The organism is Lysinibacillus sphaericus (genome assembly GCF_006864135.1).
Classification (GTDB): domain Bacteria; phylum Bacillota; class Bacilli; order Bacillales_A; family Planococcaceae; genus Lysinibacillus.
Genome location: NZ_SADV01000004.1, coordinates 230,686 through 288,356 on the forward strand (window position 1 = coordinate 230,686; position 57,671 = coordinate 288,356).

Consider the following 57,671-nt stretch of genomic DNA (forward strand, 5'->3'; position numbering starts at 1 on the left):
TATTTTTATTGTTTTAGTAAGCTCAAAGCTGTAAATCGTAATTTAAAATTCAAAGCATCTTCATTTAGTTTCAATTTCACCAAAAAGTTTTCCTACTAAAATCTAAGAGATCAAGGATTTGGTAAAACTTTAGTCTTTTACTTTTGAGAAAAAATTTTAAAAGGGTCACTGAGTTAAGGTGACCCTAAATGAGGGAGGATGTGACGGTCAACCAACGCCACAACCGAATAAGTGTGTGCGATACACTCAATATTAATTTGTGCAAGTAGCTGTTACTTATACATATAAAAACGCATCGTGTCACACGCCTATAAAAGTCGCCATGCGTAAAGTGAGAAACTTTGTTCAATTTGCATTACTACCATTGGTATTGTGATATGTACGTTTTAATGGAGCAGCCGTTAGAGTGTGTCAATTTAAAATAATGTAATTAACAACAATTGCAAAACATACTTTTGGAAGAAATTTTATTATTGTCGAATATTGACTTTATTATCACTTAATATGTGAGCTAACAATAATAAGAGTAATTCCTGTAAAAAGGCAAATAATTCTCGTCACTGGAATTTTATCAGCTAGTCCAAATAATGCAATGGCAGTCGTTACAATTAAAACTGTTGGACCAACCAAAGCAAGCATTGTATTAATATAGAATGCTTTTTCTAAATTATTAAACTTTAGCATCAACAATCCAGCACTTACTTCAATACTTCCAGACAATACGCGTAAAATAACCATAGCAAGAACCGATTTTTCAATAACTGTCATCATCCAATCTTTATAAATAGTTTTTAAAGGTGAAAATGAAATTCTCTTATATTATATTTCCATCATTAGGATAGTTGTAGACTTCTGTTTTAATATGAAATGCTAAAATCAATATATGTATGATTCGTGTTAATTATTCTTGTTATATTATGCTTTATAGTGTTCATTTAATAAGCAATTTTCTAGTTAATAGTTCAAATAGAATCTGTTTTTAGAAATCCATTTTCTACATAGTTTTTTAGGGGTTATATTTGTATTAGCAACGGGTTAAGTTATTATTTAAAACAACTATCTGTAGCGTATGCTAGCCAAAAATATTATGAAATTCTTCTTAACGAAAGAAAGTCCATTCAGAAACAAGTAATACTAATACCATTCATAACAATTTCTATTTTCCTTAAATGTTGTATCGCAAAGCTAGTCGTCCATATAGGAACAATAAACGACGTTGCTGAACACAAATTTAAAACCGCATATGTCAAAAGAAAAACGAGACGCCAGGATCATTGGTAAATCATTGATCCTGGCGTCTTTAATAACCAAAAAGGTAAAGAACTCACTTCCTCTATAGTTTCTTTTAGGCCCTTAGATAACCGCTGATTATTATTGCTGTAACACTTATAGTCGGACTACTTCCTATAAATTTTCGTAATTCCTAAATGTACCCAAATTTCTCACGCCTAAATAAAGCTCATATTTAAAAGAGATCGCATTTCTTTTAAAGAAACTCTCTAAAACCGGTTCGGCGAGATCCTTTTAAAAATCTTTTTTATACGAAATATTGCTAAGAAATGCAGAATAGTTCACCAAGAAAGAGAAATAGTTAACGATAGTCTGTCTTTTCAGAATTTTACCTATATTGCTTGTTTTAAAAACTCTATGTTAAGGTAAAATGACAAATTGAATATGCTAAATTTTGGTGGTTCAAATGGAGTTGATTCCATTTGATGAAAAGGGAAGTTGGTGAGAGTCCAACACTGTCCCGCAACTGTATTTAGGAGTTCAATAACAAGGCCACTGTTTTGTTTGTCAAAATGGGAAGGTGTTATTGTAGCGTTGATCATAAGTCAGGAGACCTGCCACTAAATAAGCATCAATTGACCTACTAGGATAGGGAGGTGTTAGCTACTACATGATCTTTGTGAATTCATGTAAATTCACTGTTTATTTGCTCTATCATGCTTTTGTAGATTAACAACTTCTCAAAGGGGTAGAAGTTGTTTTTTTGTTGTTCTTTCGTGTTTTAATGGTAACGCTTACAAGAATAATTAAACAAAGGGGTTGTAATGAATGGAGTTAAATTATTCACCAGGTCTCGATGGAATCATTGCCGCTGAAACAAAGCTATCTTTTTTAGACACTGTAGGAAGTCAGATTGTGATTCGAGGCTATGATTTGATTGAGTTATCACAAAGATATTCGTATTTAGACATTGTCTACTTAATGTTGCATGGAGAAATACCAACTACCGAGCAACGAGCTAATTTACAGGTTAAATTGAAATCTAATTACCAGGTTCCACAAGAAATTTTTCAAATTTTCAAGTTATTACCTGGTGGGACGCATGCTATGGATGGGCTTAGAACAGGCATTTCGGTGTTAGCAGGCTATGATCAGCAAATCAATGATCGTTCTACTGAAATGAATTTGTCGCGAGCATATAGACTTTTAGGTGGTATGCCAAATATTGTAGCGAATAGCTATCGTGTATTAAATGGTCAAGATGTCGTGGAGCCTGATAACCAGCTTTCCTATAGTGCTAATTTTTATTACATGATAACTGGCAGAAAACCAACTGCTTTAGAAGAAGAAATTTTTGATCAATCACTCGTTTTATATAGTGAACATGAGATGCCAAATTCGACGTTTACGGCTCGTGTTATTGCCTCAACACAATCTGATTTGTATGGTGCTTTAACTGGCGCGGTCGCATCATTGAAAGGTAATTTACATGGTGGGGCAAACGAGGCAGTGATGTATATGCTTCTTGAAGCCAAAACAGTAGAAGGCTTTGAAACATTGCTGAAATACAAACTGCAAAATAAAGAAAAGATTATGGGCTTTGGCCATCGTGTTTATATGAAAAAAATGGACCCAAGAGCGCGAATTATGAAAGAGGCTTTACACAAATTATGTTTGCAGCAAGGAGATCATCGCTTATATCACATGTGTGAAGCTGGTGAAAAAGTGATGGTACAGGAAAAAGGGTTATACCCAAATTTAGATTATTATGCGGCACCAGTGTACTACATGCTTGGATTGCCAATTGAAATATATACGCCAATCTTTTTTGGCTCACGAACGATCGGCTTATGTGCTCATGTAATTGAACAGCATGACAATAATAGATTATTTAGACCTCGTGTCAATTATATTGGCGAGCGTCATAACCTTGAAGAATTGTCGGTATAATCAAGTTTAACAACTCGCCATAGAGCTGATGGGCATTCTGACCAATGTCCATCAGTATACTAATATAGCAAATTCATGCAACGGAGGGAAGATATAAATGATAAAAACAAATGAACTATCTAAGACAGATCAATTACTAACTGATATTACCGATTACGTATTAAATACAACGATTACAAGTGAAGAAGCCTACGAAACAGCACATTATGTTTTATTAGATACTATAGGTTGCGGCATTTTGGCTTTACAGTATCCCGAATGTACGAAACTACTTGGACCAGTTGTACCCGGTACGGTTGTTCCAAATGGTACGCGTGTTCCAGGAACTTCCTATGTACTTGATCCAGTGAAAGGTGCTTTCAATATTGGTTGCATGATTCGTTGGTTAGATTACAATGACACATGGCTTGCGGCTGAATGGGGACACCCTTCTGATAATTTAGGTGGCATATTAGCAGTTGCGGATTACTTGAGTCGTGTACGTATTGCTGAAGGCAAAGAGCCTCTTAAAATAAAAGACGTTTTAGAAATGATGATTAAAGCCCATGAAATTCAAGGGGTATTAGCATTAGAAAATAGTCTGAATCGCGTTGGTTTAGATCACGTATTATATGTCAAAATTGCGACAACAGCGGTTGTGACAAAGGCATTAGGTGGAACTCGTCAAGAAATTATCAATGCATTATCAAATGCTTGGATTGATAATTCAAGTTTACGAACATACCGCCATGCCCCAAATACAGGATCAAGAAAATCATGGGCAGCAGGAGATGCGACAAGTAGAGCCGTACAATTAGCCATGATGGCTGTGCAAGGTGAAATGGGTTATGCAACGGCCTTATCTGCACCTGGCTGGGGATTCCAAGACGTACTCTTTAATAAACAAGAATTAAAGCTTGCAAGACCGCTTACCTCTTATGTTATGGAGAATGTTCTTTTCAAAGTTTCTTTCCCGGCTGAATTTCATGCGCAAACAGCTGCAGAATGTGCAGTTCATTTACATCATGAAGTGACAAATCGTTTAGATGATATTGAAAAAGTTGTCATTACGACACATGAATCAGCTATTCGCATCATTGATAAAGAGGGCCCATTGAATAATCCAGCTGACCGTGATCACTGTATTCAATACATCACAGCAATTGGGCTGATCTATGGTGATATTATCGCAGACCATTACGAAGATGATGTGGCAGCAGATCCACGCATAGATGAACTAAGAAATAAAATGGTTGTTGTTGAAGATTCACAATATACGATCGATTACTTAGATCCTGAAAAGCGCTCTATTGCTAATGCTGTTCAAGTTTATTACAAAGATGGGACATCATCAGAATTAGTAGAGTGTGAATATCCTTTAGGACATCGTTTCCGTCGTGAGGAAGCATTCCCTAAAATCATTGATAAATTCCAACAAAATATTAGTACACATTATTCTCAAAAACAATTAAGTAAAATTAATGAGCTTTGTGCTAATAAAGAGATTCTCGAAAATAGTGCTGTTCATGAATTTGTAGATTTATTCATCTAACTTTTTTCAGCTGTGTTTTATGTATCGAAAGAATAAGTCACTTTATAGTGGGTGTTCAAACATCCGCTGAAAGAAGTGCCTCCGGCAGATGTCACGGAATCGGAAAGGAGTTCAATGTAGAATGTTAGTTTAAAATCATCACATCCATGCGATAACGGCTAACTGCCCTGCATCGGTGTTGCTAACGCTTCGTTAGCACTGCGCTTTCGGGCAAAAACATCTGTTGCTGTCGCTTCGTTAGCACTGCGCTTTCGCACAAAAAACATCTGCTGCTGCCGCTTCGCTTTCGCACAAAAAACATCTGCAGGGCTAAGCACAAAACCGATTCTGGGCTCAATTATGCCGCGGCATATTGATTAAAAGGAGGTCTTTAAAAATGGCGTGGATTGTCAATGAAGTAATGACACAAAAACAATTGGCTGACCAATTTCGAGCTTTACTAACGCGTTCTACTATTTTGAAAATACCAGGAGCTCATGATGCGATGGCAGGCTTAATGGCTAAAAAAGTGGGCTTTGAGGCATTATATCTTTCTGGAGCTGCCTACACAGCAAGTAGGGGCTTACCTGATTTAGGAATAATTTATTCAAATGAAGTGGCGCAACGTGCTAGTGAAATTATCCAAGCTACTAACTTACCAATACTAGTGGATATTGATACTGGCTTTGGCGGTATATTAAACGTTGCACGTACAGCTCGCGAAATGGTAGAGGCTGGAGTAGCTGCTGTACAGTTAGAGGATCAAAATCTTCCTAAAAAATGTGGACATTTGAATGGTAAAACACTCGTATCCCAAGAGGAAATGATACAAAAAATAAAAATGATTAAACAAATAGCGCCTACTTTAGTTATTATTGCCCGTACTGATGCAAGATCTGTAGAAGGTTTAGAACAGGCTATTTCAAGAGCAAATGCCTATGTAGCTGCTGGAGCAGATGCTATTTTTCCTGAGGCTCTGCAAACAGAAAAAGAGTTTAAACAATTTGCTAGTGAGCTAGATGCTCCTTTATTAGCAAATATGACTGAATTTGGGCAAACACCTTATTATACAGCTAAGGAGTTTGAAAAAATGGGCTATTCGATGGTTATTTATCCCGTTACATCAATGAGAGTAGCAGCCAAAGCATATGAGCGAGTGTTTGACTTAATAAAAAATACGGGGACTCAAAAGGAAGCAATTGAGGATATGCAAACTAGAAGTGAATTATATGAAACAATCTCCTATTACAAATTCGAAGATTTAGATAGTGAGTTGGCGAAAACTATCTTACCTAAAGAGGAAATCAAGTAGGAGAAAAGCAATCTGCTTTTCTCCTCTTTCTTTCAAGGAGGGCTTGTATGGCTAAACTAGAAAACACAATGACGATCTTTACACCTGAGGACTTTCATGATGAGGAAGAGCTCATAGCAAAAACGGCAGAGCTTTTCATTAAACAGGATGTCTCACCTAATATTTCAGCTATTGAACAGCATCAATATGATGTCACTCGTCAATTATTTCAAAAAGCAGGTGACCTTGGTTTACTTGCCATTGAGATACCCGAAGACTATGGGGGGCTTGAACTCAATAAAAAAATTTCGGGGCTTGTTGCAGAAAGAATGGGCTACGGGGGCTCTTTTAGTGTCTCCTACAATATTCATGCAGGAGTTGGCACATTGCCCTATGTCTATTTTGGGAATGAGTCACAAAAGCTAAAGTACTTACCTAAGCTGGCTTCAGGTGAATGGATTGGAGCCTATGCCCTGACTGAGCCAGACGCAGGTTCAGATGCATTACATCCAAAAACAAATGGGATTTTGAATGAAGATGGTACAGCATGGGTATTAAACGGTGAAAAACAATGGATTACCAATGCCCAGCTAGCAAATATCTTTGTTGTTTTTGCAAAAACAAACGAAGGAATGACCGCTTTCATTGTAGAACGTACTTTAACAGGGGTATCTATAGGGCAGGAAGAAGAGAAGATGGGAATTAAAGGGTCTTCGACGGCTACACTTATTTTAGAGGACGTTGTCGTACCAAGGGACAATGTTCTTGGAGAGGTTGGAAAAGGCCATAAGGTTGCTATGAATATATTAAATATGGCACGCCTAAAGCTCGCTTTTTCAAACATAGGAACTTCCAAACAGGCACTCCAATTAGCAGTGAATTACGGTAAGGAACGGCAACAATTTCAAAAGCCGATCGTTGATTTTACAATGATTCAAGAAAAAATTGCTAATATGGCGATTTTAATTTATGGCGCAGAAAGTGCTGCATACCGAACAGCTGGAGAAATGGATGATGTTATTGAGTTAGAAAGTAAAGAGTCCATGGTTCAAAAAATAGCCGATTTCGCTATGGAATGTGCACTCAATAAAATCAATTGCTCGGAAGCACTTGGCAAAATTGTAGATGAAGCTGTTCAAATACATGGCGGATATGGCTATATGCAAGATTATGAAGTAGAACGTTTGTATCGTGACGCAAGAATTAGCCGTATTTTTGAAGGAACAAATGAAATCAATCGCTTAACAATTGCTAAAATATTATATAAAAAGCATACGCAAACAGCTTCTACAAAAAATTTTTTAGGAGCGTGCCAACCATCAGATGATAATCACCAATATATCCAGCTATCCAAGCATTTAATGCAAATGGCAATGACTGTCATTTCAGCTGCACAAATTAATCTGGAACAAGAACAGGAATACATGCGTCTGTTGGCTAATATAGCAAAGGATATTTATATCATGGAATCTTCTTTACTGAGAACGGAAAAGGCAGCACATGAAAAAACGAAAAATTTGATGACAGACATATTGTGCCAAGAGGGTTATCGTAAAATAGAAAAAAGAACAATTGACATTATTGCTGCTGCTGAAACAAATGAGCAAATACGAAAAACATGGCTGGATGATATTCAACACTTAAACACTCCCCTACATCAGAATCTCTTTATGAAGAAGAGAGAGATTGCAAGAAGTATCATCAACAATCCAAAATCTATTAGTTAATTTTCATAAACAGGAGGGAAAAGATCATGGTCGATACATTTGCCAATGTAAGTAAAGAAGGTTCCATCGCGATTATTCATTTAGATCATCCACCAGCAAATACGTTGTCATCAGCAACTATTGAAAATCTTCGTGTCATTTTCCAAGAGCTAGCAGAGGACAAAGAAACAAACGCCATCATTATTACGGGCACAGGGCGATTTTTTGTAGCTGGTGCAGATATTAAGGAATTTGTTTCTGCTTTTGGGCAACAGGAAAAAGCATTGCAAATGGCCGAGGCAGGTCAAGCTCTATGTGATGAAATTGAAGCTATGAAAAAGCCTGTTATTGCAGCTATAAATGGTCCAGCCCTTGGTGGAGGACTAGAGTTAGCGTTAGGCTGCCATTTCAGAATCGCTTCGAGTAATGCAATTCTTGGCTTACCAGAACTAAAACTTGGGCTACTTCCAACATTCGGTGGCACACAACGACTTAGCAGAATAACGAATCAAGCGAAAGCCCTACAATTAATTTTAACAAGTAAACAATTAAGCGCCGACGAGGCACTTCGGCTAGGCATTATTCAACTGGTAACTGAACCGGAGGAACTACTGCCAACTGCAAAAGCTGTTGCTCAGTCCTTTGTTGATGGTAAAAGTATGACAAGTGTGGCTCGTACAATTGAATGTGTAATGCAGGGCGGCAACGTTCATCTTCAAAAAGGACTGGAACTTGAACGAACACGTTTTGCTGAGCTATTTTTAACAGAGGATGCTAAAGAAGGTGTTCAGGCTTTTATTGAAAAAAGACAGCCAGAATTTAAACATTCGTAAGGGAGGAATGTAATATGGAAAACGAAGTACTATTTTCGGTCAGTGACGGTGGAACAGCCACCATTACATTGAATCGTCCTAAAGCTTTAAACTCACTTTCCACTGAAATGCTAAAACCTATCGGCGAGAAACTAAAGGAATGGCAAGCAAATGATGAAATTCATCTTATTATCCTAAGAGGTTCTGGTGAGAAGGGATTTTGTGCTGGTGGTGATATTAAAACACTTTATAATGCTCGCTCCAGTCAGGAAGCTTTCAAAAATGCCGAAGTTTTTTTTGAAGAAGAATATCAAGTAGATATGGCTATCTATCACTATCCAAAACCAATTATTGCCTGCCTTGATGGCATTGTCATGGGTGGTGGTGTCGGTTTAACCTTTGGGGCTAGCCACCGAATCGTTACTGAACGGACAAAATGGGCAATGCCGGAAATGAATATCGGCTTCTTTCCGGATGTTGGAGCAGCCTATTTCTTAAACAAAGCACCTGGCTTTGTAGGATACTATTTAGCATTAACCGCATCTGTCATCCAAGCTGCTGACGTTCTTTTTGTCAATGGTGCTGATAGCTATATGACAAGCGATAAGCTACACAAATTCCTAACAAGGATCGAACAAACTGACTGGCATACACAAGAGATCAGCACAGCTCTAAACCAATTAATCGAGGAGTATTCAAGCAACCCATTAACAAATAGTGAACTTGCCAGTCTTCAAAATAAAATAGATCAACATTTCTCTAACTATACAATAGAAGAAATAGTAGCGTCTTTAGATAATGACGCAAGTAAATTTTCACATGAAACAAAGCAGTTACTTCTATCTAAATCTCCATCTTCGTTAAAAATTACGTTACAGCAGCTTATTGATGCACGAGATAAAACATTAAAAGAATGCTTTGCGACAGATTTAATCTTAGCAAAAAACTTTTTAAAACATGAAGATTTCTTTGAAGGTGTACGCTCTGTCGTCATTGATAAAGATCGAAATCCGCAGTATACCTATAAAACATTAGCTGAATTTACAGATGAAGATAAGAAGAAATTTTTTCATGATAACAGTGTAAAGTCATAGTTTAAAATCCTTTTTGAAGGAGCAGAAAGCCTGATAATTCAATATTCGTTACGAAGTTAATTTTTTGAAACAATTGAAGCCTACTGAATCAGTAGGCTTCAATCATTTTTCCATAAATACTGGTGGTAATTTATAATCCAGTTTCTCACTCTGTTTACTATTTTTATTTGTACCATCAAACAATTTAAAGAGTATATAACCAGTATTGCCTTTTATAAAGGTTACAGGGTCTATAACATTTTTGTAGGTTCTTTCGTTGAGGAAGCAAAATGTTGGTACCTATTTCTCCTATCAGAAAGTATTGCACTATAGAATGCATTTTTCTACTTTATCTCCTACATGTTGAAAACTAATTGTTTTCATCCCATTAGGGCTTACTTCAAAAATCATCGTTTCTTTACCATAAGGAGAGTCATGTGCATGCTCAAATGTTATGAATTGAACTTCGGTAAGAAAGCTAAACGAACCTTCATGCTCTCTGATGATACGCCGGATCTTAGCATTTAAAAAACCATATTGTTTAATGTAGCCATAGTAATGAAAGATCATTAAGTTGCATATGCAGCTCTTTTTTATTGAATTAACGATGCAGGCTAGTTTAAAAAGGTGTTCATTTCAATAGATTTTACTTGATAATTTTCTACAGAAATATCTACAACAGCAGATATTTCTGTAGAAAATTATCAACAACATGACCTTCTAAATATACTTCATGTGTTGCATATTCACCTGAAGAACTAACTTCATTTATTGTAATATCGATATTTTTTTCCTTTTTAAAATGCTCAACTGTTGCTTGTATTGCTATTTCTTTAGTGTTTGCCCATGCTTCTTCACTAAATTCCTTAGGCATACCTTGGTCGATAAGGAAAAAAGCTATTAGAGCTAGAGCAATAATTGTCGTACCACCAAAAATAGATAAAAATTTAATTCGTTTGTCTTTCATTAAATATTCCTCACATCATGATTTCTTGTTTTTTTCAACAAGAGCAATTTTAAAACAAAATTTTAGTTATAACAATTAAATTTTTGTTACATGAAACTTATAATTTTGTAAGTTTTAATTTCATAGTGTTATTGAACATAATGCCAATCCCAATCGAGCTAAGTATTGTTCTAATCTTATCAGTCAATATTATTTTTTTGTTTCTGATAACTCCACTGAAAATGTGCCGAGATTGTTTTCTTTTGAAATTGTATTAATAATGTTGGTTATTTTATTTATAGTTTTATCATGCCTATCAAAGTTAGATAGTGATATTGTTAGAACTTTATTTTCAGGTGAATATATTGTATAGAGAATTCTTTTGTCAGGAGAAAATCCGTGTTCTACGAGACCATTTATAATTTTTTTAGTTAATTCAACTTCTCCAATCTTTTTGTTTATCTCTTCTACTGCTTTTAGTTGTTCTTCGGAATTCGCAACAAATGCATATGAGGAAATATCTGTAACAGATTGGGAATTACGATTATAAAATACGTAGATGCCAATTGTAATTAACAAAAGAATAATGGAAAAGGTGATCTTTTTGATGTTAATTCCTCCTTACATGCAAAGTATGTATTATTTTTAAAATATATGATTCTAAAGAGGAAAATGTACAGGAGAAAAGGGAATAGGAGAGATAGCAAAGTCCAAAAATGAGGGAATGATATATATTATGCTTTCTTAATTCTAGGTTTCTACCAACCCTTGAGGGAGAGTGATCCGAAACCAATGAATTTTACAAGGTATAGGAGCTAAGCTGATTTCCTTAACTACTTAATTATTGTTTTGATAGCATGATTAGTATAGTCACATTTAAAATAAAAAATCATACCGACGCTGAAAAGAGTCTATATGCTTGGAGATATAATAGGGAAAACCGGCAAAAAAGTTGCCGGTTTTGGGATGATAATCAATTTTATTTTGTATCGTTTTTATTTTCAAATCGACCAGAAGCTAGTTTTTTGTTAGCTTCTGCTTGTTGGATTTGTTGTTTAATTTGATTAACATCAGTTTCATTCCCGAATTCTTGGTTCATCGAGTTAAAGTTTTGGTTGTTTTTATTCATGTATTTCACCTCCTAAAATTAGTCTGTACAAAAGACGCTTTATTATTCGTAGGATATCCTAAATGAAGTAGTATTGATTTACCAAGCATTATTTAAAGTGATTTTCATAAAAAATCATTTATGGAGATAAGAAAAAAAGCGTTGTCCCATGCTACAGTAAACTAATGAACAATTTGAGAATTAAATGAAAATAGAGCATAAAAAACGCTCTAAAAAAACTCATAAATCCCATGTTCAATGCAATAGCCCAGAAAAAACCCTAAAAGGACAACAGGTATCAAAAATATTTTAAATATTTTAGGTGAAAGAGTTTTTAGCAATATTACAACATAGATTCTCACACAAACTAAAATAACAACTATTAATAAAATCATCGAAGGTAAGAAGTATAACAAACTTGTTCCTTTTGATAACCATGAAAATATGTGCGTAACATTACCTCGTAATAAATGGAACAGTTAAAAACCCCAGCGTTAAACTGGGGAACGGTTTGTCAGGTTTAATCAAATACTATTTTTCTGGATAAGCCACATGCATCGGTGGGGGAACTAACCAGCCTTTAGTCTTATTAAGACGTAACAGTTTTGCGCCTAGTTGAGCTTTACCTGTGTGAAATTGAGCGTACATTAAAGCAATATCCTCCCTAGTTGACATCCCCATAACTTGACTACATGTAACTAACCCCGCAGCAAGGTCACCTGTTAGGGCTGCACTAATTTCAGGATCATTGAATTTCGCACCAGGGGGGATATCCTCTATTCGTGCAACTGGTCTCTCCGGTGGTGCAGGCGGGAGAGCAACGCCGTTAGTTTTTAGTATTTTTTCTAACTGTTTTGCTTCTTCTCTACAAGTGTCGATGATATCTTCGATTATTTTTCTTAAATCTTCATCACCAGAATGATTGTAAAACGTTTGATATCCAGCGATAAAGCCATAATTTACAGTGAGATGTGTCCAGATACTAAAGACTTCTCCGTAGTGTAATGGCTCGTCTTTTGGGTTGCCACTAAGTATTCCCATACTTGCACTTCCTCTCTTATTTGAACATTTTCAAACATGGATAGTATGGGTTAAAAAAGAAAAATAATTCGATTTTTAGCAATTAAAAAGATAACTTGTTCGAAGTGGCCATGACAGAAATGAAGGAAAGATAAAAAGAATTTGTATACCACTATTACAATGCTTGTTTGTGACTTTTGTTTAGAAAAATAAAATTATAAAAGGGTCACTTGGGATGGAGTGACCCTTAGAAGGAAATCGGGATGCAAAGCAAATTTACTTTACATATTTAGAATATGATTTAGAAGTTATGATTATATAGTTTATTAACCATGAAAGTGTATTTAAAAATATAGAATAGGGAATTGATTAAATTATTATGATTGCGATAGCGTAGTGCTTTTTAAAAATCGGGGCGATGCATGTGCAACACATAACTATCACGAAGATAATGTATGTTCAAGTATTTAAAAACAATACAACTAAAAAGTGTACATCTGAAAATCTTAGAAGAGACACGGGGGATACTACAAAATGTATTCATTTGATGAGGAAAATGTATTTCGTAATAACTTGGATGAATCGTTTCATTTAGAACGCGCCCAAATACGTTTACGTTGCAGAAAGAGCAAATGTTTAAAGTGTTAGCTAAATCTAAAGACAAAAATTCCTAAACAAACATGTTGAATTTTTTATATAAACCAAAAAGAAATAGTTGTTGATGGATAAGACCAATCACAGTTGGATAAAATATTTGTGAACTTAAAAAGTTCAAATTTCAAGGATTGGGAGGACTAAATATGTCATCTGAAATGGGAGAAATACATCGTACTGGTCGAGACATTAACGACGTAATAGTACATTTTGGTGGGCAAGCCGAGAGTGTTTTTAGTTCATTGGCTGAACAAGGTCGACTTTCAATACAAAAGAAAGCAGACGAATTAGCTGTACAGTATCTTGAAAGTAATCCTAATCCAGACTATTATGATTGTGTTGAAATTGTAGCAGAAGGCGTTTTGACAGCAGGGAACGAAATAAAGGCTAGCAGTGGTTCTTGGGGAGAATCAGTAGATGCCGCACTTGGTGCTGGTGTTGCAATTCCATCTGCAAAAATAGCTTGCCAAAGAATAACGATGTCTTAACATTAATTTTTGAAAAAGCGTAGGCGTAAAAAGCTTATGCTTTTTGATATTTATTGATTTCTTTTATCCTCTCCTCAATAGTAATTTTGGTTGTCAGGCCATTCTTGTCCATAATATCTGTAGTATGTAACAAGTCCGATCAATAGCTGCCTATTTAGCAGGCAATGAGGAAGCTTCGCAACGTGGATTTCCCAACTTACTAAGTTAACCCATATTTTTTTAGACAGTTCTACCAAATGTACATCAAAAGGTGAAATACTAAGGTTAGATTGAATAATGAAAGATATCCTCAATGTTAAGATTAAAATGCCACCACAGTAAAAGCATATTTTAAGACTTCTTTTAGTTAAGAAGCTGCTGGCAATTTAAAGGTAAATGTCAATTTGAACATATGGGGGATGACTTACTAGAAATTGAAAGAATTTACATTAGAAATAAATATCAAGGAAAAGGACTTGGAAGACATTTAATTAACAAAGCGATGGAAATAGCTGTAGCACAAAACAAAAAAAGCATCTGGTTAGGTGTTTGGGAAAATGATAATGCCATTGGTTTTTACAAGAAAATAGGTTTTATCCATGAAACACGTAATATGGAATTTAATGAGCACCGTACAAAAGCATTAGCATTACAGTGTAAGCAACTAAAATACTAAACGCCTGTATACAATAACAAAATGACAGGCGTTTAGTATCTAATAGATGTCTTCATTGATCGGTCTCAATTGGCCTTAGTAATCTAGAACTTCGATTTTGTCTTCTCCTAATTTTACTTAGATCATAAAATAATCTTTGGTAATCGTTTCTTTCTGGAAATCCTTATATATATTAATCATAAGAATATTATCAAAAATATGGCGAGTTATTTTTTTTTGAAGATATTTCAGCATTAAAAATCATACATAAAGTTTTAATCCCTTGTTGTAATTGTAGTTCACTCATAAATGAAAAACTTAATCGTAAATGACATTTTTCATGTTCTACTGGAAAACAAGCAGAACCTGGTAAAAATGATACGAGATTTTTTTTAGCTTCTATAAGAAGTTGATTTGTATCCATCCAATTCGGAAGAGTAATCCATATGTTTAGTCCCCCTTTAGGTACCATCCACGTAATCCCGTCAGGAGAGTATTGTGATAGTAATTCGAGTGACAAATCCCGTCTTACTTTTAAGGCTGTTCTTAATTTTTTCATATGATCTATCATTTTTTTTGAAGTAATAAAGGGTAATAATGACTTTTGTGTTAGTAAAGGACTACCCAAATCTGCATTAGATTTAGCAGCTAGTAGACGATTGAAAATAGAACCTGATGCTGAGAGAATTCCAATTCTGCAACTTGGAGCTAGCGTTTTACTTAATCCTTTTAAATAAATTACATGACCATAATTATCCATACTTTTAATAGGGGCAGGGGGCTTTTTATCAAAATAAATCTCACTCCATGGGTCATCTTCTACAATAATACATTGAATACTTTTAGCGATTTCCAAAATTTGTCTACGTCGCTTATGTGACATAACTACACCAGTGGGGTTATGAAAGGTAGGTATTGTATAAATAATCTTTGGTTTGTATTTATCACACAAATTTTGAAGTATATTTAAATTCATACCATCACTATCTACTGGAACAGTAAGTATGGTAGCCCCTCTTCCTCTAAAAATGTCTATCGCTCCTGGATACGTGGGACTTTCCATTATCACAACATCATTTGGACCAATAAATGTTCGAGCAATAAGATCTATTCCTTGTTGAGATCCATTTGTAACTAAAAGGTTTTCAGGTGTAGTAGGAACATCGAATTGTTTTAAATAGTTAGACATTGCTTCTCTCAGTTTATACTCACCTTGGATTTCACTATATCGAGATAATATCCTTGGATTTTCAGAAAGCATTTTATGAATTTCTTTTTCTAAATATTGATTAGGGAGAAGCCCTGGGTCAATCATTGATGAAGAGAGTTGAATTTCACCTTGAACGTGATGAAAGCGAGAAAACTGCGCTCTTGGGAGATAATCTTGTATCGATAACTGCCAATTAAATGGTGGTTCATCTGTTTTTGAATTACTTACATCTGATTCGTCAATATTCACAAACGTTCCTTTTCCTTGAATAGAAATAATAAAATTTTCTTTTTCGAGTTCTTTATAGGCTTTGACTACAGTAACAAAGCTAACTTCTAATTTTTTAGATAATTCCCGGACAGAAGGTAACTGGCTTCCTTCTCGTAATAGACCCGATCGTATATGGTCAACTATTGATTGGAAAATTTGTTTAGAAAGAGAAGTCTCTGATTTTCGTTGAATTTCAATATGCATGTCTATCCTCCATAAAGTGTTATAGAAGTGTATTGAGTGTTATACCTAGTTTCGTTATAAAATAAGGTGATTCAAATGAACACATTATAACATTAGGGAGGATGCTTTGCTATGTATACAGTAGGTAGGTGAGTTATATAAAATTACGGAATATTTAAACAATTATAAAAAGTAAACAGGAGGGTTTATTTAATGAAATATTATGTAGTGGATGCTTTTGCGGAAAAAATATTTGAGGGTAATCCTGCAGGTGTTTGTATTATGGATGAGTGGCTGCCTGAAAAAGTGATGGAGAATATAGCTATCGAAAACAACCTTTCTGAAACAGCATTTGCTGTAAAAGAAAAGAATAGAGACAGTTATCATTTAAGATGGTTTACACCTGGAGGAGAAATTGATCTATGTGGACATGCTAGCATAGCTACTGCTTATACTATCACTAACTTTTATGACAAAGAACTTAAAAATATCAGATTTCAAACTAAGAGTGGAGAACTGCTTGTTGTGAAGAAAAATGATCTTTATGAATTAGATTTCCCAAGTATAAAGCTTAAAGAATATACATTGACAAAACAGATGGTGGAAGCACTTGGTATAGAACCTGTAGAAACTTTTTTAGGTAGAGATTTGGTGTTTGTACTTGAAAAAGAAGAAGATGTACGCAACTTGTCTCCTGATTTTACTAAATTAGCGAAATTTCCGGAGGGACTTGCTGTTTTTGTGACTGCAAAAGGAAATGAAGTTGATTTTGTTTCTAGAGCCTTTTGGCCAAAACTAAATGTAAATGAAGATCCAGTTTGCGGTTCAGCACATTGTAGTTTAATTCCATTATGGGCAAAACGACTAGGAAAAAATGAAATGATTGCTAGACAACTCTCTAAACGTGGTGGAACACTATACTGTAAATACAACGATGTTAGAGTAAAGATTAGTGGCTCAGCTGTTTTATATTCAATTGCGGATCTACAATTATAAAAGCGAAAAAGACTTCAAAAAAAAACAATTTTCAAGATTGTAAAAGATAAGAATGGTGATTTTAAACTATGAATACCAAAGGTTTTGACCCAGAAAATTTTTTAGCAAATCGTATTAAAACCATTAAGCCATCAGGTATTAGACGCTTTTTCGATTTAGCTTATCAAATGGACAATGTTATATCACTGGGAGTAGGTGAGCCTGATTATGTAACGCCATTAAATTTTCGTGAAGCAAGCATTTTATCATTAGAGAAAGGTTACACGGCTTATTCTCCTAATGCTGGGCTTATTCAACTTCGAAAAGAAATTTCTGACTATTTATACAATAAATTCAATGCAAAATATTCATTTGAAAATGAAATTTTAGTAACTGTAGGATCTTCTGAAGCTCTTGATATTGCTATAAGAACTATCGTTAATCCTGGTGATGAAATAATAGTGATAGAACCTAGCTATGTATCGTACTCTCCAATTATTGAAATGGCGGGTGGAAAAGTAGTAACTATCCAAGCATTGGCTAATTTTGATTTTAAGCTCCAACCTGAGCAATTAGAAAAAGTTATAACAGAAAATACAAAAGGAATAATCATTTGCTCTCCTAATAATCCCACTGGAACTGTCCTAAATAGGAGAGACCTTGAAAAAATTGCTGAGGTAATAGTAAAACATAATTTACTGGTCCTTTCGGATGAAATTTATGCGGAAATTTCTTATGATGCCCCCTTTACAAGTATGGTTTCCATCCCAGGTATGAAGGGTAGAACCATTTTAATAAATGGATTTTCAAAAGGTTTTGCTATGACAGGATGGAGATTAGGATTTGCTTGTGGACCATCAGAAATTATTCAAGGAATGTTGAAGGTACATCAATATTCCATAATGTGCGCTCCTACAATGTCTCAATTTGCAGCCATAGAAGCTTTAAGAAATGGTCAGGGGCAAGTTAGAAAAATGGTACAAAGTTATAACGACCGTAGACGTTATATTGTTAAAGAATTCAATGAAATGGGACTTTCATGTCATTTACCAGGAGGAGCTTTTTATGTATTCCCAAATATTTCTTCAACAGGCTTATCAAGTGAAGAATTTGCTGAAAAACTACTAATAGATGAACATGTTGCTGTAGTACCAGGTTCAGTATTCGGTAAAGGTGGTGAAGGGTATATAAGATGTAGTTATGCTACTCGTTTTGAACTTTTACAAGAAGCCATGCTACGAATTAAAAGATTCATAGATAAAGAAATTTTATAAAATATTTATCCAACAGAAAAGAAGTGAAATTAAGAAATTGAAAATTCATTATGCGTGGATAATTGTACTAGTCATATTTATAAATCTATTGGCTGTTCAAGGCGTTCGTTTATCATTTGGTGCATTTATTGAGCCTTGGGAAAATGACTTTCAATTGGACCGAGGAACAATTTCACTTATCTCAACAATTAGTTTTATTGTTTATGGAGTATCACAACCATTTATTGGAACATTAGTTGATAAGTTTGGTCCGCGCTTAATACTTTCATTAAGTACTATTCTAGTGGCAATTAGCTTTTTATTGATCGCTTTTGTCAATGATTTTTGGCAATTGATGATTATTTACGGACTATTTGTATCAATTGGGGTTGGAGGAGCATCAAATGTAGCTGCAACGGTAGTTGTTACAAACTGGTTTAATAAAAAACGGGGACTTGCTTTAGCAATAGTAGAAACTGGGTTTGGTGCAGGGCAAATGTTACTTGTACCAGGGTCTCTTGCTTTAATACATTGGATTGGTTGGAAAGGAACTGTTAGTGTATTAGGCTTAATTCTGGCCACAGTAATCTTTCCAATAGTCTTGTTTTTCATACGAAATAATCCTGAAGATAAAGAGTTGGAACCTATAGGAGGCCATAGTAAAAAAGACAGTACAAAAATTAAAAAGAAAAAAAATAACACATTTTTTAATTGGGAAGTTTATCGAAAAAAACAATTTTGGTTCATTATTTTGCCTTTCGCGATTTGTGGTTTTACTACAACAGGATTAATGGACACTCACTTAATCTCTATTGCACAGTTATGTGGTTTTTCAACAAGCATAACTGGCATAGCAGTCAGTGTTTTAGCCGCATTTAATATAATAGGAATAATAATTTCAGGTGTTATAGCTGATCGATGGAGTAGTCGTAAGTTCCTAATAGTTTTATATATAATTCGGCCACTTTCTCTTTTATTACTTTTCGATAATAGTAATCCTTATCTATTCATAATTTTTGCTATGATTTTTGGTTTAGTTGATTTTGCAACTGTAGCTCCTACTCAATTATTAGCAACCCAACATTTTAAAAATTATTCAATAGGTTTTATTATAGGCTGGCTATTTCTTAGTCATCAAATAGGTTCTGCATTAGGGGCATATGTTCCAGGTCTAATGTATAATTTCCATGCCAATTATAATTCTTCTTTTTATCTATCGATAATTATTTTATTAATTGGTGCAACTTTCACCTTTTTACTTCCTGAGCAAAAGACTCTAGAGAAAAAAAAACAAAGTACTATTTAAGTATGGGAGATTAACATCTAATTTAAATGTGTGCTTTTATTTAGGACATGTAAATAATTTTGTTTATTTTACTTATGTTGAATAAACAAAATGCGACAAGATAAACATTAATGGAAGACACCAAAGTCTAAACTAATTTTTACGTTGAAGTAAAGTTTAGACTTTGATGTCCTTGTCCATTTGTCTGTAGATTCTTATCCATATACCAGATATTATGGGGAGTTGACGTATCTAAGGGGGAATTTCTGTTACAGGTTGAGAAAAACTATTATATAGTACGAACGGAACAGGTTTAGTTTAAAAGATTGTTAAAGAGGCAAATGGAAGTAGCTAAATGGATTCCTTTAGGAAACATAGATGATGGATACAAAATATGGGCAGGAACAAAAATTAGAATGTACAATGTTGTATAAGAAACCATAGACTATCAAAAAACTCATAATTGCTACAATACTAAATACAATTTTAGCTAAGTATGAAACTTTTTTATAAAAGCTTCATACTTAGCTAAAACTAAAAACTCTATTTTGAACAATCTTTTATCAAAATGGAGTTTTTGCATTCGCTAAATAAGGATTGAAAAGAATTTTTTTATCAAACCTTATTCCAAGCCAACTTTAAAAAACCTTTAATTAAAATATAACGTATAAAAAACTACCCACTCCAGCGAATGGTAGTCTTAAAAGTGTTGATTTATATAAAGTTTGATGAAAAATCCTGTTAATTCAGGATTTTTTTATGTGTGCCCGGTATGCGTATGAACTATAGGGTGCAAGTCCCGAATACAATACAAATTCATCAATGGCTGTATGTATGAATCATCACAAGTGCAAGTCGAAAAAGTTCTATGGGGAAATGACATATTCAAGCCCTCCTCCACGCCAAATAATTTTAGTTTACATAATATAAAACCTTGGTCACAACTTTCTTATTATCGTGATAGTTCCTATAATTTATCGTTCATAAGGGGATTATTCGTTTAAATAATACTAATTATCGTTTAATATAGATTTGTCCAATTAAATTCGACACCCTAAAACTGTAGTCTATAGTTGCAGAAAATCAGGGAAGTATTCTCCCTGAATTATGTCAAAAAAGGAAACATGGAATGTTTTATTGTGCGCTGTGAGAACGATCGAGATGGGCAAACGGTACGTGTTACTGAATCTCGATACGTTTCATAGCGTTGTTATTATTGTATAAACGTTATTTTAATATAGTCAATATTTAATTTTATACAATGAATTTAAGGGAACAGCATAGTAAAATTTATAAATTAAAGAGTATAGAAATAAAAAATAATGTAATTATAAGAGAAAGAATGGAGAAAATATGCAAAAAAACATTTTAATTGTAGAAGACGAAGATATTTTACGTGAAATAGTTAAAGATTATTTATTAAATGAAGGTTACGGTGTGCTAGAAGCAGCAGATGGAAAAGAAGCTTTAACCATATTTGAAGAACACGAAGTACATTTAATTATTTTAGATATAATGTTGCCGGAGTTAGATGGATGGTCTGTTTGTAGAAGGATTCGAAAATCATCCAATGTACCTATCATTATGTTAACGGCTCGTGTGGATGAAGATGACACATTACTTGGTTTTGAGCTAGGTGCAGATGATTATGTTACAAAGCCTTATAGTCCGCCAATTTTATTAGCAAGAGCGAAACGATTGATTGAAAGTCGAAATTCTTCTGCAGAAAATGAATCAACTGAAGATAGATTATCCAGTAGTGGCATCCATGTACATTTTCCCTCACGTACAGTAACTGTAGATGGAGAAACGATAACCCTGACACATACTGAGTTTGAAATATTAACGTATTTAATGCAAAATCAAGGGATTATTATCACGAGAGAACAATTAATTATTAAAATCTGGGGTTATGAATTTGCTGGGGATGATCGTACTGTCAACAGTCATATCCGTAATTTGCGTCATAAATTAGGACATAAAGCAACTTGTATTGTAACTGTTGTCCGAGCTGGTTATAAATTTGAGGGGAATGTATGAAAAAAGGCATAGTATTAAAATTATTTTTGCTGACAACAGCATTATGTACACTTATTTTAGTTACTATTTTTATTGGACAAACCATTTTTTTTAAGCAATTCTATGCTAACAGAAAAGTCAATGATGTTATAACAAGTATTGAATCTTTTGAAAAAGCATATGTAAAGGTTGAGTATGATTCTAAAAAAATTCAAGAGTTGGAACAAAACTTTTACCAAAAAAATGCAGCATGGATTACAACGTTAGACAGTGTAGGAAATATTAAAACCGCAAATGATTTTTCTTTAGAAATACAATTAGATCCTTCTAAAAACAAGAATTTCTCTAATCGTGTAATTCATATCCCACTATATAGTTTTATCGATATAGAAGATATACATCGAACGGCTTTTCTTTTAGAGCAGGGCAATCGAATTACTATTGATGGAGTACAAAAAGGTGAAAAAATGGTTCCTGCAATTTTAACAATTGAAAATGGGAATGTTGCTCTAGAGAATAAGCAACTATCAGAAATGTTATATGGAAAACAAACTCCAGAACCTACACCAAAAACAGATTCACAAATATATGTAGTAGGAAGTATTAAGAAAGTACAACTACCACAGGGAATAGTTGGGACGAACTTTATTTATGCCAATAGTGTGTTAATAAACAGGGTAAAACAATTTCAAGTGAACTTAATTATGAATGAAAATCATAATAATTTTGTTTCTACAGAAATAATGGATTATGAGGAGAATGGTGTTAAATATAAAATAATAATTAAACCGACAAAAGATTCTACTGGTAAAATAAATTATATTTTTGCTATGACATCATTACAACCAGTCGATGAAGCTGTGCAGATGATAAAGGATTATTATGTATATTTAATTATATTTGTATTACTTCTTATAGTTTTAGTATCATTCTACTACTCCAAAAAAATTGCGAAACCATTGCTACAAATAAATAATACTACAAAAAAAATCGCGGATTTGGATTTTTCAGAAATGATACCTATTACTACCAAAGATGAAATTGGCAATTTATCGCACAATATTAATACACTTTCAAAAACTTTGCATTCCTATATTACTCAGCTGCAAGAAGATATAGAGAAAGAAAAACAATTAGAAAATACACGTAAAGAATTTATTGCCGGTGTTTCACATGAATTGAAAACGCCTTTAAGTATCATGAAAAGCTGTATTTCAATTCTGGAAGACGGAGTCGCTAGTAATAAAAAAGATTATTACTTTAAAGCAATGTCAAAAGAAGTAGATAAGATGGATACGCTTATTATTGATATGCTGGAGCTAGCAAAATTTGAATCCGGTACGTATAAGATGGAAATGGATGTTTTCTTTATTGATGAGATTATAGAGTATATATACGAGCAAGTAGCTTTAGACATAACTAATAAGCAATTGCATGTTCGTAAGTATCTTTCAAAAATTGAAGTAGTTGCAAATCAAAATAGAATTGAGCAGGTTATTACGAATTTTATTACCAATGCTATTCGTTATACGCCAGAAAACGAAAATATTATTATTTCAACTATTGAAGAAGAAGAACGTGTGAAGGTATGTGTAGAAAACAAAGGGACACATATCGCTCCAGAACATTTAGAGAAAATATGGGATCGTTTTTATAGGGGAGATACCTCCCGTCAACGTTCCAAAGGTGGGACAGGATTGGGCCTTGCTATTTCCAAAAATATTTTAGAGTTACATGGCGTACAATTTGGTGTATCAAATACTGAAGATGGCGTATTATTTTACTTCTATTTAAATAAAAAAGTGTAGATTTAAGTTCTACACTTTTTTAATTTTAAACAATATCGATCTAATCTGCATTTTATCTTTATCAGTATTCATTAATATTTTCATTAGAAAATGAATTGAAAGCTGATAAGGAGATAGTTGAAATGAACAAAAGAGCGATATTGTTTTTAATTATTATGTTAATAATAGGCATAGGTTTTAGTTTAGTAAGTGCTAAAGGACAGAAAAATGTATCAAAAGAAGATTTCCGCTTGAGTGGAAAAACAATTGTCATTGATCCGGGTCATGGTGGAAGAGATAGAGGGACAGAAGGAAAGGTCCTAGGGACAATTGAAAAAGACCTTAATTTAATAGTAGCTCTAAATATAAAAAAAGAGCTAGAAAATAGAACGGATGCAAAAGTTATTTTAACACGTGAAAACGATACTAGTTTACTTCCAGAAACGAAGCAAAAAGAAGAATTACAAGCACGTGTCAAAGTGGCTAAAGACCATTCAGCAGATCTATATATTAGCATTCACCATGATGCTTTTGAGGATACAAATGTAAAAGGAATAACAACTCATTATGGAGTTAATAAAAGAAAAGATAAGAAATTGGCTAAAATTGTACAAAAAGCTATTTTTAATCAAAATATAGATACTCGCGATAGAGGTGTTCAAGGTAGCGATTACCTTGTTCTAAGAGAAAATTCTTCACCAGCAATTTTAATTGAGTTAGGCTTTACATCTAACGAAGATGATGAAAAAACAATGAATTCAGCAGAATTCCAAGAAAAAACGCAACAGGGTATTGTTGATGGCATCATTGAGTATTTTACTAGTTAACAAAATTACTAAATTGAAAATACAATTCTTTCTATGATTTAATCAGAAAGAATTGTATTTTTTGTATGTTCAATTGAATTGGTAAAAATAGGAGAGTTTTGTATTAAAAAAAGACGTAACAGATACACGTATTGAAGGGACAGGAGAAAGCATTCATTACGCATCTGCTATAAAGAGCGATAAATGCTATGACAGTTGGATATTTCCTCCTTATAAAGTGGATTGACCAGTAACCTCTATCTAATATCTTCGCTTGTTATACGGGATCACTTTGCCCCCAACCAGCCTAATCAGGTGTTAACAAGTAGGAGGCGAACAGTTTAGTTATCGGGATCAAGACCCACGGCAGGTCCGTTCTACCCCGGCTACTATCAATCTATAAATTGAATAAAAACAGTCAACAAAATTTATCCAGTTGACCTTATAATCCGAACGGAGCAGGTTTGTTGAATAACGTCGTTTGACTTGTGCTCAACAATCGGGCCATAATGTGGAATAATAAAATTCGGTATTATTTTAATGTGTAGCAGACTTAGTAATTACATTTTTTTATTTTTTAAACAATGAGGAGAGTCAATATGGAAGTAGTATATTTTGCAGGTGGATGTTTATGGGGAGTACAAGCTTTTATAAAAACTTTACCTGGAGTTAAGTTTACAGAAGCAGGAAGAGCTAATGGGACAAGTCATACACTTGAGGGTGATTATGATGGATATGTCGAATGTGTAAAAACAAGATTTGATCCGACAGTTGTAACAATCAGGGAATTAATGGGGTATTTATTTGAAATCATTGATCCATACAGTTTGAATAAACAAGGACAGGATGTTGGCGAGAAATACAGAACCGGAGTATATAGTGAAAAGCCTGAACACTTAAAAGAGGCGAAGGCGTTTCTTAGTGAGAGAAATGATTACGACCTTATAGTTGTTGAAGTATTACCCCTTACAAACTATATGAGAAGTGCAGAAGAACATCAAGATCGATTAGCTAAATGTCCAAATGATTATTGTCATATTCCAGAAGAAATATTAAGTAGGTATAAGTAAGGGAGATTATTAAAAGATGGTTTATGGCATCTTTAGTTTTTAGAAATACTTTACCCTATAATAAGGGGAGCAGAACTGTTTAGTCATTTCAACGATCGGGCGCGATTGTTTAATTAGCGTCTCTGTTCTTCTTAAACTCCCATGAAAGAACTTAATCATCTTTCATTTTCTGTGGTGACGTGCTGCTTTTTGCACTTCATGGATGGCTAACGGGACTTTAGTGCAATAAGGGTTTCAAAAGCAATCAAACTTTTTTATAAAAAAATTTAATCTTCCACATTAGTATAAGAGTATGTTTTGATCAATTTTTTTCAAAACATGCTCTTTAGATTTGTTCTCAAATAAAGATTGATAAAATTAATTTAATCAATCTTTTTTAAATCTACACCTTAAATACTGATGGATTGAAGAAATACCATTTAAACAGTGTAAGAGATGGGGAGAAGATTAAAAGCAATTAATTAATAAGGAAATAAAGTGATGTGGAATAGTAAAAGAAGCAAAGTGAATGTCTAATTAAACATTTAAATACATTTATCGCTGTGGTAAGTCCTTAATGCAAGAAAAAAATAGAGAGTGGGGAACACTCTCTATTTTAGACAATTTTATTTAAGGGCTTTATCAAACGTTTTTTCTATTTCATCAGAGTCTTTTGAAATAGCTAAGAGAATATAGCTATCTTTTGATTTCAAGACATGTTTTTCTATTAAGAAATATTCTTCTGGTAAATAGTCTTTAAAGCTTTTAGATTTTTTTTCGATTCTATTTGATATTTTCTCTTTAAGGTTGTCCACATTTTTCATATCTTTCACTTTAATCACAGCAATTTCATCAGCTTTAATGTTTGTAGGGGCAGTATAAAGAACAAAACTTTCAACTTCATCAGCATTTATGTTATATAACTTTTGAAGTTTTTTATTATCTCCTTCTTTCATGTCTTCTAAGTTAGTAATGTGTCTTATTTGTTCTCCTATTTCTATAGCAGAAGGATTACCAGCTGTTTCTTGTTTTCCAGAACAACCACTTAAAACTACTAGAGTAATAGTACAAACAAAAATAGTTATTATATTAAAAGATTTTATTAAATTTCTCATAGGTGTAATACTCCTTGTCGTTATTCGGATAAATCAGTTATAGATGAATCCTCAAAGAATGTATTTGCATTGTAAAGCAATAGCATTTCATCGATGTTGTTTTTTTGTATAAACATATTTAGGTTATCGTTATAGTATCTAAGATCAATTACATGAATTTCACTAAAATGTGATAGTAAAAAGGGAAGTAAGGCATTTGCAAAAGAATCTTTTACAACTAATAATTTTTTTCTATTCGTATTTTCAGTTGTTATCTTCACTAATGGATGATTTCCGTTGAAAAAGACAGTATATTTATCTTTTTTCTTGATGTTATTCATCTCATAAAGGGATCTAGAGGTTTTATCTTCATCAACATATTCCACTTTGTATTTGATAGCTTCCTTAGGCTCGTATAATTCAATGCTATCAGGATCTATATGTCTAAAACCTGCTTTTGAATATAGTGAACCATAAAAACTATTAGTAATTTTTTTCATGTTGAATGACTCGTTTGAGTTAGGAGTAAATTTCATATTTTTACTTAACTCTAGGTAGGCATAATATGCGCCTTTAGTAGTCCAATGATGATCGGTTTTATAATATATATATTCGTTCTTTTTTGAACTCAATATAGGATATACATCAATAAAATTGATATCCTTATTCAAGGATTTCTTTACTTTATCAATATACGTAACCTCATCAATATGAGAAACATAATGAGGAAGTTTATTTTCTAAAATGCTAATTGCCGTAGGAACCAACATTACGTGCTTTTGCACATTTGGGTTTGCAAGATGAAAGTCATTTATTGCTTCAATTTTACTTTTCACATCTTGATCTTCAGGTTTATTAAATTTTTGAAGTAAAAAACCATTCTTACCGATATACACTCCGTTATTTTCTTTTTTCCCAATTGTTCGATCTATATCAGATTTCATGCTTATCCAAAAATCTCTAAATGCAAACTGGTCAGAAATATATTTTTCATAGTTAGGAGTGTATTTTTTATCTAAAAGATTTTGAATAGAGAACGTTGGTAACTGTTCTAAGTTTCTATTCTCTGAATCTGAAAAAGATTTATTTGGAGTGAATAAATTAATACTGAACATTCCACCTATAAATAGCGACAACAAACATGCCATTGTACGTTTGTATATTTTTTCATTCTGACTCAAGCAGCTCACCTCTTTCAACTAAATATGATGTTCTATAGATAAAAATTAAAACCTAAAATATAGGAATGGATTATAAGTGTCGTTTACTAAATAGGCAGTTGAAAGAACTACTAGTATTACATAAAAGATTGGCATACAAATAGCGCCTGGCAATTTTAACTTTTCTCTTATATATATAAGTGCTTTTTTGGGGAATGGTGTTGAACACATCGCTAAGATGCAAAATAGCATAAAATTAGTTGTTAGATAATAGAGTGTATTATTATCCAAGAAGGCAGTTTGACTAAAGCCAAACATTGTTCCAATGAAACTAATTGCGACTGATAAGTTATCAAATTCAAAAAATACCCATCCTATCAATACGATTATAAGTGTGTATACATGTGCAATAACACGCAATCTATTTTTAAGCCATTTTAAAAGAAATAGCTTTTCTAGTGTTACAAATAATCCAAAATACAGTCCCCAAACAACAAAATTCCAGCTAGCTCCATGCCATAATCCTGTTAAAAACCAAACAATAAACAAATTTCTAAGCTGTTTGAGTAATCCTACCCGATTTCCCCCAAGAGGAATGTAGACATATTCTCTAAACCAAGAGCCTAATGAAATGTGCCATCTACGCCAAAACTCGGTGACACTTTTGGATATATAGGGATAGTTAAAGTTTTCTGGGAAATCAAAACCAAACATTTTTCCTAAACCTTGAGCCATAGCTGAGTAACCTCTAAAATCAAAATAAATTTGGAAGGCAAAAGCAGTAATCCCAAGCCATGCTGTTAGAATAGTAAGTTCTGACATAGAAGTTGTTTTAACACTTGTCCAAAGAAGTCCTATATTATTAGCTAAAAGTACTTTTAGTGCAAGTCCTCTAATAAACAGTTCCATTCCTTCGCCAAAGCGATCTAAAGTTACTTTTCTATCTTGTAATTGTTTATCAATATCGCTGTATTTTACAATAGGCCCAGCTACAAGTTGAGGGAACATCGTTACATAAGTACCGAAAGAAATAATATTTTTTTGTGCAGGTACTTTCCCTAAATATACGTCTATCACATAAGACATCGTTTGAAATGTATAAAAAGAAATTCCGATTGGAAGAGGGAGAGTCTCAACGTGAATATTTAAGTTAAAAATGGTATTAATGTTGTCCACTACGAAACCATAATATTTGAAGAACCCAAGTATCACCAGATTTATTACGATTGAGTTAATAAATATAGCTTTTGTAATACCCTTATGACTTCTATATTTGTCTATAAGTACTCCATTCACATAGTCAAATAGGGTAGAGAATATCATAATTACTATATATACAGGTTCACCCCATGCATAAAAAATTAGACTGACTATAAATAATACAAAGTTCCGAAGAACCTTAGGGGATAGATAGTATAAAAGAATTGCTAAAGGTAAAAAAACAAAAAGAAAAATTAAGCTACTGAATACCAAGATTCGTCACCTCCTAAATAGTTAAACTTTACTTTTTAAAAAATTTACAGTCCCTCTATTAGAACTGTAAATTTTTTATTTGGACATTACTTAACGGAAACTTTTAAAAAATCGAGTAGCTGCGTATAATAATCAGCTTTAAAGTGTACTCCATCTTCATCATGTAAGTCAGTGTTTTTGTCAAAAATCGGGGATAAATCAATGTATTCTGCTTTTTCAGCTTTTGCTAATTCTTTAAGTTTCGCATTATATTTATCAATGTGTTTATATTGTGGAAACTCCTGTATTGCTTCATCTGTAACAGGTGTTACAGATAAAATGTGTATTTTTACATTAGGAAGCTTTTTCTTTACTTTTTGAATTAGTTTTGAATAATTTTCTAATGAATACTTAACTGGATTATCGATAGGGTTTCCTTCAAGATCCATTGGCATCAGTAAATCATTAATACCAAAACTCATAAAAATGTGTTCAGGGTTTTTTTCTACTACTTTTTCAACATCTTCTTCTATGGCCATAACTGTGACTTTACCTGCATCAGCGATAACATTTGTATCATCGATTAATTCTTGGTAGCTAATTCCTTCTGTAATAGAATCTCCAAAAAATAAGCTATTTTTAAAAATAGCTTTATATATGTCTTCCGTTTTTTTTTCATGTGCTGTATTTCCTTTTTCTACACAGGCTACAGAGGTTAGTGCAATAGCCCCCATTAGTAAACAAATACATACTTTCTTTAACATTTTTTTCTTCCTCTCAAATCATATTTTTTGTAAGCGATAGTCGCTTGCATAAGCATTTGTCGTTTACAAAATATAGATTAATTGTTATGGATAAAGATAAGATGGAGATAGGGTAAATTTCATTTAAAGATATGCAAAGTTACGAAGGGGAGCTTGAAAAAAATTAAATTAGTTTAAATTCAGATGAGCCAATTCAAATAAGAGAATGTGAATTGTGATAAATAATAAGGAAGGGAAATATGCTTGAACTCAAAAGAGTGGTCACTAAGCAAACGTTATGGAGGGATTGGGCGCAACGGTCAAATCTACGTTGGATTATGTTGAAGAGATTGCGAGTCGCAGGCCGTCACAAGTGTTCCTGTCAATTGGGCAGAACGATCTCGGTGAACCGCTAGAGGAAGCGAGGAAGACGTTCGTACAGCGATACACCCAGCTAGTTGATCGTATTAGGGACTTGCTGTCGGCGGCACGCATCTACGTGCTGTCGATTACGCCGGTAGATGCAGCTTCGCCGAACGGTTCGCTCATGAACCAGCAGATTGAAACATACAACGTAGCCCTACAGAAGATGGCGCAAGAAAATGGGATAGACTACATTGACCTTGCTCCCATTTTCCAGAAGCAGAAGATTCAATTCGATAAAGACGGCTCTCATTTCACGAGCGCATTCTACCCAATTCTGCTGGACTATTTGAATGAGTGGACGGATCTAGCTTATCAGCTCCGCGGTTCAAAGATCACCGATTCGAACGAAGCCTACAAAGTAGCGTTCAGACATAGTGTTTTCCTGGAAGATCCCATACTTGGGGCGTTACCTTATCTAAACAAACTGGATTCGGCGAATGCCATCTCCGAGCGGCGCGACGCTCGATCTTGCCCTCCTGAACCTCGAGAAACTCGCCAGCCGGGAGCCGCAACATGTATTCATTCTACTGGGTAGCAATGATATCCGATTGCCGGACAAACCGGAATTCATCGAGCGCTATCGCCAGCTGATCGGTACATCCAGAATAAGCTTCCGAAGGCCATGCTCCACATCTTATCAATTCCACCGGTCGCCGGGGAAGCCATGCAAATATTAAGGACTTCAACCAAGCGCTTGAACAGTTGGCCGATGAAGTCAAAGTAGATTACGTGGACTTATCACCTCTCTTACATCCAATAAAATCCATTACGCGGACAACGGTGTTCATTTGAAGCCATATTTCTATAACCCGCTCATAAACTACTTGAAGGGGCATGTAGAGTAGGGAAATATCCGGTTTAGTCGGAATTACAGGACCAACTCCAAAGAGCCAGTAAGTTAAGTATTCTAATCAATGCAACCGGTGTCTGGATTGATGTTATTTATATTGGGAAAAGTGAAGGAATAAAAAAATTTGAAAGAGAATCTACTGCATCACATTTCTCCTCCTGGGTGGGAGCATATCAATTTTCTTTGTGAGTATGCCTTCCAATATAAAAGTGACAGTCCTAAGTGCATTACGACTACTCAGTATCCAAGACACAGAAGCTGATAGTTCCTTAGTATAGGAATTACCGGCTTTTTTCGCCTGCAAAATCTCTTAGCGTGGGTTTTATGTCATTTTGATTCGCGTTACCCGAATAAGTTAAGGACAAAAAAAATGGGTGGATAGCCTTTGTAGTGAGTTTTCGGGCAATTTATTTGAATGGAAGATTAGAACAGGATAGAAAAATGGAGAAGTGAGTGAGTTTATATATTATTTTAGGAATTTTAGATACGATTTCAGATGGAATAAATTTAGCTGCAGCAGGTCAATTAATTATAATATTCTCACTGAAGAGCAACAATCTTTACGAAAACTGCTCTAATTTTAAACAAAATTGACCTTATCTGCATTTTATCTTTATCAGTATTCATTAATATTTTCATTAGAAAATGAATTGAAAAACTGATAGGAGATTTTCAAATGAAAAAATAACAATATTGCTTGTAATAATGTTAATAATAAGTGTTGGTGTTGGTTTTAGTTTGTTGAAAATTAAACGCAGAAAAATGTATTAAAAGATAGTTTACGTTTGAGTGATAAAATAATTGTAATTGATCTGGGGAATGGTGGAAGAGATAGGTCAGATAAGGGTTAGTCGGTCGCATAAGCATCCGCAACTTACAAAATATGGATTATTTTTTATAAATAAAGACTAATATAGGGGGTAATAAATTTTGGGCGAACAAAAATATTCAGAACATTACTCGCAACTTTGGGATATTTCAAATACTTTAATTGAAATGGAAATTGCACTTAAAAAGGCAACATACATTCAACAAGAAGTGTTTAGTGAGTATTTTGGAAAGCTTAATATTCGCAATGATAAGGAGACTCAACAATATGTAATTTGGGACTATGATCGTTACGATGTATTTTCCCAAATTGTTGTAGATAATCTTAATGTAATATCGAATAAACTTGCTGAACTAGACCAAATGGTTAGTGTATCAATGGATGCGGCAAAAAAAGAGGGGAAACATTTTGATTGAAATTAAACGACTATTTTTGATTTGGGGAAAATAGTCGTTTTTAAATACGCATTAGTTTTCTTTTGTTTTTATTGTTGGAAATTACGTACAAGAGAAGTATTTATTTAAAACGGATATTAAAGGGTTGATGCGAGGGAATGTAGTTGTAGTAGAGGGAAGAAATGAAGGTGAAACAGAAATAGCTGTTTTTTCTAAATATGTTGCTGAAGACCTGTTTCCTGGACATCAGCGGAAAGTAATATTGAAATAGTAGATAAAATACGTTTAAAAATGCAGTGAAAACAATGGTAGAGTTGTTTGAAGATGTAGAAATAACAACAGAAAAATACAATCACTATCGTAAAGGATTTAAAAAGAATGGAGGTTTAAGTGATGAAGAATTACGAGTGAAAATCAAGTGTAGCATCCTATAGATTTTCTCCCGAGAAGGCAGAGTATTACTTTTTCGGGAAAGAGAAATTTATTATAAAAGATGGTGTGATCGGCTATACATAGAGCAGTTATAACAAAATAAAACAGTTTGGAGAGCCACATGTTGAAATGTGGCTTTTTTTCTTTTATTTTGAACTTCGTGAGAACAATCGAGTAAGAGGATTACGCATTTAATTAAATTTCAATTCGTTTCAGAACACTGTAATATGTTCTTTTGAATTTTAATCCACAATCACGGAGAGAAAAACGGTTTCTAGTAGTTCATTATTAGGAGTGGTGACGGCTACTTCTTTATTAGTTTCTATTAATTATATAGCAAATATTTTGTATAAAGTGGCAATAAAATTATTCTTTAACTGACTTAGATATTATCTGCATTTTATCTTTATCTATCTCCACTAAACTATTTATTGTAATAAACGCTTACAAAAGGTTTAGCTTTTTAACAATCAATATTAATAGTCAATAGAGAGAGGATAGACAAATTATGAAAGAATCAAAGGATAAAATAAATGTAACTAAGGTGGTAATATCCCTAGGAATTGTTCTAGCAACATGTTTTTTCATATTCTTTTTAATTGGAAAGTTCAACACTATTCCAGCGAATACGCAACAACATGAAATAAAAGTAAATGAAGCATCATCAAAAAAGGTAAATGAAGCACCACCAAAAAAGCAAGAAAGACTGGATGGAAAGCCAGTTGGGAAAGTTGTTTATTTAACATTTGATGACGGTCCTACTTCACTAACAAGTCAATTTTTAGAAGTACTAAAGGAACAAAACATTAAGGCAACATTTTTTATGATAGGAAGTAATTTGCAAAATACGAATTATCAGGAAAATGTAAAACAAGCAATAAAAGAGGGACATTATATCGGTGCGCATAGTATGACGCATAATAGTGATAAGCTATATAAAAAAGGACAATTCGTACCAGAGATGAAAGAAACATTAGCTCTTATTCATGATATTACAGGAACAAATCCTAAACTAGTTCGCCCACCGTATGGTTCTGCACCAGGATTGGAGAGTAAAGAAATTCGCAATCAAATTGCAGAATCAGAAATAAGGGTTTGGGATTGGACAATTGATTCTCGTGATTGGGAATTAAAAGGGAATCCCAATAAGATTATAGAAAATGTAAAAAAACAAACGACAGATGATCTAGAAGTTGTTTTGATGCATGAAAAACCACAAACATTACAAGCTCTTCCTGAAATCATTAAATTTTATAAAGAGCAAGGATATGAATTTGGAGTATACAACGATGCAAACCACTTTTATCTAAACTTTCTAAAGGATCACCGACTATAACATATAAATATTATTTTTAGACAGTAGTTTTTACTAATAAAAACAAAGGATAACTTTTAGTCCTTTAAGGTAATAATGTTCTTATTTACTTATAAACAAGGCATATCATATAAAGTCTTTTTATTTCAGCTCTAATTGGTACTGAACTGCATGTACTTATGGACCTCATTTCTATAAACGGCTGGTTTAATGGAACAATATTATAACCTAACGCCAAAACAATGAATTCAGTTGGATCTAATAGACTTGAAGGAATTGATAATAATAGAAAAAGGGGCCGATGTTTAGCTTTATAGTACCGATTTAACATTATAACTAACGTCAATAAGTATTATATAGTGGAGAAAAAGAGAATTACGAAACTATATACAATGCTCAATTGTTTTAAATTTAAAGCATTTAGTTATTATAGGGAACTTGAGTAATATTTCTCTTGAGTTAGATAGTAGGATTTTTGAAAAGTCACTCATATTTATGAATGGGTGACTTTTTTTAGATTATTATTAAATGATGGATAGATTTTCATTCAGATACACCGAAATATGGAACCTTCGCTAATTTTCCATTAGTGACCATTTGCGTTTTGAAAAGACAAGGTAAATTTTAATCCATGTCATCCGTAAAACTCGCAAGGCTTTTATTATACGCTGTGTGAGCGATTGAGATGGGCAACGGTACGTGTTACTAAATCTCGATTCATTTTATAGCCGCGTTGTAAAAATTAGTAAATTAAATTGAAAACATTTGTGAGAATCATCAGCTATAAAGGGAGATTAACAATTTTAATTGAGGAATAAAAGAAGAAACCAAAGTCTAAACTTTTTTGACATCGAAGTAAAGATTAGACTTTAACGTCCATGTACATATGAGTTTTGACATATTAAAGCTGCCCTCCTCCACGCCAAATAATTTTAGTTTACATAATATAAGTACCTTGGATACAATTTTCTATTTATCAGATGCTTCTTATAATTTATTGTTCAAATAGGATTATTCGTATAAATACTTATAAGCAATGCATCACACTAGAAAGTCTCAAAAGTTTTTAGAAAAAATGGGTGAAAATCTATTGCAATTATTGGTCAATAAGCATAATATAAGTGAATAGTTATATAACAATTTAATCACCTGTAATCGGGTAGGTGATTTTAATTTAAATTATATATAAGTAAACGGTTATGTAAGGAGAGCTATAAATGGAAAATACACTAATTGAAAAACAATTAAAAGCAGCAGCTGATTTGAACCGTATTAAATTACTTGCATGTATGAAAAATGGGGAGGTTTGTGTATGTGATTTTGTGGATGTTCTAGGAATTTCACAGCCAGCAGTTAGTCAGCATCTTCGAAAATTAAAGGAGGCTGGCATTATTACTGAACGAAAGGTTGGTACATGGAAACATTATCGTTTAGTGGAGAAACAGACACCGCTTATGAAGGGGATTTTAGAACAAATCGAGCCATTAAATGGATGCCATTGTGGCTCTGACTGTACACACATAGGGGAGGAAAATTAGTGGGTAATGAATCTTTAACAAAACAGCTTTCGTTTTTAGATCGCTACCTTACTCTTTGGATTTTTGTTGCGATGGGTATTGGCGTTCTATTAAGTATTACAATGCCTAATATCGGTGAAGCATTAGAATCCATGTCGGTTGGTACAACATCCGTACCGATTGCTATAGGGCTAATTGTGATGATGTATCCGCCACTGGCAAAAGTAAAATATGAAGAAATGTGGCGTGTATTTAAGGATTGGAAAGTTCTTTTACTATCACTTTTTCAAAACTGGTTACTTGGACCGTTCTTAATGTTCTTTTTAGCGATTATCTTCTTGCATGATTATCCAGAATATATGGCTGGGCTCATTATGATTGGTTTAGCTCGATGCATTGCAATGGTTATCGTGTGGAATGATTTAGCGCGTGGAGATCGCGAATATGTAGCTGGTCTAGTTGCCTTTAATTCTATTTTTCAAATCGTAACATATTCGATTTTTGCTTACTTTTTCTTAAATGTATTACCTGGTTGGTTTGGCTTAGAGAATTTTAAAGTATCCATTTCTATGTGGGAAATTACGAAAAGCGTCCTTATTTACTTAGGAATACCATTTGCTGCTGGATTCCTCACACGTTTAATAGGTATGAAAACAAAAGGGAAACAGTGGTATGAGGAAAGGTTCTTACCAAAGATTTCACCACTTACGTTAATTGCTCTCCTATTCACAATTGTGATGATGTTTGCCTTAAAGGGTGAGAAATTATTGGAATTACCACTTGATGTAGTGCGAATTGCTATCCCATTATTCATTTATTTTGTCGTGATGTTTGCAGTTTCTTTCTTTTCTTCACGTAAGGTAGGTGCATCTTACCCTGTCACTGCAGCCCTTTCGTTTACAGCTGCTAGTAACAACTTTGAGTTGGCAATTGCTGTAGCTGTAGGTGTTTTTGGACTTCATAGTGGCGTTGCTTTTGCCGCTGTTATCGGTCCTCTTGTAGAAGTACCTGTACTCATTGGGCTTGTATGGGTTGCCTTACGCTGGCAGAAGAAATATTATAAAACCAAAATTTTTCAAGCTGACAAATAGAAGGATGGAAAATCCATGACAGTGAATCGTGTCAGTATGTTAACAAAAGGATATTTCATTTCCTATTTGACTCTTATTATGACTAGTAGAGAATATACATTAACTCAAGCTAATTCATTTGCTCTTGATTTCTTCTTTAAAGGAGATAAAGAACGTTATGGTTCTTCAACATGGTCACAATCCGAGAAAGCTAAAATAGAAATTGAGAAAAAAATAGGGAGATTAAAGCATGTTAATTGAATCAGAAAGCTTTAAATATTACTGGCCTAGCTTAATGCTAGACGTAAAATACATTATATATAAGAAAATGCTTATATTAAAAATTTATAGCGAAGAAAGGTTTATTTATGAAAACATTTAAAATAATTAAGCAAAATAATTCTTGTTGTACTACTAATAACATTAAGGAACAAGAGGCTTTTAATGATTTAAATATGACTTTACCTACTGTAATAATTGGTGCTGGTCCAATCGGGTTAGCTGCAGCTGCTCATTTAGTGGAAAAAAATCAATCCTTTATTTTACTAGAGGCTGGGAATGAAATAGCTCATAACATTCGCACTTGGGGCCATGTTACACTATTTTCTCCATGGCGATATAACATCAATAAAGCTGCTAAAGCCTTACTTGAGGAAACTGATTGGCAAGAACCTAACTTAGAAACATTACCGACTGGACATGAATTAATTGATCTTTATTTAAAACCTTTAGCAGAGTTAGCACAAATAAAGCCTTTCATTCATTTAAACTCAAAGGTAGTGGGCGTTTCACGTTTATTGAATGATAAGATGAAATCAAAAAATCGAGTTAATCAGTCCTTTAAGATATATATTGAAACGGAAGAAGACACAAATGTCATTGAGGCGAAAGCTGTTATTGATGCAACAGGTACGTGGGGGAATCCGAATCCAGCAAACTCTACAGGTGTTTGGCTACAAACTGAAAAAGCTTTAGCAGATCGCATTGAATATGGTATACCAGATATACAAACGAATACTAAGAGATATGCAAACAAGAAGATCGCTGTTATTGGTGGCGGTCATTCAGCTATCAATACCTTACTATCTTTAGTTGCATTACAAAAAGAGAATCCTTCAACGAAACTTGTTTGGATTATGCGTAAAAAATCTGTTGAAGAAGTATATGGTGGGGAAGAAAAGGATGCATTGAAAGCACGTGGTTCTCTAAGTATACGTATTCATAAATTAGTAGATTCAGGTAAGATTAAAGTAGTTTCACCATTCTATATTTCAATGGTGAAAAGAGATGAAAAAATAAATATTGTTGGTACTTCAAATGGAAAAAAAAACGTATTAACAGGATTCGATGAGCTTATTGTAAATGCAGGAAGTAGACCAAATTTTACAATTAACAGCGAACTACGTCTGTCCATTGATACTACAACGGAGAGTGTGCAAGCATTAGCACCACTAATTGATCCTAATGAACATAGTTGTGGAACAGTTCGAGCGCATGGAGAAGAGATACTACGACAACCAGAAAAAGGTTTCTATATAGTAGGCGCAAAAAGTTATGGACGCGCACCCACATTTTTAATGGCAACAGGTTATGAACAAGTACGATCAATAGCTGCCTATTTAGCAGGCAATGAGGAAGCTTCGCAACGTGTGGAATTAGAGCTACCAGATACAGGCGTATGCAGTAGTAACCTTTCCAATCAATCAAATACATGTTGTTAATTATTCGACTGTTAGCAAAAGCTAGCAGTCCTTTTCTAAATAATAGGGCAAAAATGAATGGAAACATTGCTTATTCGAAAAATGGAATACAAGGATTTAAAAGAGGTATTAAACATCTATAAAGAAGGAATCGATACAGGGATGGCAACCTTTGAAACAATTGTGCCTAGTTAACAGTTATGGGATGAAAGACATCATGCATCTTTGCGTTTTGTAGCAGAAGAACATAATAGAGTGATTGGATGGATTACACTGTATATTCTGGAGTTGGAGAAGTAAGTGTTTATATATTAAAGGATAGTAAAGGGAAAGGAATTACCTCCAAGCTGTTTCGAAAACTAATTGAGGAGAGTGAAAAAGCAGGTTTTTGGATGCTCCAATCATCAATTTTTGCTATCAATTCATCAAGTATTATTTACTTTTTATCAAATCAAAAATAGGCATTATGCTGTTGAAGTAACCATGCATATTTTTGATTAACAATCTTTATATTTAATTGAGTTTAATTTATTCAATTTATCTATACATACCACTTAACATAACAGGGGCCATTTTTAAATTTTGAGCCTTTGTTCATTTTGGCTAGACATTTCCTCAAAACTTCGACCAATATCGGTTCCTAACATGCTTATAAATGGCCTTAATAGTGTTTTTGGTAGGGTTTAGTTTGCTTCGAAATAAAATGAAACTAGAGATTATTATTTTGTACAGGTTATAGTTTGTTTATTTATTCTTTATGTAAATGTGGGATAGCGCAGTACAATAACTACTTGGGGCGATGCATGCAAAGACTATCCCGAAACTAATGTATGTAATGGGGTTTAAAAACATTACAACTGTAAATATGGATGAAAAGGATGGAAAAAGAACCATATTTTTAAGAAGAAATGAATAATCTAAAGAATTGGAGAAAAGAGGGAATGCTATAGATATATTATTCATTCTCTAATATATCTAGTTTATGCCATCTTATAAAAAATAAATAAATACAAAAGGGTCACTTGGGCCAGAGCAATCCAAAGCCTAAAAGTTATGAGCAGAGCTAAACTAATTTGCTTAACACTACTATAATTATGTTGCTATAGCATGATTTGTATAGTGGATGGCCTTATAAATCGAATAAAAATAAAAAACAATAACTCGAGGTTGTTTGCAGTTTTAAGGTAGTGTAAGTGGAATTTTTCAGAACAATATGAGAAAAAAGGGTCACTGGGTTGTAAGTGACCCTAAATGAGGGAGGATGTGACGGTCAACCAACGCCACAACCTAATAAGTGCGTGCGATACACTCAATACTAATGTGAGCAAGGTAAGATTAATTATACATAAAAAAGCCACAGCGTATGAGACCCAAGCTTGGAATTGGTAGTTCTTAGGAAAATTATCATCACATGTATGTTAAAGGGATAGCGTGTGCAATAGTTTGGAGCGATGCAATAAGTTGCCATCCCAAAATAAATATTGTAATTTTAATCGGGAACATTACAACGCAATAAAAATGGTCATTTTTCAAATCGGTAGTGACCAATTATAGCCCATTAATAATTTAATGTTTTGAGATGAAAAAAGTTGCGAAGATGAAATTTATTGATGACACTAATATTTTATGCTCCAACAGAAAAAAATTGGTTTTTACATTTATAAATGCAATATAAAACTGTGGCGCTCGCCAACGCCACAGTCTATATTAGTGTATGCGGTACACTCAATATTAATTTGTGCAAATTGTTACCTATATATAAGTAATAGCATCCGTTGCTGATCCTCATACGCTAAAGTTCAGAATTGCTTACCCTTTACGGTTTAGTAAAAGCAAAACGCTCACTTGGGATAAAAGTGAACCTTAGTACCAAGGTGAGTACCTGATCTTTTTGTGTTCATAATAATAAGATGAAGCTACTTAATTGCTTCATCGCTAAGATTCTTCTCAGAAACTTCTTTAGTATAAGCATTTACAGTTTTTTCTTTAGCTTCTTTTTGCTCACTAGCTGGAGCTTCTTCTGATGCCGCTTCATCCTCATTACATGCAGTTAGTATTAATGTAGACAATACCCCTATATAAAATTTTTTCTTCATTGCATAACCTCCTTTAGTATTATCATTCTGGTGAATGTATTTTTAATATACAGATAAATGTAGTTAGTTATCTGTTTTGCTATATCAATACTCGGGTATTGTAAGTAGAGGATAACTAAAGAATTCAGTACCGTATTATTGCTTGTTGGAATGGTAGGAGTAAAAAAATGTTCAGTATAGTATTAGCTCTATTTCCTATACTAAACCTGTATTAAAATATATTTAATTAAGGAAGGAGGCTTTTATTAGTGAGATTTCTAACATGGGGAGTAATAGGTGCTGTTATTTTAGGTGTAGCTAGAGGAATGCAAAATGGCACTTTTCAACAGTTCACAAAAAACATTTCAAATAAGTTAAATCTACAGAATGCTCAACAAATGATGCAGCCAATACAACAGATGACACAACCATTGCAACAAATGTCTCAGCCTTTACAACAGATGAACCAATCTTCACAACAATCGAAACAACCTCAACAACAAACAAACCAATCTTCACAACAAATGAACCAATCATTACAAAATGCAGCCGTTAACACATCAACTGGTAATTCACCAAAATAATAATGTCTACAAATGAACAATTGCTATGAGATGAAATGAAAGGGTTTTGTAGGAAGAGTAATTTTATCGCATAAGTATTATTGATATCCATCTACAATATGATTAATGTAGATGGAGAGTGATTACTTATGAAGAAGTTATCTATAATATATTGCGAAGCAAACGGTAAGGGGCATGTGATTAATAAATTTGAAAATACAATACCTGTATTACCTAATGTAGGAGATAAAGTAGGGTTAGGAAATGCATTTTACAAAGTAGAAAGACGGGACTTTGTATACGTAGAAGAATATAATACTGTAGAAGTATATATTTACTTGAATTAATGCATAAAGTCACGTCCAACAAGGCGTGGCTTTTTATGCATTTAATACTTATTTAAAAACTTTACCACCTTTAAACGATTTCAAATCAAACGTTATACAATTAGAAAAATTGAAAGGGTTGGGAAATATTCATAAGCCTTTTTGAATGCTTTAATAAAAGAAAAGTTAAGACAAGAGACTACTAAAAGTGCCAATGCAGAAAGTTTTTTTTCTAAATGCACCGGAGAAAAATCTTAATTTTCCCATTCACATTTCATCAGTAATTGCTCTCCATTTAATCATGCTGATAAATAAGTTGAACAGAGATTATATAAAACACGAATATTATATTTAAAAGTTATCTTTCACAAATGTTTGTAGAATAAACTTTATTTATTATCAAAGGACAGTAAAAGCAATAATTAATGGAAAAATTCGACAAAACAATCTAATATAAACAAGGGAAACCCCCAAGTTGTACAAATTAACGTTATTTCTAAATGTTAATTTGTATTTAACTTGGGGTTTTTCGTGTGATTTTAAGGAAAGAGGGATTTATTATGAATAACACGATTACTGAAAAAAGCACGTTGGAAGAAGCATATCTAGATCAAGAACTAGATAGTGTATGGTCACAAAATTCGAAGAACGTATATCGAAGAAATATTAAAAAGATTTCGGAACATATGAAAGGCCTTGGATTAGAACCTACAATCGAAAATGTAACAAGTCGATACTTCAAAAAATGGTTAAAAGATCATTATGGAAACTACCAACCAAGTACACTTAACCAACAAAAAAGTACAATGATTTCTCTATTTAGACATTTAAATAATGAGGGAATTGTAAATAATAATCCGTTTTTGAACGTAACCATTGAAGATTATTCAGGTGATACTCATTTATCAAAAGACTTAGATATTATGGAGCTGTACCAAGTATACAAAGCTGCGCATGAATTACAAGCAGTTGGAGTTAATATTCTCGCGCCAATGCTGTTAGATTTTTATACTGGATTACGTTCCACGAATTTAATTAAATTAAAGGTTAAGTCACTTGAAAGGGAAGAATGTTCTATTAATATTATTCTTGATAAAGAAGATAACGAGGATAAAGAGGATAGAGAAACACCAATTATTAATTCAAAAAATAGGGAAGACGTACTTCCAATACCACCAAAAGCAATGGCTATACTTTGTGAATATGCTAAAGGTAAGTCACCAGAAGATCCATTTCTTTATGGGTTAAAAGGAAAGGCCTTTGCCAACAAACAAATGAATTACATTGTGAAAAAAATTTGTGAACATCTAGGATGGATTGTAGAAATGCCGGTCTCCGATGGAAGTGACAAGAAAAAGAAAATTAAGACCAATAAGTATTTCACACCACATGGATTACGTTATTCAATAGCGGGCATATTTCACGATATGGGAGTCGAAGATAATTCTATTCGCATGCTACTTTTACATTCTAAGAAACAGTCTTTAGATGCTTTAAGTCGCTATATTTTTAGATTTTCTAGAGAATATAAACAGCTACGTGCAGCCCAGATTTTATTGGAAACAGTTTTAGAGACTGCATTAGAAATGGAAGATAGATTTGGTGTACCAATGGATTTGGAATCTATCTATGAACAACTACCAAATGCATATGAAAACTATTAAAAAATTCATCTTATATTATAGTATTTAAAGATCAGCTAATTCATTTTACTTTTTCGAAAATGGAACACGCAATGTTATCGAATCCAAGTACTTACTCTACTAATTATTTTACTAGTTCAATCGAAGGTAATATTGAAACATCACCATTTCAGTTCGCTGGAGTAAACCCTAATTCTTATCATCAACAAGGCGGTTTCCAATCAGAAGGATTTATAATGCCGTCAACAAATTTGAGTTATCCTTATCAACCGCAGTTAACAACTAATCATTATCAGTCTATCTATCCAAATCATTTGAATGGTTACGATATTTCTAATAAAAAATAACTACCCAATTACGGGTAGTTGCTTCCTTTTAAAGAAAAAGAAATCAAAATATTCAAAAAGAATCAGAGTTGATGTAATACTTTCATGGCCGAGTAGTTCTTGAAGTGTTCGTAAATCAAAATTTTCTTTATTTTGCTGTAACATCAATGTTGCAAAAGTATGCCGTAAGTGATGTAGCGTGAAGCGGGTAGGTGGGAGGCATGCCTTTTTCAATACATCTTTAAACCCCGTGGATCTAATGCTTTACGATTTTTATTTAGGAAAACAGGTTCTGACAGATAAATTTGATGATCTTAAAGAAGCTTTATAAGATGCCAGAAGCGGAATTAAGTGTGGATGAAGGGGCAATATCCGTTCTTTTTTCCCTTTTCCCTCTATTCGAATTGTGTCATTTACCAAATCCACTTGTTCCCAGGTCAATGAAACGAGCTCAGAACGTCTCAGACCTGTTGTTGCTAGCAATTTAAACATTATCTCATCCCGCATCGAAAAACGTGATTGGGAGCGCTCTAAAAAGGCAAATAGCTGTTTTAGATCTGTTAATGTCATATAGACAGGGAGTTTATCATCGGTCTTTGGTGATTCAATCACGTGCGTAAAATCATAAGCAAGGTAGTGTTCTTTATGACAATATTTGGTGAATGATTTTAAAGAAGAAATTTTTCGGTTCACCGAACGAGGTTTTTGTTTTAATGATCCTAATAAATACTGGATAAAGCGGCGTACTTGGGTCTTGGTGATCTCATTTAAACAGGTTGAACAGCCATGATCCGTTAAAAAGCTTAAGAAGAGTTGTAAATCGTATTCATAGCTAGTGACAGTATTAACCGAGTAATTTTTTTCAATCTCAATATACAAAACAAATTCATCAATGGCAGCATGTAGTTGCAAATATAAACCTCCAGATATCGTATTAAACAATAATTATTATCCGTACAAAATTATCCCATTATCGTAAAAAAGGAGAGTTATCGTTCACATGAAAATTATAAGGAACTTCAGAACTACAAGTCGAAAAGTACAGATATTATGGGTAGTTGACGTATCTAAGCCCTCCTCCATGCAAAATAATTTTAGTTTACATAATATAAATTATAGGAAGTTACGTATCAATGAAAAGTATACTAATAACACTGAGACGGAACGGCTATGTACATGGACATCAAAGTCTAAACTTTACTTCATTATCAAAAAAGTTTAAACTTTAGTGTCTTCTTTTTTATTCCTCATAGGATTCACTCAAATGTTTCTACTATAAAAAAATAAAAAGAATCCATAAAAAACATGATTGATTAAATGGATTCTTCTTATTTTTTTATTTTATATCGAAATTTTCTTGGACGTTTCTCACTTAATTACAATAATAATTAGATGTTTTTTCATACTTATTTTACCATTTTATTTCAGATTAGTTTTGGATAACAAACATTTATATGTAGAAATACTGTTTTTATTACTAAATTTCCACTTCCTAAATTCTTTTCATCCTGAAATTTAAAACTATTTTCCATGATTTTTTAACTTAACTATTGTATTGTATCTTTAAAATAATAATTTGCTAGTCACTGTAAATTCCAAGCTTGCGAATTAAAACAGTAAAAGAGTTTGTTGTTGCACTTCATCAGTTTTATTACAACTATCTTCTGCATGATATGGATTCACATAGAAAATACAATCCTCTGGTTCGATGATTCATCCATGATTAAATTTCCGTTATCGACTTGTTTCTTTAAAGACAATAAGACATCCATATAAATATAAGATCTCTTCATTACACCTATAGAAAATCTTTTATCAAAACCAAAATCATCAGCCATAATATGACTAATCGCCACCGCGCTATGCTGACCATTCAATACAAGCGAATATGCTATATCATTAAATGTCGCACCATAGCTAAGTTGTGCTTTTACTGTGTCAATTAGTTTGGCATCCTTCTCCCTTTTTTCTTGCAACAATCTTTCAATGCGTTCATTTTCCTGTTGTTGTCTTTTATACTCAGCTTCGCGTTGAGCCTTTCTCTCAGCTTCCAACATATCATCAATCTTCTTCTTTTCTTTAAGTAATTCTTCAATTTGTCTTCTTGTTTCCTGACGCTTTTCAAGTTCAACTTCACGCTGAATTTTTCGTTGCTCTTCCTCTAATGCTTCTATTTGTTTTTCAAAATGTTTATTTAACCTATTTATTTGTCTATCTAAAAACGGAACATTCATTTCGATATGTTTTATAATGCTTTCAGAAACTACTGTTTTATCAGGGAGTCTTTCATAGTATTCATAGTAGTACTCGTTATTCTCAGTTTTCCATAAGAGTTCATCTAATTCATTAATAACTCCATCTATTTCATTCACTTCAATATTTAAAAATGCACTCAAATGATCCTTTCCATATTGAATCTTTTTATGAGTTATCTGATGTTCAATTGTAAACATGTATCGTAACCGTCGACCACAAGCACATCGTCCTCCTAGATTACCTGGACTTATTTTACCTTTTAAACTCAGACAAATTAGAATTATCTATGTTAATCCTATATCAATTATACTTTTAGGCTAATTTATCAAATTAATCTTGTCTAATTTAGTGACTATCAAATTTGTCTAACTTAATTAATTATAATTATTGTAGATTTGATTTCTTTTCAATAAAAAGTGTCTAACTTCTATTATAATATTTTCATCGCTATATTATTTAAAAATGTAAATCTTTTCGAATAATATTTAAAAACTTATTTTAGTTATACCTCCTACTGTTTAATCTAGTGCTCCTAAAAAATACATCTACTTATATAAAGGAACATATGTATCGTAGTTTACTCGAACCTCGTTTAAATACCCCATTGCAAATAGTAATTTTAATATGAGCAAAATGCTTCCTGTAAAAAAGAATATATTTGCTATTGAATATCTGTTCAATTTTTTATCCCCCAACCAATAATTACGTTTTATTAGGAATTAGTAAACAATATCATCTTTTACCTTCATTTAAATATATTCATTCTATTTATTAAACAAATTATGGAAATGTCTCACGGAAAAATAACCTTATGGATAGGCTATCTTTATTTTTTAAAAATAAAGAACTGAGAGCCGTTCAAAGGCTTTTTTTGTGAAGAATTATGTTAGTAAACGTGCAAAAATGGGTATTTAAAAGATTGAGTGGTTTGACAAAAGTAACAACCTGTGGTTAAAATCAAGTTGTTACTTTTGGTAGTAGAGTAAAAAATTTTTAATAAAGGGTTTCTTAGGAAGTCGCTAAAACTCTAAGTTTTCAAACTAGGGGGATGAAAAAAGATGAAATTGAAATCTGTAGGACTCACTTTAGGGTTAGCTATTTCGTTACTTTTAACAGGCTGTGGAGATGGAGATAGCAAAAAAGACAATGGCAATTCAATAGGAACTACGCCAAGCATAGGGGAGCAAGTGGACTATAAGATTATAGGAATTGAACCAGGAGCTGGGTTGACTGGTCTGGCGGAAAATACTATAGAGAAATATGAAAACTTAAAAGGCTGGGAGCTTGAACAAAGTTCTACACCTGGAATGTTAGGTTCATTAGAGCAGGCTATTCGAAATGAAGATCCAATTATTATTACCGGATGGACACCACATTGGATGTTTTCATCTTATGATTTGAAATTTTTAGAAGATCCTCAAGGGACATTAGGTGGATCGGAAAATATCAATACACTTGCGCGTAAGGGCTTGGAAAAAGACTTACCGGATGCGTATACAATTTTGGATAGATTTTATTGGGAACCAGAAGATATGGAAGCTGTAATGTTTGAAGCACAAACGAGTTCATTTGAAGATGCAGCAGACAAATGGATAGAAGAAAACCAAGACAAAGTAAATGAGTGGACAAAAGATACGAAAAAAGTAAGCGGAAAAGAAATTGAATTAGCTTCAACACCTTGGGATTCAGAAAGAGCTTCGAGTAGTGTATTACAGGCTGTATTTGAAGAACTCGGATACACTGTCACAATCACACCTGTAGATCCTGCAATTATGTTTCAAGCTATCGCTACAGGCGTAGCTGATGCAACAGTAGCTGCTTGGTTACCAACAACACATAGCTCTTTTTATGAAAAATATAAGGATGACTTAATTAATTTAGGTGAGAACTTAAAAGGTACAAAAAATGGATTTGTAGTTCCTGCATATATGGACATTGACTCAATTGAGGATTTACAGCCTAAGAAGTAATAAAAAGTTAACTACTGAATAATTTTGACCTTCAAACAGCCTTTCACATATTTAGCCCTAAAAATGCCTCGATGTTTATCTCATCGAGGCATTTTCACTTTTAAAGATACTTTAACATATGTTTATTTTTAATAGAATCTTTTGTTACATCTATTATTTGGACTGATCAACGAGTCTTTTAAATTTTTATCAGCTGCCCAAAGATTTGTAATGACTTCCATTCCTTCACTAGCTAACATCGGATCCTTTTCTTCATATTCAGCTATATGAGGATTTTCAAAACTCATATCAACACATGCAGACAATAAAATAATATCTTTTGATTGCGGCAAATGGTTCATTTTTAAAAGATGAGCCAGCCCAAGTGCTATATTGCCGCCTGTCGAATCTCCCATGATGGTCAATTGCTTGGTACTTTCAACAGTTTCAAGTATTTCTTTATAAAGGTTTAGGATTTTTGGATAAGTATCTTTATGTTAAAATGAGGTACTTTAGGGTAAATAGGAGTAATTATTTTCGCATTTAAAGATTGCGCTATTTTATCCAAGAACCACCAGTGAAAATTTAAAGGTTGATTCGTCCAAGCACCACCATGTAGTATATAGAATAACTTTTTGCTTCAGGGACTCTTGGTCATTTAATGTGAAAACCTGCATGCCCTCGAATGATTGCTCCTTAACATCATTTAAAAATTGAACATCGTCCCCAATAACATATGGTTTTATATTTTCAGTTCCTATTTGCTGAACAAACTGTTAACTATTTACCTAGATTGCCCCTTCCTTTACAATCATCGTTTACATTTGCATTATGTGGATTTCCATTCATATTGGATATCAGCTAAATTTTCTTCATTTTCGTGTCCTCTACCTATGATTGCAAATCCTTGTTTTTCATAAAATCGTTGTGCATTTACATTTACTTCAAAAGTGTGTAATGTTAATCTCCCGCTTGATTGTGCTTTTACTTTATCTAGTAATGTATGACCTATACCGATTCCTTGATAATCTATATGAATATATAGTTGGTTTATTTCCCTTTCATTATAGGCAATCATTCCAACTACTTTTTCATCAATTAACGCTAAATCTATTTGAAACTGTTCAGATAATATATGGTTTAAAAAATAAACGTGACTTTCAAAGCTGTGAATTTCTTTCTGACCAATAGCCTGTTCTTTACTATCTCGCCACATATCCACTGTTTGTTCAGCGTATTTAGGATTATACTGAGTAATAATCATTTTGTGATGGTTCACTACAATACCCCCTCAAGTTTTGTTTACTGCTTTCTATATTATTTTCCTGATGTAAATTCGATGAATAGTACCTGTTGCAGGTATTTTAGCATTGATAAAACTTTTTGCTAGTTTCTTTTATAAACAGCTCCGTTAGCTATCAATGAAGCGCAAAGGAAGTTGAAAAGCAAAAAACAGCCTTCTTTTATTTGTAGTTGATTTATCTCTTAATGTTCCTGTATGTAACTTACTGACTTCCCTCTTTAGCTCAATTCACCGGAATTAGAACACGTGTTCCCAACCCCGTGAAATTAGCATTTTTCTTGAAAAATTTTAAAAAAGATAGCGAGCTTTGCATTCACGCTAAGATCAATTTTCGTGTTGAAAGTATAGTGGACAATCACCCCAATCATCCATAGACTTCTATGAGATTTGTGTGCCAGGTTTGTGCTTTGCCTTCAGTTTCCTTCTGATTCCGCGATACCACAGACCCATTGCTATCGGCTAACCATTCCTTCTATCTTCCCGCTTCTGAATCTTCCACCCTAGAGTTCCTACATATGCCGATCTTACAATGAAAAAGAGACGCATTTCTTCGCCTCTAACGATCTTCCCAAAAGCTACTATCCTTTTTTATAAACGTAGCCTTCGATTTGTTGTTTCAATGATGCCTTAACACCTTTTCTTTCGCTACAGGATGATCTTTTTATTTAAAGGCTGTTGGTGTAAAACATAAAGTTAGGTTTCCGGATGAAGAAGGAAAATTTCCTAAAGAAGAGTAACAAAAAACAGAGTTAATCCTAGGAAGTAGGAAACTAACTCTGTTTTTATACTATAAATTTTGAAGTTCATTCACCGTGATAAACGTATAACCCTCCTTTGAAAGTTCCTGTAGTATACCTTCAATTGTTTGGAGCGCTTTGTCCGTTTTATCATACATTGGATGGAGCAAGATAATCGAACCAGGTTCAATATTCTCTGTCACATATTTTACTTTGTCAGAAACCGTTGTGTAAAAAGTATCTGGCTCAAGGTTCCAAGTTATAGTTTCTCTTTTATGTTTATTTAAGTAATAAGGCAACCCTATCAACTTTTTCCCATTAGGTGGCCGAACATCAATTTCACCTTTGTATCCTGTATTTTCAATCAATTGATCGGTCTTTTCTATTTCATCTTTGTAGTAAGCGGGTGTTTTGAAAATCATCCGATTATGCGAATAGGTATGATTCCCAATTTGATGTCCTTCTTCTGCAATTTTTCTTGCTTCCTCTGGAAATTTTTCAATTTCTGTACCTATGAGAAAAAAGGTAGCTTTAGCATTGTACTCTTCTAATAGCGACAATATTTGATTTGTGTTATCTGCCGGACCATCATCAAAAGTTAAAGCAACCACTTTTTGATTCGTTTCTACTTGTTTGGTTAAGCCCTCAAATAACTGATACGTCCTAGAATTTATTAATTTATAAGTGCCTAGTAGGAGAAGGAAAACGAACAGAATCCCTATCCCAATCAATACCAACTTCTTTTTCACAGCAATCCTCTTTCCATACAGGCGTTTTAAATACAGTTTACCATTTTATAAGCGTTAGTCCTTCCAAATCGAAAGCAACAGCCAAAAATAGTCTGTATTCTTGTCCTCGTCAAAATCCAACTTAGAAAGTCCACCTGAATACTGTTCTTCTTCCTATTCTAGGTCTTTTTTACTTAGCTTTGTTAGGCTACCGATTTTAAATACCAGCATTGTTAAGCGCTGTGGATCGTATTTGCCGGATAGGAATAAAACACGTAGATAAAAAAAGAAGCGTAGCTATCAAAAAAGCCCAAGCTATCAATGTTGCTAAAATTGATTTCTTGTGCTTTTTAAGGTTTTAACTTGTTATATCCGCCTCTTTGTTTATGTAGCTAACAAGAGCCTTATTGTATTATACGTGTGCCTGCTTTTCCTTCTAATGCAGCAACCGCTTGATCCAACGAACAAATAATTGCTTCTTTACCTAATTTCGCAAATTCGATAGCTGCTTGCATCTTTGGTAACATACTACCTGGTGGAAATTGTCCTTCTGCAACGTATTGTTCAGCTTCTTTTATTGTAATTTGGCGTAATTTTTGTTCATTTTCTTTACCAAAATTTATATATACATTTGGAACATCTGTTAGCATCATGAAAACTTCCGCATTTACCTGTTGTGCAAGCTTTAATCCTGAACGGTCTTTATCAATTACCGCTTCAATACCCTGTAATTGTCCATTATCTTCACGATATACAGGTATACCACCACCTCCAGATGAAATAACAATCGTATCATCGATTAAACGTTTTATTTCGTCTATACCATGAATCACTTGTGGTTCTGGTGAAGGTACAACTCGTCTGTATCCACGCCCCGCATCTTCTAACATCGTATAGCCTTGTTCTTCTAAACGTTTCGCTTCTTCTTCCGAGAAAAATACACCAATTGGTTTAGTTGGATTTTTAAATGCTTGATCCTCTTTATCGACTTCAACCATTGTTAACATTGTAACCACATTTGCATTCATGTCTCGTTTTTTAATATGGTTTTTTAAAGCTGTTTCCATCATATAACCAATGAAACCTTGTGATTCTGCGTTACAAACATGGATTGGTAGTGGTTCGACTACATGTTTAGCAGCTTCGTTTTGGGCAATGATATTTCCCACTTGCGGGCCATTGCCGTGTGTAATGACAATTTTATGCCCCGCTTCCTTCATTTCTATCATATGACGAGTTGCAGACACTACATTTTTGAATTGATTATCATAAGTTGCTTTTTGTTGAGGCTGTAAAATTGCATTACCGCCCAATGCAATAACTACACTCTTTCCCATTTCTTTCACTCCTTAATTAACGACATGTAAATGCCATATAACGTATCCATCCCAGATGAAGAGCCAACTTCTATAAGACTTTTCATGCTTTCTAAGGATGGATCATACTGTAATGCTGTAATCTTCGAACTAAATACACCATCTAAAGCACATGTTAAAAAGCGCTTACTGACAATGGTCGTTAAAGGTTCATTGATTAAAGCTTTTAAAGTTTCAAGATGTTTATGTTCGATAAAATTATTTAGAAAATGCCCGTACAATATGCCGACCAGTATATCGTCACCAGTTGGTGTTAAACCTTGTCCACGTCCAATAAAATAACGAAATATCTTCTCCAGATTTTGGGTTGGATCATGTAATCTATCGATCAAAGCCAACACACGTGCTCGTTCAAAATCTGTTGATTCATAGGATGTAAATGAAATGTATTCGAAATTTTCTTTTAGTCTATTGATATTTGCATGATCAAAATCCATATATAACGGCAGTATTTTTACATTAAACACCAGTTCAAAACAATTATGAAAGAGTCGATTAGTGTGAAATGTTAATGTATCGCCTACTCTTATATAGGACTTTATCGTTTGTTTAGTTTGACGATCAAGCAAGATACCGAACGGAAATGTCCCATTTTCATCGGTACCAGCAAATATCAATTCACCATTTCGATCAACCATATTCAGACCTTTTTCAAAAATACTGTGCACGGTAAAGGTGTTTCCTTCATTCAATAATTCAAGTGCGATTGGACCAACCGCACTTGCTTGTAAAATCATCCTTTAAAACCTAGCTTTTCAGCATAGGCTGTGATGGCTTTCTCAAAACATTCGATTGGCGGGTGTACTGTACCGGCACCAATTTGTCCATAACCCGCAATTTTGTGGGCAATCCCTGTATTGATAACAGGTGTTATTCCTGTTTCAACAACTTTCCGTGCATCGATCCCTAAACACGCGCCTTTGAAGTCCCATGTTGGAATGACATAGTTCGGGTTTTCGCCGATACAAATTTCAGTCATTTGATTACTTATTTCAAGCGCATCATTAAATCCTCCTGTACCAACGAAGCGGGTAACTGCAGGTGCCGCAATCATCGCCATACCGCCAACACCGATTGTTTCTGTAATAGCTGAATCGCCAATATCTGTGTTGGCATCTTCTGCTGAATAACCAGTGAAGTATAATCCTTGCGGGGTATTAACAGGACCAGTAAACCATTCGTCTCCCATACCAGCAATACGGATACCAAAGTTTTCACCGTTACGGCACATTGCGGTAACAACTGTACCGTGTTCGATAGTACGTGCTGCATCCATCATTGCTTTACCAGTCGCCATAGCAATATTTAAGAAAAATTGGTCTGTGTCAGCTAAAAATTGGATTACTTCTGTACGTTGTTCTTTTTCAACGTCTTCTAATGATGCAATGACTGGAGATAGTTCTTTTAAAAATGCAAGTGAAGCTGCAATATTACGCTGGTGGAACTCATCACCCATTGCAATAGCTTTAGCAATCAATACGTTGACATTCAAGCCTTCATCAAATGTTTTTAATGCTTTACTTAATACAGGACCTAACACATCTTTCATCCAGTGTAAACGATTGATGACTTGCTCATTGTAGGCGCCAAAGCGTAAAACTGCTCCAATGCCTTCGTTCATTTGACAGTACGCTTCATTACCACTTTCTTTGTTTACAACAACGAGAACTGGCATGTTAGGTGAAGTGATACCACCCATTGGTCCAACAGCATTCACATGGTGACATGGAATGAATGTGATCTTTTCGCTTTCAAGTAATTCACGTGCATTCTTTTCGTCTTCTACCCATCCTTCAAAAAGGATTGCTCCAACACAGGAACCTTGCATAGGATCTGTCATATTTTCATATTTAATGGGAGGCCCAGCGTGTAATAACACATAATCTTCTAATTCAGGAATCACAGATTTCGCAGGTACAACATCCGTTAAGAATGGTGCTGCTGCTATGATCTTCTGAATAACGGCTTCGTTCGCTTCATTTATTGTTTTGTAACTCATTAGATTGTACCTCCTTCATAATAATTTAAGAATTGAAGTACTTTCATTAACTTCTCATCGCCACCAGCAATCGGACGCCAGTTGAATTGAACACACTCTGTACCACTTTTTTGAACAGCCTCAGAAAAACTTTTCAGCCCAATATTGATGACACTTGGTTTCATATTGATTAATGACATGATTTTCTCATCTACTGCTAAGCTTTCTTCTGTATATTCAAATTTTCGTACAGCAACAGTTGGTTGCTCCACTTTACCACCTACAAGTTTGATAGCTGTGCGAACCATTTGATCGTTTGTTTGACAAATAATTGCTCCACTCTCTTGTAAGATGTCAATTTGTTTGTCAAAGCCTTGGATGTCTTGTGCTGTACCTACAACAGTTACAAGCACTGCAAGTTGACGTCCCCCTTGACGTGCATTGTCCAAAATGTGTTTGATGGTTGGTGCTAATGCACTGGCCATATCTTCATGACCACCGTTTCCGATAACATTATCAATCATAATGACAGCTGTCTCATATTCGTTCATAGACTTTTTAAGCATTTCGATACGATTTTCCGGATCAATCATCGGATGTGGTTTACCCTTTGTATAAACATCATCACCTAAGTCAATGATTTCGTGATGTTTTGTTTTTAAAATATAACCATCTTTCTTTTCTTCCATTAGTGTATCTTTGAAAGCGTCTCTCACTAGCATAGCTGCTTCAGATGCTAACGTACCGCCTGAGTAATAACCTTTAATACCAACTTGTGAGTCTTTTAATTGCACGTTTACATTCTCAACTGTAGTCGGTTTGAAATTTGGTTTGTCCCCATTTGATAATTGGACAGATACAACCGCTGCCTCTTCAAGTGTATACGCATGATAGATGTTCGCTTCTTGATAGGAAGGTTTGTCACCTAAAAATAAGGTTACAACTGGTTTGTCAATATTTCTTAATACGTTTAATACTTTGCGTTGTACTTCCTCTGCAGGTGGTTTGGAGATTACAGTAATTACTTTTACTTTAGGATCTTGGTTTAACGCTTTGATAGTATCTAACATTGTGATCGCACCAACTTCCGTCGATAAATCACGTCCACCTGTACCAATAGCGTTCGTTACACCTTTACCATAGCGATCAATGATTGTTGTCACTTCTTGAATACCTGTGCCTGATGCCCCAACAATGCCAATATCGCCTTCGTTGACAATATTCGTAAATGCCAGTGGAACCCCGTGTATAAGTGCCGTACCACAGTCTGGTCCCATTACTAATAAGCCTTTTTCATGCGCTTTTTGTTTTAATCTCACTTCGTCTTCTTTCGCAACATTGTCACTGAACATAAATACGTGTAAGCCTTCGTTCAATGCGTTTTCCGCTTCCATCGCTGCATATTGACCAGGAATTGAAATTAACGCTAAGTTCGGATTGTTTGCAAGCTCCAATGCACGTTTCCAGTTATGTGCTTCTTGATCTTTAGACGCGTCTTGAGAATCAGACTCACCTTTTAATGCAATCTGTACCTCTTCTTTCACTTCGTCTACTTTTTCTTCCTGATCTGTCTCTACAACGATGACGATATCATTTGGCTTAGCTTTTTCTAATTCATTCGTGCCTAAGCCAGAAGATTTGAAAATATCTTTATTCGCTGGTGTTCCCATCATGATTGATACTTTGTTTACACCGTCAATTGCAGATAGCTTGTTTGATAAAAGCATTAACACGATAGAGTCCTTATAAGTGTTTTCTTTTATTATCGTATATAACATGATGTTCCTCCATTTTATTATTCTGCAAATCTATTTTTTCCGTGATAACGATCGAAATGAACATCGTCTGACACAAGATAGTTATAAATATCGTCTACGATTTCAATACCATCCTTATCATATTCCTCACTTCTTAATAAACCGCGTTCACCTGGGTAATAAATCTCTCCATAGCCCTCTGTCGCTGGTTGTGCCTTTAATTCATCGAGCATCGTTGAAATTTGTCGTTTGAAAGCATCTAAATCTGTGAAATAGGCCGGGTTAATCACGATATGAAGTTGACCTAAATCGCGTCCTTTTGTTAAGTCTTGATACATAGAAGAAACATGTACACCATGTGGAACCCCAAGAAGACTACCAGATAAAATATCCACCATCATCATCAAGCCATAACCTTTTGGACCTGAAATCGGTAGGAGTGCATGAACATCTCTTGCATTCGTAGTCGGTGCACCAGTCGCATCTACCGCCCATGTATCTGGAATAGATTCATTTTTACTTCTAGCAGCTAAAATTTTGCCCCATGCTTGGACAGTTGTCGCCATATCAAATGTGATGATGCGGTCATCAGCAGATGGTGCACTAAATGCGATTGGGTTTGTACCAAAATAAGGTTCAGTTCCTCCGAATGGCACGGCCATTGGATCTGATTGACACATACTTAAAGCAACCATATCTTGTTCTGCTGCCATTTCAACAAAGTAACCTAATGCACCACTATGCGAGATGTGCTTCATACCAACCACGGCAACACCCGATTTTTTTGCCATTTCAATCGCTTTTTCCATCGCTTGTTTCGCTATTTGGTGACCTGGACCGTTATCCCCATCAAAAACGGCAGATGCTGGTCCGGTTTGTTCGAAAGTATAGTTTGGATTTGCAGTAATACCTCCTTTTGCAATTCGTTCAGAATAGTATTCAACACGGACAGCTCCATGGGAGTGAATGCCTCTATGATCTGCGTATGTTAATACATCTGAAACATCATGTGCCGCTCCTTCATTTAATCCCGCTTTCATAAACTTTTGTTTCATTAAATTAAATAGTTCTTCCTTCGATACACGCATGTTTGTCAGCTCCTTTTCTTGCATAAATAAAATATTTTGTCAGATTGTAAATCATCTATAATTTATTGATACTCTCTGTTTATAGGTCAATGTCTCTGTTCGCATCTTTTGAATAAATATACGAGAATGGTTCATCTAAACCAACTGCATAGGTAGCTTGTGGCACATATGCACCCATAAAGATATAGTCTCCTTTATCAACTGGCATCCATTCGTTGTCTAAGTTATACATCCCGCGCCCACTTAATACGTAAGCACCGTGTTCTTGGACATGTGTTTCAATGTAACCGTGAGAAGCACCTGGTTTGAATGAAAGAATATGAATGTTCATGTCATAGCCGATTTCTTTTGGTAATAAGTCTTGGATTAATACTTCTTTCATCCCTTCATAGGCTTCTTGTTTAATACTGTTTACATTACCTGAAACAACTTCTGGTGTATGCCCTTTTAATGGGTGCCCTTTCAGTGGCTGATAACGTTTTTTATATAGGAATAAGCGGCTATCTTCACCGTTATTATTATTTTCAAACGTCAATTGTAAGTGTGGGGGAACATATAAGTACCCACCTTCCGTTAGTTCGTATTTTTTACCATCCGCATAAGCGTTGATATTGCCATACACAACGTATACAAAAGATTGAATACCATCACCAGCAAAACCAGTTGTGTTTCCGCCTTGGTTTTTTACTGTTATTAAGTAATCTACAAATCTTGCACCTAAACGTGGGGATCCTAAGATTGTTACGTCACAATCTTTAAAGCCAGGTACAACATTGTTGACTAAGCCGTCTGGTGTAATTAACGCGTAATTATCTTTTTTAATCACGGAACGCGTTTCTAATAAACCTTCTCTATATCCTTGATTTAGATTTATGTAACCCATAATTTCTAACTCCTTCACAATATTTATTCTTTATACGCTAGTTCATACAGTACGTCTATCAATATTTCAATCCCCTTAACGAGGTCAGTTATCTTCGTTTCTTCATTTATATTGTGGCTAATCCCATCTATAGAAGGTACAAACAACATGGCTGTTGGAACATATTGTGCAAATATTTGTGCGTCATGTCCTGCACCAGATGGCATCACTTTATATTGATCACCTACATTATCTTTGGTTGCTTGTTCAATAATTTGAACAATTTTTTCATTCATCAATGTTGGTGTCTCATCCATCCACAAATGAATGTCATAAGTCATGTTATTTGCGGTAGCGACTGCTTTGATTTTGTCTTCGATTTCTGTCGCAAAATCATTTAATAGTTGTTGATCAATATGACGACAGTCTACCGAGAACGAAATTTCGCCAGGAACTACATTA

At 34.0% G+C, this 57,671-nt stretch carries 47 protein-coding genes, 4 pseudogenes and 1 riboswitch (1 of these 52 running past the window's edge); of the genes and pseudogenes, 28 read left to right on the forward strand and 23 right to left on the reverse strand.

Going from position 1 to position 57,671, the window contains the following annotated elements:
• Window positions 1-495: 495 nt before the first annotated feature.
• Window positions 496-771 carry a YqhV family protein gene (locus C7Y47_RS07175; protein WP_142508140.1) on the reverse strand — a complete coding sequence of 92 codons (276 nt, stop codon included), beginning with the start codon at window positions 769-771 and terminating at the stop codon, window positions 496-498.
• A 900-nt stretch (window positions 772-1,671) separates the two neighbouring features.
• Window positions 1,672-1,866: riboswitch (cobalamin riboswitch) on the forward strand.
• A 192-nt stretch (window positions 1,867-2,058) separates the two neighbouring features.
• Between C7Y47_RS07175 and mmgD the strand changes: the two genes are divergently transcribed.
• The 6 genes from mmgD (at window position 2,059) to C7Y47_RS07205 (ending at window position 9,593) form a co-directional block, all read left to right on the forward strand.
• Window positions 2,059-3,180, forward strand: a complete 1,122-nt coding sequence (gene mmgD / locus C7Y47_RS07180) for a citrate synthase (protein WP_142508141.1) — start codon at window positions 2,059-2,061, stop codon at window positions 3,178-3,180.
• A gap of 97 nt (window positions 3,181-3,277) precedes the next feature.
• Complete coding sequence (gene prpD / locus C7Y47_RS07185) at window positions 3,278-4,711, forward strand: 2-methylcitrate dehydratase (RefSeq protein WP_142508142.1); 1,434 nt, start codon at window positions 3,278-3,280, stop codon at window positions 4,709-4,711.
• A 376-nt stretch (window positions 4,712-5,087) separates the two neighbouring features.
• Entirely contained in the window at window positions 5,088-6,002 is a 915-nt protein-coding gene (gene prpB / locus C7Y47_RS07190) for a methylisocitrate lyase (protein ID WP_142508143.1), read from the forward strand.
• A 47-nt stretch (window positions 6,003-6,049) separates the two neighbouring features.
• Window positions 6,050-7,708, forward strand: coding sequence for an acyl-CoA dehydrogenase family protein (locus C7Y47_RS07195; RefSeq protein ID WP_142508144.1), 1,659 nt, complete (start codon window positions 6,050-6,052; stop codon window positions 7,706-7,708).
• Between the two features lie 26 nt (window positions 7,709-7,734).
• Complete coding sequence (locus C7Y47_RS07200; RefSeq protein ID WP_142508145.1) at window positions 7,735-8,520, forward strand: enoyl-CoA hydratase-related protein; 786 nt, start codon at window positions 7,735-7,737, stop codon at window positions 8,518-8,520.
• A 14-nt stretch (window positions 8,521-8,534) separates the two neighbouring features.
• Window positions 8,535-9,593, forward strand: a complete 1,059-nt coding sequence (locus C7Y47_RS07205) for an enoyl-CoA hydratase/isomerase family protein (protein WP_142508146.1) — start codon at window positions 8,535-8,537, stop codon at window positions 9,591-9,593.
• Between the two features lie 306 nt (window positions 9,594-9,899).
• Here the strand turns inward: C7Y47_RS07205 and C7Y47_RS26075 are convergent, their stop codons facing one another.
• From C7Y47_RS26075 to C7Y47_RS07225, 4 genes are all read right to left on the reverse strand, one after another.
• Window positions 9,900-10,142: a DUF3888 domain-containing protein gene (locus C7Y47_RS26075; RefSeq protein WP_142508147.1), complete on the reverse strand. Its 243-nt coding sequence runs from the start codon at window positions 10,140-10,142 to the stop codon at window positions 9,900-9,902.
• Window positions 10,143-10,245: 103 nt separating this feature from the next.
• Window positions 10,246-10,539 carry a hypothetical protein gene (locus tag C7Y47_RS07215; protein ID WP_142508148.1) on the reverse strand — a complete coding sequence of 98 codons (294 nt, stop codon included), beginning with the start codon at window positions 10,537-10,539 and terminating at the stop codon, window positions 10,246-10,248.
• A gap of 958 nt (window positions 10,540-11,497) precedes the next feature.
• The gene (locus tag C7Y47_RS07220) at window positions 11,498-11,647 is read right to left on the reverse strand and encodes a gamma-type small acid-soluble spore protein (RefSeq protein ID WP_142508149.1); all 150 of its coding nucleotides are present in this window, start codon (window positions 11,645-11,647) and stop codon (window positions 11,498-11,500) included.
• Window positions 11,648-12,157: 510 nt separating this feature from the next.
• Complete coding sequence (locus C7Y47_RS07225; protein WP_142508150.1) at window positions 12,158-12,667, reverse strand: DUF3231 family protein; 510 nt, start codon at window positions 12,665-12,667, stop codon at window positions 12,158-12,160.
• 779 nt (window positions 12,668-13,446) lie between these two features.
• Here C7Y47_RS07225 and C7Y47_RS07230 point away from each other — a divergent pair.
• Both C7Y47_RS07230 and C7Y47_RS07235 read left to right on the forward strand, forming a co-directional pair.
• Complete coding sequence (locus tag C7Y47_RS07230) at window positions 13,447-13,788, forward strand: hypothetical protein (RefSeq protein ID WP_142508151.1); 342 nt, start codon at window positions 13,447-13,449, stop codon at window positions 13,786-13,788.
• Window positions 13,789-14,161: 373 nt separating this feature from the next.
• Window positions 14,162-14,443: pseudogene (locus C7Y47_RS07235) on the forward strand (GNAT family N-acetyltransferase); the annotation flags it as partial.
• A gap of 190 nt (window positions 14,444-14,633) precedes the next feature.
• Here the strand turns inward: C7Y47_RS07235 and C7Y47_RS07240 are convergent.
• The gene (locus tag C7Y47_RS07240) at window positions 14,634-16,106 is read right to left on the reverse strand and encodes a PLP-dependent aminotransferase family protein (protein ID WP_142508153.1); all 1,473 of its coding nucleotides are present in this window, start codon (window positions 16,104-16,106) and stop codon (window positions 14,634-14,636) included.
• A gap of 192 nt (window positions 16,107-16,298) precedes the next feature.
• Between C7Y47_RS07240 and C7Y47_RS07245 the strand changes: the two genes are divergently transcribed.
• From C7Y47_RS07245 to C7Y47_RS07275, 7 genes are all read left to right on the forward strand, one after another.
• Window positions 16,299-17,081, forward strand: a complete 783-nt coding sequence (locus C7Y47_RS07245; RefSeq protein ID WP_142508154.1) for a PhzF family phenazine biosynthesis protein — start codon at window positions 16,299-16,301, stop codon at window positions 17,079-17,081.
• 68 nt (window positions 17,082-17,149) lie between these two features.
• Window positions 17,150-18,334, forward strand: coding sequence for an aminotransferase (locus C7Y47_RS07250; RefSeq protein ID WP_142508155.1), 1,185 nt, complete (start codon window positions 17,150-17,152; stop codon window positions 18,332-18,334).
• 28 nt (window positions 18,335-18,362) lie between these two features.
• Window positions 18,363-19,619, forward strand: a complete 1,257-nt coding sequence (locus C7Y47_RS07255; protein ID WP_142508156.1) for an MFS transporter — start codon at window positions 18,363-18,365, stop codon at window positions 19,617-19,619.
• Window positions 19,620-20,951: 1,332 nt separating this feature from the next.
• Window positions 20,952-21,638: a response regulator transcription factor gene (locus C7Y47_RS07260; RefSeq protein WP_142508157.1), complete on the forward strand. Its 687-nt coding sequence runs from the start codon at window positions 20,952-20,954 to the stop codon at window positions 21,636-21,638.
• Window positions 21,635-23,425, forward strand: a complete 1,791-nt coding sequence (locus C7Y47_RS07265; protein ID WP_142508158.1) for a sensor histidine kinase — start codon at window positions 21,635-21,637, stop codon at window positions 23,423-23,425. Before C7Y47_RS07260 ends, C7Y47_RS07265 begins: the two co-directional genes overlap by 4 nt.
• Window positions 23,426-23,547: 122 nt before the next feature.
• A complete protein-coding gene (locus C7Y47_RS07270; RefSeq protein WP_142508159.1) occupies window positions 23,548-24,231 on the forward strand; it encodes an N-acetylmuramoyl-L-alanine amidase family protein in 684 nt (227 codons plus the stop codon).
• A gap of 578 nt (window positions 24,232-24,809) precedes the next feature.
• Window positions 24,810-25,280 (forward strand): peptide-methionine (S)-S-oxide reductase, encoded by a 471-nt coding sequence (locus C7Y47_RS07275; protein WP_142508160.1) that lies wholly within the window; start codon window positions 24,810-24,812, stop codon window positions 25,278-25,280.
• Window positions 25,281-25,885: 605 nt separating this feature from the next.
• On the opposite strand, the gene C7Y47_RS07280 is transcribed toward C7Y47_RS07275, so the two are convergent.
• The 4 genes from C7Y47_RS07280 to C7Y47_RS07295 form a co-directional block, all read right to left on the reverse strand.
• Window positions 25,886-26,374: a DUF4358 domain-containing protein gene (locus C7Y47_RS07280; RefSeq protein ID WP_142508161.1), complete on the reverse strand. Its 489-nt coding sequence runs from the start codon at window positions 26,372-26,374 to the stop codon at window positions 25,886-25,888.
• A gap of 20 nt (window positions 26,375-26,394) precedes the next feature.
• On the reverse strand, window positions 26,395-27,534 hold the full coding sequence (locus C7Y47_RS07285; RefSeq protein WP_142508162.1) for a DHHW family protein: 1,140 nt from the start codon (window positions 27,532-27,534) through the stop codon (window positions 26,395-26,397).
• A gap of 45 nt (window positions 27,535-27,579) precedes the next feature.
• Entirely contained in the window at window positions 27,580-28,986 is a 1,407-nt protein-coding gene (locus tag C7Y47_RS07290; RefSeq protein ID WP_142508163.1) for an MBOAT family O-acyltransferase, read from the reverse strand.
• A gap of 86 nt (window positions 28,987-29,072) precedes the next feature.
• Entirely contained in the window at window positions 29,073-29,729 is a 657-nt protein-coding gene (locus C7Y47_RS07295) for a GDSL-type esterase/lipase family protein (protein ID WP_142508164.1), read from the reverse strand.
• Window positions 29,730-30,015: 286 nt separating this feature from the next.
• Here C7Y47_RS07295 and C7Y47_RS07300 point away from each other — a divergent pair, with 286 nt between their 5' ends.
• From C7Y47_RS07300 to C7Y47_RS25530, 9 genes and pseudogenes are all read left to right on the forward strand, one after another.
• Window positions 30,016-30,669 (forward strand): GDSL-type esterase/lipase family protein, encoded by a 654-nt coding sequence (locus tag C7Y47_RS07300; protein WP_255505062.1) that lies wholly within the window; start codon window positions 30,016-30,018, stop codon window positions 30,667-30,669.
• 333 nt (window positions 30,670-31,002) lie between these two features.
• A pseudogene (locus C7Y47_RS26080) lies at window positions 31,003-31,246 on the forward strand (hypothetical protein); the annotation flags it as partial.
• A 668-nt stretch (window positions 31,247-31,914) separates the two neighbouring features.
• The gene (locus C7Y47_RS07305) at window positions 31,915-32,229 is read left to right on the forward strand and encodes a hypothetical protein (RefSeq protein WP_142508165.1); all 315 of its coding nucleotides are present in this window, start codon (window positions 31,915-31,917) and stop codon (window positions 32,227-32,229) included.
• Window positions 32,230-33,148: 919 nt separating this feature from the next.
• Complete coding sequence (locus C7Y47_RS07310; RefSeq protein ID WP_142508166.1) at window positions 33,149-33,976, forward strand: polysaccharide deacetylase family protein; 828 nt, start codon at window positions 33,149-33,151, stop codon at window positions 33,974-33,976.
• A 1,196-nt stretch (window positions 33,977-35,172) separates the two neighbouring features.
• Window positions 35,173-35,493: an ArsR/SmtB family transcription factor gene (locus C7Y47_RS07315; protein WP_142508167.1), complete on the forward strand. Its 321-nt coding sequence runs from the start codon at window positions 35,173-35,175 to the stop codon at window positions 35,491-35,493.
• Entirely contained in the window at window positions 35,493-36,563 is a 1,071-nt protein-coding gene (arsB, locus tag C7Y47_RS07320) for an ACR3 family arsenite efflux transporter (RefSeq protein WP_142508168.1), read from the forward strand. The genes C7Y47_RS07315 and arsB overlap by 1 nt, the downstream gene beginning before the upstream one ends.
• Window positions 36,564-36,578: 15 nt before the next feature.
• A complete protein-coding gene (locus C7Y47_RS07325; RefSeq protein WP_142508169.1) occupies window positions 36,579-36,803 on the forward strand; it encodes a hypothetical protein in 225 nt (74 codons plus the stop codon).
• Between the two features lie 107 nt (window positions 36,804-36,910).
• Entirely contained in the window at window positions 36,911-38,263 is a 1,353-nt protein-coding gene (locus tag C7Y47_RS07330) for an NAD(P)-binding domain-containing protein (protein WP_142508170.1), read from the forward strand.
• 242 nt (window positions 38,264-38,505) lie between these two features.
• Window positions 38,506-38,703, forward strand: a complete 198-nt coding sequence (locus C7Y47_RS25530) for a GNAT family N-acetyltransferase (RefSeq protein WP_255505063.1) — start codon at window positions 38,506-38,508, stop codon at window positions 38,701-38,703.
• Between the two features lie 1,455 nt (window positions 38,704-40,158).
• Here C7Y47_RS25530 and C7Y47_RS07345 read toward each other — a convergent pair.
• On the reverse strand, window positions 40,159-40,338 hold the full coding sequence (locus tag C7Y47_RS07345) for a hypothetical protein (protein ID WP_142508171.1): 180 nt from the start codon (window positions 40,336-40,338) through the stop codon (window positions 40,159-40,161).
• 248 nt (window positions 40,339-40,586) lie between these two features.
• On the opposite strand from C7Y47_RS07345, the gene C7Y47_RS24870 reads away from it, so the two are divergent.
• The 3 genes from C7Y47_RS24870 to C7Y47_RS07360 all read left to right on the forward strand — a co-directional run bounded on the left by C7Y47_RS24870 (window position 40,587) and on the right by C7Y47_RS07360 (window position 42,870).
• A complete protein-coding gene (locus C7Y47_RS24870) occupies window positions 40,587-40,901 on the forward strand; it encodes a hypothetical protein (RefSeq protein WP_185903427.1) in 315 nt (104 codons plus the stop codon).
• A 128-nt stretch (window positions 40,902-41,029) separates the two neighbouring features.
• Complete coding sequence (locus tag C7Y47_RS07355) at window positions 41,030-41,227, forward strand: hypothetical protein (RefSeq protein ID WP_142508172.1); 198 nt, start codon at window positions 41,030-41,032, stop codon at window positions 41,225-41,227.
• Window positions 41,228-41,766: 539 nt separating this feature from the next.
• Entirely contained in the window at window positions 41,767-42,870 is a 1,104-nt protein-coding gene (locus C7Y47_RS07360; protein ID WP_142508173.1) for a tyrosine-type recombinase/integrase, read from the forward strand.
• A gap of 326 nt (window positions 42,871-43,196) precedes the next feature.
• On the opposite strand, the pseudogene C7Y47_RS07365 reads toward C7Y47_RS07360, so the two are convergent.
• Both C7Y47_RS07365 and C7Y47_RS07370 read right to left on the reverse strand, forming a co-directional pair.
• Window positions 43,197-44,117: pseudogene (locus C7Y47_RS07365) on the reverse strand (tyrosine-type recombinase/integrase).
• Window positions 44,118-44,854: 737 nt separating this feature from the next.
• Window positions 44,855-45,628, reverse strand: coding sequence for a hypothetical protein (locus C7Y47_RS07370; protein ID WP_255505064.1), 774 nt, complete (start codon window positions 45,626-45,628; stop codon window positions 44,855-44,857).
• 861 nt (window positions 45,629-46,489) lie between these two features.
• Here C7Y47_RS07370 and C7Y47_RS07375 point away from each other — a divergent pair.
• The gene (locus C7Y47_RS07375) at window positions 46,490-47,401 is read left to right on the forward strand and encodes a glycine betaine ABC transporter substrate-binding protein (RefSeq protein WP_142508174.1); all 912 of its coding nucleotides are present in this window, start codon (window positions 46,490-46,492) and stop codon (window positions 47,399-47,401) included.
• Between the two features lie 158 nt (window positions 47,402-47,559).
• On the opposite strand, the pseudogene C7Y47_RS07380 reads toward C7Y47_RS07375, so the two are convergent.
• The 10 genes and pseudogenes from C7Y47_RS07380 to allC form a co-directional block, all read right to left on the reverse strand.
• Window positions 47,560-48,156: pseudogene (locus C7Y47_RS07380) on the reverse strand (alpha/beta hydrolase fold domain-containing protein); the annotation flags it as partial.
• A gap of 53 nt (window positions 48,157-48,209) precedes the next feature.
• Window positions 48,210-48,659, reverse strand: a complete 450-nt coding sequence (locus C7Y47_RS07385; RefSeq protein WP_142508175.1) for a GNAT family N-acetyltransferase — start codon at window positions 48,657-48,659, stop codon at window positions 48,210-48,212.
• 811 nt (window positions 48,660-49,470) lie between these two features.
• Entirely contained in the window at window positions 49,471-50,169 is a 699-nt protein-coding gene (locus C7Y47_RS07390; RefSeq protein ID WP_142508176.1) for a polysaccharide deacetylase family protein, read from the reverse strand.
• A 383-nt stretch (window positions 50,170-50,552) separates the two neighbouring features.
• On the reverse strand, window positions 50,553-51,485 hold the full coding sequence (gene arcC, locus C7Y47_RS07395) for a carbamate kinase (RefSeq protein WP_142508177.1): 933 nt from the start codon (window positions 51,483-51,485) through the stop codon (window positions 50,553-50,555).
• 5 nt (window positions 51,486-51,490) lie between these two features.
• Window positions 51,491-52,261, reverse strand: coding sequence for a DUF2877 domain-containing protein (locus C7Y47_RS07400; RefSeq protein WP_142508178.1), 771 nt, complete (start codon window positions 52,259-52,261; stop codon window positions 51,491-51,493).
• A complete protein-coding gene (locus C7Y47_RS07405; protein WP_142508179.1) occupies window positions 52,258-53,523 on the reverse strand; it encodes a DUF1116 domain-containing protein in 1,266 nt (421 codons plus the stop codon). The genes C7Y47_RS07400 and C7Y47_RS07405 overlap by 4 nt, the downstream gene beginning before the upstream one ends.
• On the reverse strand, window positions 53,523-55,280 hold the full coding sequence (locus C7Y47_RS07410; protein WP_142508180.1) for an acyl-CoA synthetase FdrA: 1,758 nt from the start codon (window positions 55,278-55,280) through the stop codon (window positions 53,523-53,525). The genes C7Y47_RS07405 and C7Y47_RS07410 overlap by 1 nt, the downstream gene beginning before the upstream one ends.
• Window positions 55,281-55,297: 17 nt before the next feature.
• Window positions 55,298-56,347 carry an ureidoglycolate dehydrogenase gene (allD, locus tag C7Y47_RS07415; protein WP_142508181.1) on the reverse strand — a complete coding sequence of 350 codons (1,050 nt, stop codon included), beginning with the start codon at window positions 56,345-56,347 and terminating at the stop codon, window positions 55,298-55,300.
• A 79-nt stretch (window positions 56,348-56,426) separates the two neighbouring features.
• Complete coding sequence (gene allE, locus C7Y47_RS07420) at window positions 56,427-57,230, reverse strand: (S)-ureidoglycine aminohydrolase (RefSeq protein WP_142508182.1); 804 nt, start codon at window positions 57,228-57,230, stop codon at window positions 56,427-56,429.
• Window positions 57,231-57,253: 23 nt separating this feature from the next.
• Window positions 57,254-57,671, reverse strand: the 3' end of a protein-coding gene (allC, locus tag C7Y47_RS07425; protein WP_142508183.1) for an allantoate deiminase. 812 nt of this gene lie beyond the right edge of the window; the window shows 418 of its 1,230 coding nt (coding positions 813-1,230); its start codon lies off the right edge, out of view; it ends in the stop codon at window positions 57,254-57,256.

Excerpts from the sequence above, each read along its gene's own strand:
- C7Y47_RS07175 (WP_142508140.1), bottom strand. The coding sequence starts at position 771 with ATGATGACAGTTATTGAAAAATCGGTTCTTGCTATGGTTATTTTACGC.
- mmgD (WP_142508141.1), top strand. The coding sequence starts at position 2,059 with ATGGAGTTAAATTATTCACCAGGTCTCGATGGAATCATTGCCGCTGAA.
- prpD (WP_142508142.1), top strand. The coding sequence starts at position 3,278 with ATGATAAAAACAAATGAACTATCTAAGACAGATCAATTACTAACTGAT.
- prpB (WP_142508143.1), top strand. The coding sequence starts at position 5,088 with ATGGCGTGGATTGTCAATGAAGTAATGACACAAAAACAATTGGCTGAC.
- C7Y47_RS07195 (WP_142508144.1), top strand. The coding sequence starts at position 6,050 with ATGGCTAAACTAGAAAACACAATGACGATCTTTACACCTGAGGACTTT.
- C7Y47_RS07200 (WP_142508145.1), top strand. The coding sequence starts at position 7,735 with ATGGTCGATACATTTGCCAATGTAAGTAAAGAAGGTTCCATCGCGATT.
- C7Y47_RS07205 (WP_142508146.1), top strand. The coding sequence starts at position 8,535 with ATGGAAAACGAAGTACTATTTTCGGTCAGTGACGGTGGAACAGCCACC.
- C7Y47_RS26075 (WP_142508147.1), bottom strand. The coding sequence starts at position 10,142 with ATGATCTTTCATTACTATGGCTACATTAAACAATATGGTTTTTTAAAT.
- C7Y47_RS07215 (WP_142508148.1), bottom strand. The coding sequence starts at position 10,539 with ATGAAAGACAAACGAATTAAATTTTTATCTATTTTTGGTGGTACGACA.
- C7Y47_RS07220 (WP_142508149.1), bottom strand. The coding sequence starts at position 11,647 with ATGAATAAAAACAACCAAAACTTTAACTCGATGAACCAAGAATTCGGG.
- C7Y47_RS07225 (WP_142508150.1), bottom strand. The coding sequence starts at position 12,667 with ATGGGAATACTTAGTGGCAACCCAAAAGACGAGCCATTACACTACGGA.
- C7Y47_RS07230 (WP_142508151.1), top strand. The coding sequence starts at position 13,447 with ATGTCATCTGAAATGGGAGAAATACATCGTACTGGTCGAGACATTAAC.
- C7Y47_RS07240 (WP_142508153.1), bottom strand. The coding sequence starts at position 16,106 with ATGCATATTGAAATTCAACGAAAATCAGAGACTTCTCTTTCTAAACAA.
- C7Y47_RS07245 (WP_142508154.1), top strand. The coding sequence starts at position 16,299 with ATGAAATATTATGTAGTGGATGCTTTTGCGGAAAAAATATTTGAGGGT.
- C7Y47_RS07250 (WP_142508155.1), top strand. The coding sequence starts at position 17,150 with ATGAATACCAAAGGTTTTGACCCAGAAAATTTTTTAGCAAATCGTATT.
- C7Y47_RS07260 (WP_142508157.1), top strand. The coding sequence starts at position 20,952 with ATGCAAAAAAACATTTTAATTGTAGAAGACGAAGATATTTTACGTGAA.
- C7Y47_RS07265 (WP_142508158.1), top strand. The coding sequence starts at position 21,635 with ATGAAAAAAGGCATAGTATTAAAATTATTTTTGCTGACAACAGCATTA.
- C7Y47_RS07270 (WP_142508159.1), top strand. The coding sequence starts at position 23,548 with ATGAACAAAAGAGCGATATTGTTTTTAATTATTATGTTAATAATAGGC.
- C7Y47_RS07275 (WP_142508160.1), top strand. The coding sequence starts at position 24,810 with ATGGAAGTAGTATATTTTGCAGGTGGATGTTTATGGGGAGTACAAGCT.
- C7Y47_RS07280 (WP_142508161.1), bottom strand. The coding sequence starts at position 26,374 with ATGAGAAATTTAATAAAATCTTTTAATATAATAACTATTTTTGTTTGT.
- C7Y47_RS07295 (WP_142508164.1), bottom strand. The coding sequence starts at position 29,729 with ATGTTAAAGAAAGTATGTATTTGTTTACTAATGGGGGCTATTGCACTA.
- C7Y47_RS07310 (WP_142508166.1), top strand. The coding sequence starts at position 33,149 with ATGAAAGAATCAAAGGATAAAATAAATGTAACTAAGGTGGTAATATCC.
- C7Y47_RS07315 (WP_142508167.1), top strand. The coding sequence starts at position 35,173 with ATGGAAAATACACTAATTGAAAAACAATTAAAAGCAGCAGCTGATTTG.
- C7Y47_RS07325 (WP_142508169.1), top strand. The coding sequence starts at position 36,579 with ATGACAGTGAATCGTGTCAGTATGTTAACAAAAGGATATTTCATTTCC.
- C7Y47_RS07330 (WP_142508170.1), top strand. The coding sequence starts at position 36,911 with ATGAAAACATTTAAAATAATTAAGCAAAATAATTCTTGTTGTACTACT.
- C7Y47_RS25530 (WP_255505063.1), top strand. The coding sequence starts at position 38,506 with ATGGATTACACTGTATATTCTGGAGTTGGAGAAGTAAGTGTTTATATA.
- C7Y47_RS07345 (WP_142508171.1), bottom strand. The coding sequence starts at position 40,338 with ATGAAGAAAAAATTTTATATAGGGGTATTGTCTACATTAATACTAACT.
- C7Y47_RS07355 (WP_142508172.1), top strand. The coding sequence starts at position 41,030 with ATGAAGAAGTTATCTATAATATATTGCGAAGCAAACGGTAAGGGGCAT.
- C7Y47_RS07360 (WP_142508173.1), top strand. The coding sequence starts at position 41,767 with ATGAATAACACGATTACTGAAAAAAGCACGTTGGAAGAAGCATATCTA.
- C7Y47_RS07370 (WP_255505064.1), bottom strand. The coding sequence starts at position 45,628 with ATGTTTACAATTGAACATCAGATAACTCATAAAAAGATTCAATATGGA.
- C7Y47_RS07375 (WP_142508174.1), top strand. The coding sequence starts at position 46,490 with ATGAAATTGAAATCTGTAGGACTCACTTTAGGGTTAGCTATTTCGTTA.
- arcC (WP_142508177.1), bottom strand. The coding sequence starts at position 51,485 with ATGGGAAAGAGTGTAGTTATTGCATTGGGCGGTAATGCAATTTTACAG.
- C7Y47_RS07400 (WP_142508178.1), bottom strand. The coding sequence starts at position 52,261 with ATGATTTTACAAGCAAGTGCGGTTGGTCCAATCGCACTTGAATTATTG.
- C7Y47_RS07405 (WP_142508179.1), bottom strand. The coding sequence starts at position 53,523 with ATGAGTTACAAAACAATAAATGAAGCGAACGAAGCCGTTATTCAGAAG.
- C7Y47_RS07410 (WP_142508180.1), bottom strand. The coding sequence starts at position 55,280 with ATGTTATATACGATAATAAAAGAAAACACTTATAAGGACTCTATCGTG.
- allD (WP_142508181.1), bottom strand. The coding sequence starts at position 56,347 with ATGCGTGTATCGAAGGAAGAACTATTTAATTTAATGAAACAAAAGTTT.
- allE (WP_142508182.1), bottom strand. The coding sequence starts at position 57,230 with ATGGGTTACATAAATCTAAATCAAGGATATAGAGAAGGTTTATTAGAA.